Below are 54,758 nucleotides of genomic sequence, written 5' to 3'. Positions count from 1 at the left end.
CTCGTTCGCGATCCGCAGCGGCGAGCCGGTTGCCATCAGCCAGCCCAGATCCGGCCGCAGGACGTCCCCGCCGATCAACTGGACCAGGCCCATGCCCAGGATGCGGAAGATCCGCTCTCCGCGCGGACCGAGGTTGTCGACGCTCTTCAGGTCGCTGATGAGCCGGAGCCGCCAGTCCACGCGCCCGTCGATGCCGGCTCCACTGGCGTCCCATCGCTCCTGCCAGGTACTGCCGGGCTGCATCTCCAGCCAGTCAAGCACCTTGAGCAGGGTCAGCTTCCGGTTGCAACGCGTCTTGGAGTCCTGGCCGAGGAACGGGGGCGCCAGCATGCGGGCGACCACGGCGGCCCGGGTCTGCCGTGTCGCCGGCCAGCTCTTCGGGTTGGCGCGGGGCGGGAACTTCTGCCATAGCGCGACGGCTTCCGCGCTGAGCTGCCAGGGCCGGGCAGCCACCGCAGCGGTGATGGCGCTGGTGGTCATGGCCGCCCCCGGCCGAACAGCACGTCCAGGCTCTCCGCGCGGTAGTGCAATGCAGGTGCGGGAGGTTCTGCCTGGGTCTGCTCGGCTTGGCGGCGGTGATGGGCCAGGACGCCCTCGATGACGTCGTCGGCGGTGGGCGTGACGTACCGCTGCGTGGTGGACAAGCGCGCATGTCCGAGGACCCATTGGACGTCCGTGATCGGCATGAGCGGGTCGCGGGCCAACCGGTAGGCCGCCGTGTGCCGCAAGTCGTGCAGCGACCAGTTCGACCCGAGAGTGCCGTTCGCTCGGACGAACATCGCCCGTGCGGCATGGTAGTTGAGCGGCCGGAAGGGACGCCGCAGGGTCCACCACAGCGGATCGTCCGGGCCGTTGGGCACCTGTCCGTACGTCTGTTGCTGGTAGAGCCGTAGCCAGACGAACGCGTCCGGCGAGGCCGGCAGCTGCTGGAGCGCGCACGAGCCCTTGCGCACCACCGTGACCAGTTGGCGTCCCGGATCCGTGCCGGAGCACAGCACGCCGAGCAGTTCCGAGGCCCTGGCCCCGGTGGAGATCCAGAGGGCGACCAGAGCCCGGTCGCGGTCCGAGGACAGCCGGGCGAACAGCTCGTTGAAGACCGCGTCGGGGATCTGTCGCGGGATCCGCTGGGGTTGCCGCGGCCGGAACAGCCCCGCTCGCTGCGGGCGCCACGAGTCCATCGGATTGTGGTGCGCGTTCGCTCGGCGTGCCCTGGCCAGCGGGAACGGGTTCACCAGCGGGCCGGTCCCGGCCTCCAGGTGGTGGGCGTAGAAGCTGCGGAGCACCGTCTCGCTGTGCGCGACCGTCGAGGAGGCGTAGGTCCGTCCGATCGGCCGTTTCCCAGTGATCGGATTCGTTCCTCTGGGATGTGGCAGCGTCACCGGCGCCGGGGTGCGTGATCCCGAACTGCGTTGCTGCCGTGGAGGTTTGGCTGCGATCTGGATCCACCGGGAGAAGTCGCGGGCCTCGGTCCGGGTCGCCTCGTTCCACGGCACCTCGACCGCCCAGAGAAAGCGGAACCAGCGCAGCAGATCCATGCCGTACGAGCGCTGGGTCGTCGCGGGCCGTCCCGCCCCCTGCAGATCCATCAGGTACGCGGCGACCGACCCCACCGGCAGACCGGCGGGATCCACCAGTCGGTACGGCTCCCATGGATCTCCGGTCCCTACCAGCGACCCCGCCCGCGGAACCGCCAGTGACCTCAGATCCCTCGGGGCATCCTCACGCTCGATCATGAGATGGGACGGTAGCCAGTCCGCTTCCTGCCTGTCCGAAGAACAAGGACAGAACCACCCGTAGTTCAGCCAACACACCCCAGGCCGATTGCCGCGACCAGGTGCACCGTCCCCTGGAGATCCGGCCCCTCAGGCAGATCCTCATCGGCCAGGAGCGCCGCGCGCACCAACGCAGGGTGCACTGCCCCGCGGTACGCCCGGGATCCGATTATCTGGCCGGCAACCGCGCATGGCGCGTCCTGCGCCTCCTCACCCGCCGAGGCCGCGGTCCGCGCAACCTCCACCAGCCGGTGCGACACCGTCCCGCGCAGCACCCACACCACAGCCTCACGTACGGCGTCCACCGGTGGCTCCGGTACCTGCACCGCCCCGGCTTGTGAGACATGCCGGCCTCGGCGAACCAGTCCAGCACGGCCAGCCGCCGGTCACGCCCCTGGCGAAGGTGCCGCGCCAGCGCCGCCGCGCTCTCGACCACCACCGCATCGACCACGTCCACCACCGACCCCCGGCCCCGCCCCAGGCCCCTCCGCCGATGACGCGGCAACAGCCCAGCCCGCCGCCAGCTCTCCAACTGGGATGCCGTCACCATCACCTCACGTGCGGCCAGTTCGCGAACCACCTGCTGATCAGCCGGACCCGGCGGGGCGTTTACTGACTTCGGCGTCTTGGGGTCTGGATCTGTGTCGGGACCGATGGCGCGGTCCGTCCGGGCTGGTACGCCGGAGACATGCGCTATCCGGACGGGGGCGGGCTGACCGCCGAGCAGCGCAGGCGCCGGGAAGAGGTACGGATGCGGGCCGTTGACCTCTTCGATGAGGGCGTGGAAGTCCCGTGCATCGCCCGGGAGTTACGGGTGAGTGAGAAGTCGGTCTACCAGTGGCGCCACACCTGGAGGACGGGCGGACGCGAGGCGCTGCGTTCCAAGGGCCCCTCCGGCTACGACTGCCACCTCGGCCCCCAGCTGCAGGTCGAGCTCGCGACGTGGCTGGAGGAGGGGTCGGCCGCGCACGGCTGCACGGATGACCAGGTGTGGACCGCCGCGAGGGTGCGCACGCTGATCGGGCGGAAGTTCCACCTCTCCTACAGCGTCTCCGGGGTCACTCGGCTGCTGCACCGCATGGGCTACAGCGTGCAGATGCCCGCCCGGCCCGCCGCCGAACGCGACGAGGACGCGATCACCGCATGTCGGGAGATGACCTGGCAGGAGGTAAAACCCTCCGGGCGGCGACCGGCGCGTTCATCTGCTTCGAGGACGAAGCGGGCGTGACCGGCCGGCCGCCCAAGGGCCGCACCTGGGGCCGGCGCGGCATCACCCCCAGGATCAAGGTGCCCGGCCGCAGCCGGGGACGGCTCTCAGCGGCTGAGCTGCTGTGCTACCGGCCCGGGCTGCCCGCCCGCCTGTGCTACCGGCTGCGGCGGCACACCGGCCGCAAGGGCGAGCGTCGCTCGCTGGGCGAGGCGGACTACATACGCCTGTTGGATGGCGCCCACCAACTGCTCAAGGGGCCTGTGGGCGCACATCAAGCGGAGCCTGGCCAGCCTGGCCGCACGCGCCCTCAGCGAGCTGGAGACTGTGCTCCGCAGGCGACTCAAGGCGCTGCAGTACCGGCACACCATCCTCGGCGGATTCCTCGCCGGAACCGGCCTCGCTCTCGACAGACCGAACTGTCCCAGATATGCCCAAGTCATGTAACGGGCAGTCCACAGACTGCCCGACTCGCCGGAAGGTTACGGGCCGGCCGTGATCACTCGCCCCGAAGTAGCTCCACCGACCTCACTATCCGCTGCTGTGTCATGACCGATGCAAGGTCTGGTCACTGCGCAGCGGTATGAAATTCCAGTACAGCCTATGCTCCTCGTCCACTACGGGCGTGTAGTCGTTGAGGGGCTGGTTGGTCTCGAGAGACGTGGCGATCGTCTCCATGAGCACCGGCAGGGACGTCCACATCTCGTGTGATATGCGCATAAGGCCTTGCTCGGCCTCGGCTTCGTGGACGCGCCCCCGGTCGATCTCGGGACGATGGTCCAGTACAAGGCAACCCCTACGGACGCCCCGCGCGATGGGGATCAACTGCGGATGTCCGTACAGGACGTTGCTGACCCCAGTCTTCATGAAGTCGTAGTCCGCCTCCTCTCCTTCCTCATCCGCCGTGCGCCTGTCGTAGAACCCGGCGAAAAGCTGCCACTCAGCCGCTATCTCGCGTGCACTCATCGGTCTGTAGAACCCTGGAAGCAGCGAGACCCGCTGGTCGAGGAGACCGTCGTGCCGCGACAACGACATCACCAAGGGCTTCAGCAGTGGCCGGCCGATGACGCGTTCGGCCGCGGCGATGTCCGCCGGATCCGCGGGCGGCGCCAGCGCGGCGTAGGTCGCCGGGGCGCGCTCGGCCAGCCAGTTCTCGATTCGCGTCCACGACTCACTGATCGGTGCGGTCATAGCACGGCATCCTGCCACCTGGTGCTGACAATCTCCGGGGAGCACCCAGGCGGTGGCCGTGACCCCGATACATCCGACTGGGGCCGTTTCCGGGCCGTGCGAGGGGACTCAACGATGACGGGCGACGACAACCGCCGACCGCTAACCCGCAGGCCAGAAGGGCGGCGACTGGAGTACGTGCAGGTCAGAAAGGTGCCGCGTCACTTTTTCGGCTACTGAAGCCCCGCGGAGGGGGCTGTGGCTGGCGTGCCCGTTCCATGCCCGGTCCGGCGGGATCTTCCGGAGACGTACGGGGAACAGCGGCGACAGTCGCGCTCCGGACCAGGTCAGGAACTTGGCAGGTCAGCCGCGGTCTGCATACGGCGTCTTCCGAACTGGTGCTCCAGGCCCCTGCGCCAGCACTTGACTGGGCCCAAGTCTCCACCGACCTATGCGGCCTTGGGAGTGAGGTGCGTTCCTGCCCCGAGACCGCTTAGCCTCTGCTGGTTCGCCCGGCCTCGGGCGGCTCAAGGGAGGGGTGTTCATGCAGCAGCGGGGAGTGGGCAGCGGGCCGAGAGTCGCGGCCTGGGTACTGGTGCCACTCGGGCTGGTCCTGGCGCTGGGGAACATCGGGTATTTCCTCACGAATTACCAGGGGGCCACCGTCATGAGCGAGGCGATGGAGCCCACGTACCGCCCAGGCGAGCGGCTGGCCATCGAGCGCATCGACGCGGGCGAGATACGCAGGGGTGATGTTGTACTCGTCCATGTGCCCGATCGCTATCAGGGCAGACCGGTCCTGCAGCGGGTCATCGGGATGGGCGGTGATCACGTGGTGTGCGACGGAAATCGGATCACGGTGAACGGGAAGCCGGTCGACGAACCGTATGTGATGCGCGGCGAAGTGAACCCGGCAACCGGACCGTACGACGTGCAGGTGCCGGACGGGCGGTTGTTCCTGCTGGGCGACCACCGGAGGAACTCGAACGACTCGCGGTTCTTCCTCGACGAGCAGTCGGGCAGCGTCGCGGCCTCCGGGGTGCTCGGGCGAGTGCAGAAGGATTTCACTGTGCCGGCGGTGTTGGTGACGCTCGGGGTCTTCGGGATCGTGCTGACCCTGGTCGGGATCGGCCTGGGGATCGGGGGGTACACGGCCGGACGGAGTGCCCGGCGGTCGCTCGCGGCTGTGCCGCCGTGGCCCGCGGTCTAAGCGATCTCGAGTTCTTATGTTGTGGCTGGCGCGAGCGCGGCGGCTCTGCGCGTCAGGGGCGCGGTCGGCGGCAGCGTCCACTACCGGGACTACCAGGCCAACCCGCACTCGCTGACTCTTGGTGCGACCGAGGTGGCAAATCGCTCCACCAGCGCAACCTGATCGCCGGATTGGCCGCGCAGAGTGCGGCCCTGCGCTGACATCCACCGGTGACATCAACGGGCATGGACAGCCGCAGTGTTCAGCGGTCGCCGACGGCCTGAATGCCCACAGTTGGAGTCCGCCAGACGCGACGGAGATCGAACTCCTAAAGCGGGTGTCGCAGGTTCGAATCCTGCCGGGGGCACCAGGCAAAAGGCCCCGGACCGATCATGGTCCGGGGCCTATTGACGGCACCATTTGACGGCAGTCGCGTCTCAGGAACTCGGCAGACGGCGCTTGAGCAGGTGGTCAATGTGGCTGATCGCCTCCCGCTGCGTGTCATGCACGACGTGCGTGTACATGTCCATCGTGATGCTGATCTGGCTGTTTCCGAGGATTTCCATGATGGCCCTCGGCGCGATGCCTGCGGCGGTCAGCAGCGTGGCGCAGCCGTGCCGGCGTCGTGCAGCCGGACCACCCGCAGACCGGCGTCAGTGGCGACCCGGGCGAAGGACCGGTAGACGTTGCGTGGCCCTACCGGCCGGCCGTTTCTCGTCGCGAAGATGCATCTGTCCTCGGACTGGGCGACGCCCGTGGCCGCGCATATCTCCCGCTGCCGCAGGTGGTGCCATCTCAGCGGTGCAATGCACAGGGCCGGCATCGGAACGACCCGGCGGCGGCTCTTGGGGTCGTCGTCGTAGAGCGTTCCCCTGCGACGCTGTGTCTGCTGACGGACGTGCAGCACCCGGTTGTCCAGGTCCACCTCCGCCACCGCGCAGGCCCACCAGTTCACCGCGCCGCTGCCCCATACAGACGGCCAGCACGAACGCGGCATAGAGAGGGTCGCGGCGACGCGGCCTCCAGGAAGGACAGTGTCTCCTTCAGGGACCACGGGCTGATTTCCCGACGAGTTCGGCTGCATAGGAGCGAGTATGGAGGTCCCGCACTCGTCGTGCGTATGGGAGGGACGATGCTGACCATTCTGATCTCTGTGCTTGCAGTCCTTGTGTCGCTGGGCTCCTTAGCCCTGTCGTATGCATCCAGCCGCCGTTCCCACATGCCCGTCTTGCAGTTCATGTGGGAGAGCAGGCAGGGCGATTCCGGCGAGCCCAAGTGGTGGCTCGTCAACGTCGGAACAGGTCCGGCAACAAACATCGTTGTTGCCCAGACCGTGAGAACGGGGCTCACAAGAGGACTCAACGGAGAAGTGTGGTTCAACCCAGTGCTGGTGCCCTCAATTCCGGCCGGGGGAAAGCTTTCCCTGTCATGGCTCGGTGGGACCATGGGTTTGGAGTGCGGTCTTGGAGCCAGCTACACGGATGTTGAGCGGTACTTCTACACCACCAAGTGCGGCGATGACGTCTCAATGTTCTTCAGCGGGTTGCATCTTCCTCGTTGGCCCCTGCTGAAACTGGGCGGGAACAAGGCCGTCAAGACATGGTGGGGCGTGGAAGACCTCGCCGGCCCTCAATGGTCCTCGGTCACTGCCGATCACGTCCGGCGACGCTGGTGGTTGCCTTCACGCTTTGGGCTGTCACGTCGCCTCGGCGGTTGGGCTGACCCAGTGCTCTCCTACCAGCCACGATAGGCAATTAACTTCGAGGCGCAGCAGCTGAGTTACAACTCTCTCTACTGGTTCAAGGCGCCTCGCTCCGCTCGCCGCGCGCTCCCCGGCTCACCGCCGGGGCCTGATGCTCCAGCCTTCGGCCCGCTCTGGCCCCGGCTACGCCGGTCGCTCGGCTGGAGCGAGTGAACCTTGCCGAGAGGAAACGGCGGGCACAAGACATGCCCCCGGCGGGGGCGCTCAGACTCCGGGATGGGTCGGGGCGCCGAGCACACGTGTCGGCGACCTCAGGCTCAAGGAGCCACACGTGTGCCAGGTAGGGGCGGGAATCTGCGGTCGAAGGCTCTCAGGGGCGAGCCAGTGAGGACCGCATGGCAGCCATGAGTTTCTGGCGGGCCTCCCGGAAGGTGCGCCGTACCCGTGTGCACTCAGGATCGTCACGCAGATGACCGGCGACCACCGCGTCCCGGTAGAGGAGCAGTTGGTAGGCGGCATCCCTGGCGGACTGGGCCACCTCCGGTGTGGCCAGTAGCTCCAGTTGGTACTGCTTCGAGTGCAGACCGTGGGCCAGGATGCTGGCGCGAGCGAGCTGGGCCCGTTCATCCCCTGGTAGGTGCTCCGATCGACTGGCATCGCTTATGGCGTCGCGCGCCTCAGTCAGGGCCTCCAGGAACTGGGCAGACACCGTGCGCAGGGTCTCTCTGTCACGCTCGCCTGTGTCCCGTCGCCAACGCACTCGGTCTGTGGCGAGCGTGCTGCCCACCCCGACAACCGCACCCACCACAGTGGCGGCTAACGCTGTCCATTCCATGGCCTGGAGACTACGAGTCCGCCGAGTCTGGCGGCCAGGGGCCCGTGACTTTTCTGTCATCGCACCACGGAGCTCCCTCCCGGGGCCGTCTCGGGGCCGCGGAAGGGAGCTCAACGATGACTAATGCTGACAACTGCCGACAGCTCAGCAGCAGGTCACAGCGTTGATCGATTACGTGACCGCAGGTTGGGGATCTGTCGTGTCCCTTCTTCGGCTACTGATCGCGCTCGATGGAGCACAGCGCCTCGCGTCCGCCCGTCCTCCAGCTACGGCGCCACTGGTAGACCGACTTCTAACTCACCCGTAACTCTCGTGCGATGCACGGGACTTCCCCGTCCTCCTCGAAGAGGTCAACGGCCCGCATCCGCACCTCTTCCCGGCGCTTGCGCTGCTCGGTCAGCCCGCCCTCATCCGGATTCCGCATGTCTCCGGCGTACCAGCCCGGACGGACCGCGTCACCGGTCCCGACACAGATCCAGACCCCCAAGACGCCGAAGTCAGTAACGGTTTTGCCCACGTCGTAGCGGGTGGCAGGCTGCCGGTTCTTCGAGCCGGGAGGCCGCCCAGGGTTCGGGTGATCACGTTCGGGACGTAACACGTCGGGTACTGATCAGGAAGCGGTGGCCGTCGTGGGGTCTTCTTGGAGAGACTCCTGGGCACGCCTGAGAACTCGTTGTTCGTCGCTGGCCTCACAGGTGTGACGGCGATTGCGGCCAGTTCGCTGGCGAGCCGGCTGACCAGCAGGGGCAACGCCCGCGCTGCTCGGGTGCAGGTCGATGCGACTACCGAGGCGCAGCGCCGCGAAGGCACCCGTCAGACTCGGCGGGCCGCCTACCTGGACCTCATTGAGCAGGCCCAGGTCGTCGCTGACGGACTTCGAGGAGTCGACGGTCTCTCGATCACCGGGTGTGAAGCCGCCTTGGCCGCTCACCGCGACCGGCATCAGCAGTTGCGTCGGGCGGTGACACTGGTTGAACTGGAAGGCCCATCTGCGGTCCAAGTCGCAGCATCGAACCTGTTGATCATGCCGGGCACGCTCGCCACAGCTCTAGCGGCCACGGCCGAGAACGCCTGCCGGGAGAACCGCCGTGAGTTCCGAGACGTTACGTGCCTAGGCGATCACAAGGACGGGGTTTACGGGGCGAGGGGTAGCTCCGGTGAGTGAGGCGGGATCGTTTCCTCCACGGCCATTCGGGTGACGGTCGCCCCGCGGGCGTATCCGGGCGGACACACTGGCCGCCCGCAAGACGTCCCTGAGGGAGCGATTTCATGAAGAACCTCCGAAAGGCGCTGGCTGCGGCCGTTGCCGCCGCGGCCCTGTGCACCGTGTCCGCGACGCCCGCCCAGGCGGCGCGAGGATCTTTCGTCTACTACGTGGACGGGTGGTGGCAGGGATTCGAGCTGACCGATCCCGAGGACGGTCGCTGCTACAACACGCAGGCTGAAGCAAACCGGCCGACCAACCACACCGACCGCCTTGCCGTTCTGTACCGGGGTACGAACTGTCAGGACGGTGCGGTCGTGGCCTTTTTCGAACCGGGTCAGAGCGGCGTCGATCACTTCGGGTCGGTGAAGTTCCTGGTCAGGTGAGACGGTGTGAGGTGCGCATGGGTCGCAGGCTCTCGATCTTCGCTTCTGGTGACAGAAGGACTGCTGAATGAGCGTGTGTGACAAGTCGGATGCCTCGCCTGTGACAACCAGACTGCTGCGACCGATCCCATTCGCCAGCTCATCCGAGCCCGCTGGTGACAACTCCTGAGCTTCGGCTCAATATTCACGGGCCGCCGTACAGCGCTCTGGCAGCGGCCCGCTCCTGATTCCTCACCACGAATGCGAGGCCGAAGATGACCACGCCCTGGCCGCCCCGGCGCCCCGCGAGCCGTCCCCTCGCCCCGCGCGTCGCCGCGCCCCGCGAGCCGGTCGACCCCGCTCGCATCGGCCGCCGCGTCGTGCGGCGCCGGGCGAAGGGGATGGACACCGGCGCCGTCGCGGCGGCCCTCGAGGAAGCGCGGTACGACGCGCGGCAGGACTCGCGGCACGAGGACCAGGCCGACGATGTCCGCGGCCGGGCGGAGCTCGCGGAGTGGGTGCGCCTCGCCCAGTTGCTCGCCGTCGCGGTGCCGGGCACCGTCTACGCCCCGGACGCCGACGCCGACGCCGACGCCGTCGTCCAGGCCGAGCTCGCCGCCGCCGCGCGGGATGCCGAGCTGCGCGAAGCCGCCCGGATCGCGGCCCGTGCCGATGAGCTCCAGGCGCTGCGCGAGCTGGGCACGCTGGAGCAGGCCGAACCCCGCGAGGGCGACGAAGCCGTACGCGACGAACTCACCCGCCGCGTCGGCGGCTACGTGCAGAGCGACGTCGACGCCTGGCTCGCGCACGCTCTGGCCGCGCACCTCGGGCACTACCGCGACCCGGCCGCCCGCGAGGCTGCGGCCGGCCTTCCGTCGCCGCTGGTCCTCGCGCACGCTGCGCTGCCGCCGAACTCGCCCGCCTGGTCCCCGATGCTGACGTCGACCAGCGGGCGTTCGCGGCCCGGCTTGCCACCACCGAGCCCGAAGCCGCTGGTGCCCTCGCTGTGTTCCTCGCCCGCGCCCGTTCGTAGCGCAGCATTCGCACGGCCCGCCCCGACGCCAGCTGACCTCACCCTGCGCAATCCCTCAGACCTCCCAGCGCCCTGGGAGGCGACCTGTGAGGGCCTGGGGGACTGGGGCCAGAAATGCCCGGATCATCTGTGATGCTTAGGAGCCTGAGAGGCCGTTTGCCCAGGCAGACGCTTTCCTGTGAGGTGAGCTGGGAGGTTGGGGGAGAGGTGGTCCGCGCGCTCCCGAACGGTGTCACGCTGACCGGGCGTGAGCGTGACACCGGCGGTCACGCTCCCCGGAAAAGTGTCACGCCGCCTCGAATGCGTTCCTGTATGTCCGCTTCTCGGAACCCGTAGGCCCTCCAGCCGCGGGATTCGCGGGCGGAGCGTGACACGCAAGATCTGGTCTCGCGCGCACTCGTGAGCAGTACGGAACGTAGTCGCGGGGCAGGTTCGCCCGGAGTGGTCCCAGGCTCGTGCGCCCGGCGATACCGTGGTGAGACACGCCAGTTCTGCCCTCTGGAGTCCTTGATGAGCGAACAGCCGGCCCCCGCCGACACCGCCCGGCAACTGGAGCCCGCGGCCGCCGACGCGGTGCGCGCGTACGCGGCCAAGACCCGCGCCGACGCGGACCGGTTCGCCGCCGTCCTGGAGGACATCGCCACCAACGGCCTGCCCGACCCCGAGCAGTGCACCCCGTGGGAGGAGCTGCGCGAGGCCCACCTCACCCGCCTCGCCTCCCAGCGCCCGGCCGTCGCCTGATGGCCCCACCGCACGGCCCGCGCCGCGCCAGGATCGCGTTCTCCGACTCCGCCGCGAAGCAGCTGGAGAACCTGACCAGCGAGGCCGAGATCCACGCCCTGGACCGCGCCCTGGTCGTCATCTCCGTCGACCCCGACATCGGCGAGCCGATCCCCGGCGATACCGCCGGCCCCCACATGCGCCAGTACGCCGACGAAGTCGAGCGCGTACGGCTCCTGTACTGGGTCACCGCGCTGCGCACTGTCGTGGTCGTCGCGTACATCGAGGTCTAGGGTCTCTCGTTTGGATCATGCTGGGCTCGCGGAGGTCCGGTGCCGCGCCTCGCGGCGTTGTTGTCGGTCGGCATGGCTCCTTCGTGACTCCCTCCTCCGCCTTGCGATGTACGACACCGGGCCCCGCTCCCTGGCCCAGCCTGATCCAAACGAGAGACCCTAGCGAAACGTGCCGTCGGGCCCGTTTAATGCACTGCGATCATGCGAGGAAAGGACCTGTTCTGTGAGTACAGCGCCACCGCCCGACGACGGTACGAGGCCGCCGTTACCCCCCCGCACCCCCAACGCCTGTCCCCGGCCCCGACCCCCCAACCGGATCCGGTCCCGGTGACGCGGAGACGACTGGGCGAGATAGCCGCCCTCATCTCGGCGGGCGCCGCTGTCATCGGTCTCCTGCTCGGCTTCTTCGGACTGCCGACCGTGGTCGACTCGCCCTCCGCCAGGACCGTGACCGTCACTGAGACGGTGACCGCCACCGCCACCGCCACCGCCACCGCCACGGCGCCCCCGGACGCGCCGGATGGCACCGAGACGCGGTCGCCCTCCGGCACCGCGCCGCCAACGGCCAACGAGGTTCTCCTGGCCGACCTCACCCCGCTCGGGATAGCCCCTGACCAGATCTTCTCTCCAGGACGTGACCATGGGCGGCAAGCCCTATCCCGGCGCCATGGTCATCACCTACCTCTGTCAGTCGGGCCTCGAGTACAGCATCAATGAGAAGTACAAGACGCTGACCTTCACCACGGGCCTGGACGACGACAGTGTCGCGGTGTCCGGCCGGCTGTCGGTCATCGGTGACGGCAAGCTCCGTAAGAACGTCAGGGTGGAGATCAACCGCCCCCAGACCGTGACGATCGACGTCTCCGGCGTCGTCAGGCTCGCCCTCGTCCCCGGATTCGACAACGGACGAACCTGCGACGTGGACGGCGTGGTCGCCGCCGTGGCCGACGGGGTCCTGAAACCCTGAGACGGAGCACGGAAGCGGAAGCGGCGCCGCACCTGGTGGGTGCAACGCCGCTTCTGTGAGGCAGGGGTCAGGTTCGCCGGCGAGCTGCAAGGTCGATCGGCGGCTCCAGCCTCCTTTGCCGCTCGGCTGCCTTCGCTTGCTTCTCCTCCTCGTACGCCTCGATCTGTTGCTCGTAGCGCTCTTGGAAGTCGGGGTGGTCGAAGCGGTCGTCGTCATCCATCGCGCCGATCGCCTGGAGCTGTTCGGCGGGCGTACGGAATCCGGCGATCAGCGGGCTGAGGCGGTAGGCGCCGTTGCCTTCCTTCCAGGCCATCCGTGCGAAGCCGAGGTGCTGGAGCGCGCGGGTCACCTTGGACCGAGTGATGCCGATCTCGGCGGCGAGGGTGCCGTGGGAATCGGCGGCAATGCGCTGTGGGCGCCTCCACCCGGGACGGCGGGTAGATGACCTTGAGGTGGATGCCTCATGTCTCCGTAGGCGGCTTCGGGGGGCTCTACGAAGCAATTCCAGGCCGTGCCCGGATCCCTTTTTCAGCGGATCGCGACACCAGACGTGAGAATCCCCATGTGGCGATCTAAGGGGCTTTCGCGCGTCGCGCGTATGGGGGATCGCCTGGAAGGCTTCTCGGCCGCTATGGAGGCATGTAGGGGACTTGCGGCTCTGCCTTTAATGCTCGTTCCGGGTGTGCTAAACCTAGTTCTTGGTTCTATGGTGAACCTTGCGGAACAGGGCCCGGCCGGTCGGCGGGGCCCTGCACCGACCTCCGTCCGACGTCATGCCGCTCCCGCCCCACTGGGTGGGAGCGCGGTTTGTCGTGCCAGAAAAGAGAGCGCCCCTGTGACCGATCCCGGCATTCCCTCCGACCTTTCGGCCGACGCCGCCGCACCCGCGCCCACCACGGGCAACGCGGGGGACACGTCCTACACCGGCAGCCAGATCCAGGTCCTGGAGGGCCTGGAGGCGGTCCGCAAGCGGCCTGGCATGTACATCGGCTCGACCGGCGAGCGGGGTCTGCACCATCTGGTCTACGAGATCGTCGACAACTCGGTCGACGAGGCCCTCGCGGGGCACGCGGACCGCATCGACGTGACGATCCTGGCCGACGGCGGGATCAAGGTCGTCGACAACGGGCGTGGCATCCCGGTGGACATCGTGCCGTCCGAGGGCAAGCCGGCCCTGGAGGTCGTACTGACGGTGCTGCACGCGGGCGGCAAGTTCGGCGGCGGCGGCTACGCCGTCTCCGGCGGTCTGCACGGCGTGGGCATGTCGGTGGTCAACGCCTTGTCGACGTGGGTGGAGGCGGAGGTGCGCTACGGCGGGCACCGTTGGAGCCAGGAGTACGAGAAGGGCGTGCCGACCGCCGCGCTCAAGCAGCACGAGGAGACCTCCGAGACCGGCACCTCGCTGACGTTCTGGGCCGACGGCGACATCTTCGAGACCACCGAGTACTCCTTCGAGACGCTGTCGCGCCGCTTCCAGGAGATGGCCTTCCTCAACAAGGGCCTGACCCTGACGCTGACCGACGAGCGTGAATCCGCGAAGGCCACGGTGGGCGCCGACGACCCGGACGCGGACGTGTCCGAGCCGGTGGCGCGGACGGTGAAGTACTTCTACGAGGGCGGCATCGTCGACTTCGTGAAGTACCTGAACGCGCGCAAGGGCGAACCCGTCCACCCGTCGATCATCTCGCTGGAGGCGGAGGACACCGCGCGCCTGCTGTCGGTAGAAGTCGCGATGCAGTGGAACACCCAGTTCTCCGACAGTGTGTACTCCTTCGCGAACACGATCCACACGCACGAGGGCGGTACCCACGAAGAGGGCTTCCGCGCGGCGATGACGGGTCTGGTCAACCGGTACGCGCGGGAGAAGAAGTTCCTGCGCGAGAAGGACGACAACCTCGCGGGTGAGGACATCCGTGAGGGTTTGACGGCGATCATCTCGGTGAAGCTGGGTGAGCCGCAGTTCGAGGGTCAGACGAAGACCAAGCTGGGCAACACGGAGGCGAAGACCTTCGTGCAGAAGGTCGTGCACGAGCACCTCAGCGACTGGTTCGACCGGAACCCGAACGAGGCCGCGGACATCATCCGCAAGTCGATCCAAGCGGCCACGGTGCGCGTCGCGGCCCGCAAGGCCCGTGACCTGACGCGTCGCAAGGGTCTGCTGGAGTCGGCTTCGCTGCCGGGCAAGCTGTCGGACTGTCAGTCGAACGACCCGACGAAGTGCGAGATCTTTATCGTCGAGGGCGACTCGGCCGGCGGCTCCGCGAAGTCCGGCCGCAACCCGATGTACCAGGCCATCCTGCCGATCCGTGGCAAGATCCTGAACGTCGAGAAGGCGCGCATCGACAAGATCCTCCAGAACACCGAGGTCCAGGCGCTGATCAGTGCCTTCGGTACCGGTGTGCACGAGGACTTCGACATTGAGAAGCTCCGCTATTACAAGATCATCCTGATGGCGGACGCCGACGTCGACGGCCAGCACATCAACACCCTGCTGCTGACCTTCCTGTTCCGCTTCATGCGGCCGCTGGTCGAGGCCGGTCACGTCTACCTGTCGCGCCCCCCGCTGTACAAGATCAAGTGGGGCCGGGACGACTTCGAGTACGCCTACTCCGACCGCGAGCGCGACGCACTCGTCACGCGCGGAACCGGCAGCGGCAAGCGCCTGCGCGACGACACCATCCAGCGCTTCAAGGGCTTGGGCGAGATGAACGCCGAGGAACTGCGCATCACCACCATGGACGTGGACCATCGCGTGCTCGGCCAGGTCACCCTGGACGACGCCGCGCAGGCCGACGACCTGTTCTCGGTGCTGATGGGTGAGGACGTCGAAGCCCGGCGCTCCTTCATCCAGCGCAACGCCAAGGACGTCCGCTTCCTCGACATCTGAGCCGGCGGCAGTTGCACCCTCCCGGTACGGGGCCCGAGTCCGCGGGCCCCGGCCGCGTCACCCACCCATCCTCTGCACTTGGAGCGAATGCGTGAGCACTCCGCCTTCCGCCCGTCCCCGCACCCCGGCCGGAGGCGGCTCCGACTACACCGCGCGGCACCTGCTCGTCCTCGAAGGACTGGAGGCCGTCCGCAAGCGCCCCGGCATGTATGTCGGGTCCACCGACAGCCGTGGCCTCATGCACTGCCTCTGGGAGATCATCGACAATTCAGTCGACGAGGCCCTGGGCGGGTACTGCGACCACATCGAGGTGATCCTCCACGAGGACTCCTCCGTGGAGGTTCGGGACAACGGCCGCGGCATCCCCGTGGACGTCGAGCCCAAGACCGGCCTCTCCGGGGTCGAGGTCGTCATGACCAAGCTGCACGCCGGCGGCAAGTTCGGCGGTGGGTCGTACGCGGCCTCCGGCGGCCTGCACGGCGTCGGCGCCTCCGTCGTCAACGCCCTTTCCACCCGCCTCGACATCGAAGTGGACAGGGCAGGCCACACCTACGCGATCGGCTTCCGCCGCGGCGTGCCCGGCTACTACTCCGGACTCGGTGAGGACACCGACTTCACCCCGGGCGAGGGCTGCGCAAGCGGAAGGCGAGGAGCCGCAAACGCGAACGGCACTGGGAACCGGACGCGGTACTGGGCGGACCGGCAGATCTTCCTCAAGGACGCCAAGCTCACGCTGGACACGCTCTACCAGCGTGCCCGCCAGACGGCCTTCCTCGTCCCCGGCCTGACCATCGTCGTCCGCGACGGGCGCGCCCTGGAAGGGGCCTGCAAGACCGAGGAGACCTTCCAGTTCGACGGGGGCATCAGCGAGTTCTGCGAGTACCTCGCCCAGGGCAAGCCGGCCTGCGACGTCCTGCGCCTGACCGGCACGGGTACCTTCAAGGAGACCGTCCCGGTCCTCGTCCACCCACCACCCGACCCCAGTTCTCCTCCACCGCATCGCGTCGTCCCGCGGCCTCACCAATGAAGACTTCGCAGTCCTCGATCAGTGACTCCGGGCTCGTACCTGACGCGGCTCGACCCGCGCCTCGCAGCATGGCCGTGCGCGCTGGTCTGGGCGGACCGGGATGCCCAGTTCCGCTACCTCAACGAGCAGGCCCGCGAGCACGGGGATGCCGGCCAGCCGGTGATCAGTGTGGACACCAAGAAGAAGGAACTCGTCGGCGACTTCAAGAATCACGGCCGCCAGTGGCGGCCCGCGGGTGACCCTGTGCCGGTGCATGTCCACGACTTCGCCGACCCTCACCTCGGCAAGGCCGTCCCGTACGGAATCTACGATCTGGCGGCGAACACCGGCTGGGTCAACGTCGGCACCGATCACGACACTGCTGCGTTCGCGGTGGAATCGATCCGCCGCTGGTGGCACGGCCAGGGCTGGCCCGCCTACCCGCAGGCGACACGACGGCTGATCACCGCCGACGCAGGCGGGTCCAACGGCTACCGCACCCGGGCCTGGAAGCTCGAACTCGCCCAGCTCGCCGCCGAAGCCAGGCTGACCATCACCGTGTGTCACCTGCCGCCCGGTCCTGCTCGCTATGTCCGCGAGCAGGCACGCGGCCGTGCCACGCGATCCGCGTGCTCCTTGATGCCGGGCCCCGCCCGCTGCCCCAGCTCGGGGTGAACCAACGTCTGTGGTCTTCGGGCCGCGGGAGTGCCGCCACACGGCGGAGCGTCGCGTTCAAGCCGCCCGACTGGGCCCCGGCGTGGCCGCGCCGCCTGTCGTACGCGCGCCGGAGCCGAGGTCCCCCGTCGCACCCGGAGCGTGCACCTCACGACCGGTCAGTATCTGGAGGACCAGAGCGCCCACGCACAGCAGTGCGCTCAGCCCCCAGATCGTCAGATAAGCGGAGAGTGCCGGGATCTCCGTACCCTCGACGACGAGGGAGCCGAGGACGACCGCCGAGCCCGCGCCCGCGACACTGCCGCCCAGGGTCTTCAGGTTGTTGTAGACGGCGGTCGCACTCGCCGTGCGGTCCGTGGCGCTGCGTTCCACGATCACAGTGGGTAGACCGCCCAAGGCCAGGCCCATGCCGAAGCCGGAGACGGCGGACGCCAGGGCGAACAGTGGCAGAGCGGCGTGCGCGGCGATCAGCCCCGCGTTCCCTGCCGCCATCAGTGCGAAGGAAAGCAGCAGTACACGACGGTAGCCGGTGCGGGCCGCCACCCGGGCCACGAGGCTCGCCCCGGCGAAGGCCAGCACATGCGGCACTGCGCCCCACGCGCTGATCTCCCAGGTCGTGAGTCCGAAGCCGTAGCCCTCGTCGGCCGTGGATGCGGCCAGATACGAGATGCCGACCGCCTGCCCGCCCAGCATCACCGCGCCGAAAAGGAAGCCTGAGACGTAGTACGGCGCGGACTGGCGGTGGGCCACCGCCCGGACGTCGACCAGGGCGTGCGGCCGGTCCCGTTCGAGCCGGACCCACCAGGCGAGCAGGGCCAGGGAGAGCACGAGTCCGCCCAGGGTGAGCGGAGAGGTCCAGCCCCAGGTCGCGCCGCGCGCCGTCGTGCCGAGGAACAGCAGCAGCGAGAGGCCGAGCAGCAGCGCCCCGGTCCAGTCCATCCGGCCTGGCGCACGCTTCCGTGACTCCGGGATCGCGCAGTACGACAGGGCCAGGCAGGCACACGCGAGCGCGGCGAGGACCGAGAGTGTGGCCCGGACGCCGCCGGTGAGTGCGAGCAGGGGGCCCACCAGGCCGTGGCCGAGGAGCGAGCCGAGGGTGAGCGCACCGACGAGAAGTCCCACTGCCCGCCGGCCGCCATCGAGGTCGAGCCGGTCCCGTGCGAGGCCGATCTCCAGTGGCAGCAGCGCCGCCAGCGGGCCCATCAGGGCACGGCCCATCAGCAGCACCGTCAGATTCGGTGCGAGGGCCACCAGGACGGTGCCCGCCGTGACGCAGGCCAGCGCGATCCGGGTGAGCCGACGGTGCCCGTACAGATCTCCGAGCCGCCCGAACGCGGGCACCGCGACGGCGGCCGCGAGGAACTGCACCGCCATGTACCACTGCGCCTGGGACGCGCTGATGGACTGCCAGTCCTGGACGGCCGGTACCAGCGCTGGGGCCGAGCCCTGGAGGAAGCCGCTGACCAGCTCGAAGACGACGAGCAGGCCGACTACTGCGGTCACCCGGGGCGCCGCCGCCTCCTCCGTCCTGAGCGGGGCCGTCATGCCGACGCGCCTGCGGCGAGCCGCTGCTCCGCGAGCTGGCTGAGCAGCGCCGCCTGGCGATGGAGCACCCGGTCGTCGAAGAGCGCCCGCGGGGAGTGGTTCTGGGGTGCATTCTCCACGTCCGCGCCTTCGGGCGCCGCGCCGACCAGCAGCATCGCGCCGGGCACCTTGTTCAGTACAAGGGAGAAGTCCTCCGAACCGCTGGCCGGCTGCGGCGCCTCCCACACCTCGCCCGCGCCGAACAGCTCGCGTGCCGTGTCCAGCGCGAACGCCGTCGCGGCCGGCTCGTTGACGGTAACCGGATAGAGCATCTCGTACTCCACCTCCACGTCCAGGCCGTGTGCGGCCGCGATCCCGCGCACCAGACGCGGCAGCCCATCGGCCAGCCGTTCGTGGTTGGCCTCGGAGTAGCTGCGTACGGTCGCCTCGAACTCGGCCGTGTCCGGGATGACGTTCTGCTGCGTACCGGCGTGCAGCCGCCCGACGGTCACCACCACCGGGTCGAAGATGTCGAAGGTGCGCGTCACCCAGTTCTGCAGCGCGGTCACCATCTCGCAGACGGCCGGCACCGGGTCCTTGGCGTGGTGCGGAGCCGAACCGTGCCCGCCCTCGCCGCGAACCGTCACCCGCAGGACGTCGGACGCCGTCATGACCGTGCCGGGCCGGGACGCGACCCAGCCGCCGGGCAGGCGATTGGCCGAGACGTGCAGGGCGAAGGCCGCGTCGAGCGGCTTGCCCGCCGCGCCCAGGACACCCTCGTCGATCATCGCGCCGGCACCGTTGTGCCCCTCCTCGCCCGGCTGGAACATGAACACCACATCGCCCTGGAGGCTCTCCCGGCGGTCCGCGAGCAGCGTCGCCGCGCCGACGAGCCCGGCGGTGTGCAGATCGTGCCCGCAGCCGTGCATCCGGCCCGGCAGCTCGGAGGCGTACTCCACCCCCGTCAGCTCGTCCACCGGCAGCGCGTCCATGTCCCCCCGCAGCAGCACCGCCCCGCCTGGACGGCCGCCGCGCAGCACGGCCGTGACCGAGGTCAGCTCCTGGCCCAGCGTGATGTCGAGGGGGAGACCGTCGAGCGCGGTGAGGACCTTCTCCTGCGTGCGCGGCAGCCGGAGGCCGAGCTCCGGCTCGCGGTGCAGCGAGCGGCGGAGCCGCACGAGATCGGGCTGGAGTTCCCTGGCGCGTTCCAGTACGGACATGCTGCGTCAACCTCCTGATACGGTTCCGGCCATCGGTGCGGCAAGACTGAAGTCCTGGACCGTCCAACCGACCCGAATCGCAGGAAACACGCAAGGGACCTCGAATGGCGCAGTATTCCGGCCACGGACCGGTACGGAATTCCGCGCACCGGGTGGTACGGGCGCTCGATGACGTCGACCAGGCCCTGGTGCACGCGCTGCAGATCGCCCCACGCGCCGGCTGGAACGAGATCGGCGCCGTACTCGGACTCGACGCCGTCACCGTGGCCCGCCGTTGGCACCGGCTCACCGAAGCCGGCGCCGCCTGGATCAGCTGCTCCCCGTCGCCCGCCCTCGCCGCGACCGGACAGGGACTGCTTGCCGTCGTCGAGGTGGACTGCGCCAGCGGCAGCCTGCTGGCTGTCGCCCGGGCCCTCGCCGAGTTGCCCCACGTCACCGCCGTCGAGCACGTCAGCGGAGACCGCGACCTCCTGCTCACGGTGATGGCCACAGACCTCGCCGCGCTCACCCACTGGGTGACCCGTGGCATCGGCGCGATGCAGGGCATCGTCGCCACCCGGACCCACCTCGCGAGCACCGTCTACACCGAAGGCAGCCGCTGGCGGCTGCGCGCCCTCGACCGCACCCAGATCGCCCGCCTCGCCGAAACCGGCGCTCCCCGTGCCGACACCCCCCTCTTCCCCCTCACCGACCTGGACCACGCCCTCGTCGGGGCCCTGTCCATGAACGGCCGCGCCACCTACCGCGCCCTGGCCGACGCCTGCGGAACGAGCCCGGACACGGTTCGTCGCCGACTCGGGCGGCTCTTCGCCGCCGGCATGCTCCAGCCCCGTTGCGAGGTCGCCCGCCCTCTGTCGGAGTGGCCGGTCACGGTGATCCTCTGGGGGAGAGTGACCGCGGGGGAGCTGGAGAGCGTCTCCCGCTCCGTCACCGGCGCCCGCGAGGTACGGCTGTGCGCCGGCCTCACCGGCCGGAACAACGTCCTCGTCGTGGCCTGGGTGAAGTCCCTCGCCGACGCCCAGCGCTTCGAGGTACGACTCGCCCAGCGCGCCCCCGGCCTGGACATCACCGACCGGGCCGTGGCCCTCTGGCCACTAAAGCTCAGCGGCCATCTGCTCGACGAACGCGGCTACCGCATCGGCGGCGTCCCGCTGGACGTCCGCACGGCCGACGCCAGCTGGCGAGATCCGGAAGACACTCCCTAACCTCAATACCGACAACTTAAGGGCAATTTGGTCGTTGTTGGTGTGCCAAGAGCCGTCAGTTGAAGTCATCTGGTGAGCGGTTGTCGGACCGGGTCGCGGTCGGGGTGTTGACACAGGCGTTTCCTCGGTCGCTTGTGGACGAGGTGTTGGAGGAGACGGGCCGGGTACAGCAGAGGAACCGTCTGTTGCCGGCCCGGCTGGTGGTCTACTTCGTGTTGGCGTTGTGTCTGTTCTCGGGGCAGAGCTATGAAGAGGTCGCCCGACTGCTGACAGCGGGTTTGCGGGGTGGCACCTCTGCGGCAGCTGTTCGCGCGGGTGTGCCGTCCGGTCGCCACATCGGACACTCAGGGTGCCTTCTACCGTGACTGGCGGCTGACCGCGATCGACGGCACCACGTTCGACCTGCCTGACACGAAGGCGAACGTGGAGGCGTTCGGGCCGTCCGCCGCGCTCCGGTCGGGGTGAACAGAACATCGGCTGCCCGCAGTTGCGCATGGTCGGCCTGGTGGAATGCGGCACCCATGCCAACTTCGACGCTGCGACCGGAGCCCTGCGCGCCGGAGAGCAGACTCTGGCCTGGGCAGTCCTGGTGTCTCTGCGGCCGGGGATGCTGCTGCTGGCCGACCGTGGCTTCTACGGCATGGACCTGTGGTGCAAAGCCGCGGCAACTGGGGCGGACCTGCTGTGGCGAGTCCGCAAAGACCTCGCACTGCCGGTAGTTGAGCAGCTGTCGGACGGCTCCTACCTCACGGAGATCTTCGACCGGAGCGACATCCACCACACCCGTCGCGGGGCGCCGGTGCGCGCGGTGGAGTACACCATCGCCGGCCACGAGGGCGTCTACCGGCTCCTCACCACGATCCTCGACCCGGGCAAGGCCCCAGCCGCGGAACTGGCCGCCCTCTACGCCCGGCGATGGGAGTTCGAGTCCACCCTCGACGAAATCAAGACCTGCCTTGGCGGGCCACGCCTGGCGCTGCGTTCGCAGCATCCTGATGGAGCCGAGCAGGAACTTTACGGTTTCCTGCTCGTCCACCACGCCGTCCGACATCTGATGCACCAAGCCGCACGACAGGCCGACCAGGACCCCGACAGGATCTCCTTCACCCGTTCACTGCGTGTCGTGCGCCGCCAGGTCACCGGCCAGGCGGCATTTTCCCCCGGGCAGACTCGCTTGCGCGGTCAGAGCCACCCACGCTGAAAACCTCGAACGCCCCCTGCCGCCGAGACGCCGCCGATCCAACCCCCGCGTCATCAAACGCAAAGTCGCCGGCTGGCCCCTCAAACGTGCCGCCCACCGGACTGCAGACCGCCCACCCACCACGGCCACCACCCTCGTTGGCGCCACCAAGCACAAACGGGTCAAACGCACACCAAAGCGCTAAGTTGCCGGTATTGAGGTTAGGGCGCGTATTAAGTCGTGATCATGTGGACGGGTGAGGTCTTCGATCCAGATCACTGAGGCCCGGTGCCGAGGGCGGGACGAGCGAGGCGATGAACATGCAGGCACGGCTGGTCGGCTCCATGGCGCTGGTCGATCTGACGGTGCACGCGTAAGACCGGGCGCGGACGACGGGGCAGGCATACGAGGCGGTTCCGGAGGTCGTGGCTCCGCTCGCGGACGTGTTGGCCGAGCTGTCGCCGACGGCCGGGAAGATTGGTGTGTTCGGGGAGCCGGTGGCGGTCGGGGCGAAGGCGTCGGCGTTCGCGCGGCTGCTCGCGGCTACGGGGCGTGCCCCGTACCGGTCTTGAGCGGCCGAGTGCTGAACCGGCCGAGAGGGTCGGCTGGCTGTCAGTGACCCTTCTTATGCTGACGCCATGGAGATCACCAAGCGGACACTTGCGGAGGCCTGGCAGCGGACGGTGGCCGGACACGCCCTGCTCCACGAGGTCGGGCTGCCCCCCGTGGCGCTCTCGGACGACGAGCTGGAGGGGTGGGCCGAGCGCGCTGAGGAGGCGGAGGACGGCGGCCTGTGTCTGCTGCTGGATGAGGACGGCACAGTGCGCGGCCATGACGGTCCCTACCGGGAGGTCTTTGCCACCCGCGACCTCGAACAGGCGCTTTACCTGATCACCGAGGCCGCGATGCGTCGGCGCTGCGGCAGCCTCGAGGAGGTGGCCGCCGCGCTGGAGCGGATCGATCCGGTGTGGGGCAGACGGTTCCGCAGTGGCGGCCTGGACGACGCGGGGACGGTCGAGGCGTGCGGGCGCGACCCACTGGAGAGGCTTGCCTGGATAGCGGGGTCCTGGCGTGAGCAGGACCCATACACGACCCTTGCCTTCTTCCGCGCGGCGCCCGGGCAAACCGTTGACGCCGAGCGGCTGGCCCTGCTGTACGGCGCTGATCCCGCACAGGTCGCTGCCGGCACGCGCCTGAAGGACCTGCAGGCCGTGGACAGCGGCCGGGCCTACTGGGACCGCCAGTGGGAGAGCTGCTGTTTCGGGCAAGCAGGCAAGTGGACGTTCCTGCTGCACCACGACACGCCGCCGGGGTCCTTCGCTGACAAGGAGGCATACGCGGCGCTCGGGATTAAGGAGAGCGTGTGGCTGACCGCCACCTCCGCGAAGGCCATCTACACGTTCGACTACATGAGGGACGGTCGCCGCGTCGACGACGACTGGGGCCTGCTGGAGCTGATCTGGTACGAGCGCGGCCGTGCCCCCTATCTGCGGGGCGGCGAGCTGGACTTCCTCAACCGTGCCGTGCGCCGTGCCGAGCTGGACCACCCCGAACTGACTAACACGTTCGAGCTGTACTTCCACGCCTTGGAGGAGTCCCTCGGCCTGCGTCTGCCGCGCCGGGACTTCGCGGAGGGGGAGGTGCGGGCCGCATACTGGGCCGGGGAATAGTGGTGAGTACGGCGAGGGGGCGCTCATGGAGCAGAAGCAGGTTCTGGAGCGCGTATCGAAACTTGACCCGGCTGATTCAGCGGAATTGATCGATCTGACGTTCTGATAGCAGAAAAGGTTCCTTGACCTGCGAGGATGCGAGTGTCTACGTCGTATCCGGCACAAGAGTCAGGGCACCTTTCTGGTGAGCGAGCGTACAGAGTGGGACCGTCGGCTGCGTGTGCGGGCCGATGGCAAGGGGCTTGGTCGGACACGCTGCGCCGGTGCGCGGACAAGGTGGGGCTGGCCGGCGCCCTCGCCGCTGTGCTGCCGGTGGGTGTCGGGCGAGGCTGGCGCGACCGGGCGACGCTGGTGGTCCAGCTGGCGGTGGCCATCGTGCTCGGCGCGACGAATCTGAGCGAGGCCGAACAACTCGGCCTGCACCACCGGGGCTTGGTCCGCCGCCGTGTAGTCCGGCACCGGAGCCAGTCCCGGGGTCTCTTCGCGGTCGCCGTCTTCTTGGCTGCGGTCTTCTTCGCGGCCGTTCTTGCGGGGCTGCATCTTGTGCACGGTCGCGCCCTCGGCGTGCTCACCGCGGCTCTCCTTGGCTGCCTCCACGGAGGCGTTCAGGGCGGCCATCAGGTCCACGACCTTCCCGGACCACCGCTCCTCGTCCTCGGCCGGCTCCGGGAGTTCCTTGCCCTCCGACTTCGCCGCGATCAGTTCCTCCAGGGCGTCGCGGTACTGGTCCCGGAATCCGGAGATGTCGTCCATGGTCATGGTGTCGGTGAGTTGGACGGCGCGTTCGATCTCGTCGTCGTCCAGGTCGGTGGCCTTGGGTGTGAGGGATTCGGGGCTGCGGATCTCGTCCGGCCACCGCATCGAGTGCAGCACGATGGCGCCCTCACGTACCCGCAGCAGGCCGAGGCGCTCGCGGTTGTGCCACGCGAATTTGGCGACGGCGACTTTGCCGGAGCGCTCCAGCGCCTTGCGGAGCAGAGTGTAGGGCTTGGCGGCGATCTGTCCGTCGACCGCAAGGAAGCAGGAGTCGCTGATGCGGTTGTGGGCACTGTTTGAACGTGCCCGTTGACCGCCTTCTAGCTCAGGCGGTCGGCGTGTGGCCAGGGCCATGGACAGGGCGCGTCCGGCTCCGGCGATACCGACCACTGACCGAGCACATCCGCCGCTTCGACGAATACTCCTCCCACGAGCTCGCCGACGAGCCCGACGCCTACGACCCGCACCTGACGTCGAATTCACCCCGATCCGCGGCGACGGCCCGCCGGCCGACGGATTCAGCCAGGTCGCGCGAGCCGGCCAAGGGGCGGATGCCGAGCGGGCCGGGCGCGTGTCGGCGAGCACCTCACGGTGCCGTAGCACTGCGTCCGAGGGCTGATCCCGGGGACCGGGTTCAGGTCACAGCAACCGGTCGACCAGCCCGTCGATGTAGTCCGGGGTGAGCGGGCCCATGCCGAACAAGACGCGGATATACATCGGGGCCAGGATGTGATCCAGCACCCCGAGCGCGTCGGGTGCGTGCTCGCCACGTTCGCGGGCGCGATCGAGCATGGACTGCAGTTGCCGGGTGCGTTCGGCGCGGAGGTCGTCACGAGCCTGCAGGCCCTGCTGACCGTTGCTGGACAGGGCGACGGCCAGGTGCAGCACCGCCGGACCGTCGGGTCCAGTGATCTCGCGGGCCACCTGGGCCGCGTAAGTGCGCAGGTCGCCGGCCAGGCTCCCGGTGTCGGGCATCGGCGACTGCGTGTTGAGGCGGGTGAGCGCCACGTCGCTGAGCAGGGTTTCCAGGCTGCCCCACCGGCGGTAGATGCTGCTGTCGGCTACGCCTGCACGGGCTGCGACGTCGCCGACGGTGAAGTTGCCGTAGCCGCGCTCGCTGATCAGGTTGGTCACGGCCTGGTGTACCTGCGCGCCGACGCGGGCGCTGCGCCCACCGGGCCGCCGGGCTCGCTGACTCTCGTTCATGCCCCCCACCTTAACGCAGTCGTGACTTGCGTTTGCGGGGCGAGCCCTCTTATAGTCGCCTAACGCAGTCGCTGACTGCTTTAGGGCGCTCAGGTGTATCGCCACCCGTGCCGACCGTGGCCGGGTGCAACTACCGATCGAGGGGGATCCCCATGGCTGCATCGCATGCGACCGTAGGCGGTCGATCAAACCGGGCCGTGCTGCTCATGGTGGCCTGCCTGGGCCAGTTCATGGTCCTGCTCGACAACACGATTGTTGGAGCGGCGCTGCCCGATATGCAGCTCCGGCTGGACACTCAGCTGACCGGTCTGCAATGGATCGTCGACGCGTACGTACTGCTGGTCGCCATGCTGCTGCTGTCCGGCGGTGTCTTCGCCGACCGGTTCGGCCGCAAGCGGGTGTACCTGACCGGCGTGGCGGTGTTCATCGCCGCGTCGCTGCTGTGCAGCCTCGCCCCCTCGGTCGGCTGGCTGGTCGCCGGCCGGGTGCTGCAGGGCATCGGGGCCGCGGCGCTGAGCCCTGCCTCGCTTGCCCTGCTCGCCGCCGCATATCCCGTGCCGCAAGAACGAATCAAGGCGATCGGGCTGTGGGCCGGATTCAGCGGAATCGGTCTGGCCGCAGGCCCCGTGGCCGGCGGGGTGCTGACAGAAGCCTTCGGCTGGCCCGCCATCTTCCTGGTCAATCTGCCCATCGGCGTGGTCCTGCTGCTGGTCGGCGTACGTCACCTCGGCGAGTCCTGCAATCCGAGCGCCCCCGCGATTGACATCCCGGGCACGGTGCTGTCCGTTCTGGCGGTGGGGGTACTGACCTACGGGCTGATCGAGGGTGGTGCCCGCGGCTGGACCTCACCGGTCATCCTGGGCAGCTTCGCCGCCGCGGCGATCCTCCTCGCCGCCTTCGTAGCCGTCGAAGCGCGTCGTTCCGCTCCGATGCTGCCGCTGCCGCTGTTCCGGCAGCGCCTGTTCACCGTGTCCAACACCGCCATGGTCGTGGTGGGGTTCGCGCTCATGGGTTCATCGTTCTTCTTCTCCCAGTTCTTCGTGTATGTCCAGGGCAGCTCGATCCTGCGCGCCGGCCTGCAGACCCTGCCGGTGTCCCTCGCCATGGTGATCGTCAGCCCGTACGCGGGTCGGCTCGCCGCCCGGTACGGCTTCCGAATCGTGGTTACCACCGGCCTGGCCCTGGCCGGCCTGGGACTGCTGGCGCTCGGCATGGTGCACGCCGACACCGGCTACGGGAACGTGTGGTGGCGGCTGGGACTCACCGGCATCGGCTTCGCCCTGGCCATGTCACCGCTGACAGGCGCCGCCATCCAAGCAGTCAGCCCGCAGGAAGGCGGCCTCGCATCAGGCATCAGCAGCACCACCCGGCAGATCGGCGCGGTGCTCGGCGTGGCGGTACTCGGAGCCATCGTCCGCACCCGGCAATCCGGCGGCGCCTCCTTCGAGACCGGCCTCAACAGCGCCTTCCTCGCTGCCGGCACCGTCACTTTGGCCAGCGCCTTGTTCACCGGCCTGTGGCTGGCGAGGTCCAGGCCCGCGGAAGGCTCCGCGGCGCCGCATCGTTCCACCGATCCAGATGCGGTCACCACCTCGAACGAGGCATCCGTGAACAGCCGTTGACAACAACAACCGCCTTGGCCGGGAGAAGCGGCTGCGCGCCGAGAGCGTCGACATCACCATGCCGCTGCCCAGGACCCCTGGGCGAACGCTACTTCCAGGTCACCGCGTACCGACCGCTCGCACACGATAAGGACGTCCGCCGTGCACGTACCCGCCGACCCCACAGTCCTGCACCCGATGCCTGACCAGCCGCGGGTGGTACTGCTCAAGCCGTTGGTCACGTCCCCGCTGATCGACGTCGGGGAGTACTCCTACTACGACGACCCCGACGACGCGACCGCGTTCGAGACCCGCAACGTGCTGTACCACTACGGGCCGGAGCGGCTGGTCATCGGCAAGTTCTGCGCGCTGGGCACGGGGGTGCGGTTCATCATGAACGGCGCCAACCACCGCATGGACGGCCCCTCGACCTTTCCCTTCCCCACTCTGGGCGGCTCCTGGGCCGACCACTTCGACCTGCTGACTGGCCTGCCCAACCGCGGGGACACCGTCGTCGGCAATGATGTCTGGTTCGGCCACAGCACGACCGTCATGCCCGGCGTACGCATCGGACACGGCGTGATCATTGCCAGCAGCTCCGTGGTCACCAAGGACGTCCCCGACTACGGCATCGTCGGCGGCAACCCGGCCCGTCTCCTGCGCACCCGCTACAGCGACAGGGACATCGCCCGGCTGCTCGCGCTGGCCTGGTGGGACTGGCCCCCGGAGCACATCAGCGAGCACGTACGGACCCTCATGTCCGGCAGTGTCGACCAGTTGCAGGACGTGGCACCCTCCCTCCCACACCCGTAATCCACCGCCCACGCGTTCGCCATCACCTCTCGGAGAGGAGCCGCCACCATGCCCGCCGCCACCGATCGAACCTCCTTCACCGACTGGCTCCACGGCCATGCCACCCCGCTCAGCCACCTCGACCCGGCAGCGCCCCTGGACGACCTGGAACCGCTGCGCGACATCCTCGACGGTGCCCGCGTGGTCGCCCTCGGCGAACACTCCCACTTCATCAACGAGTTCGCCGCGATGCGCCAGCGCATCCTGCAATTCCTCGTCGAACGCTGCGGCTTCACCGTCCTGGCCTTCGAGTACGGCTTCTGCGAAGCCATACCCCTCGATGCCTGGACCCACGGCACGGGAGCGGACGACGACCTCTCCGCACTCCTGGCAACCGCGGTCCCCATCGGACTCCAGGAACCACTGCGGTTCATCCGCCGCCACAACCGCACCGCCGCGAAACCGGTCCGCTTCGCAGGAATCGACATCCCGGCGGCCGGCGGGTCGCTGCTCCCCGCCCTGGCCCCGGTCGCCGACTACCTCCACCACACCGACCCGGAAACCCTGCCGATGGTCCAGAGCGCGACCACGATCGCCGCGTCCTTCGCCGGTGACTCGGCAGCCGTGGCCGCACCCGCATGGGCGCGTCTGACCACCACCGACCAGGACACCCTCAGCGCGCTCTTGGCGCGGCTGCTCATCCGATTCCGTTCCCTGAAACCGCTGTACCTCTCCCGCGGAGACCGGCACAGCTACGACACCGCCCTGCGATGCCTGGAGGCCGCCTGCCACGGCGATTACACCTTCCGCGCCATGGCCGCCCTCTTCGCCGGAGACGGTCTCACAGCCGACACCTCCGCCCGCGACCTCTACATGGCGGAGTCACTTCTGTGGCACCTGAACCGACTCGAACCCACGGCCCGCGTCGTACTGATGGCGCACAACGCCCACATCCAGAGGACGCCGATCGCCTTCGACGGCCTCCTCACAGGGCTCCCCATGGGACAGCACCTGCACCACGCCCTCGGTGACTCGTACTTCGCTCTCGGCCTGACCAGCGTCACCGGGCACACCGCCGACATGCGTCGTGACGAGGCCGCTCCCTTTGGATTCACCGTCCACGACACCCCGCTGGAGCCACCCGCGCCGGGAAGCATCGAAGCGGCCTTCGCCGAGACCCGCCTCGGACTCGCCGTCGCTGATCTTCGTCAGGCCCGGGCCGAGAACCTCAGCGCCCCTGACCGCATCCGTATGCAGGGGATCCACCAGCACACCCCGGTCATCGACGCATTCGACGGCATCCTCAGCACACCCGCCTCCACCACCACCGAGCTGGAGAAGCCATGACCAGCAGGTTCACCGAATTGGTCGTCGATTGCCACGATCCGCAGCGGCTCGCGGCCTTCTGGTGCGAAGTCCTGGACTTCACCGTGCTCGACCGGAGCGAGGGCAAGGTCGAGATCGGCTCCTGGGAGCCGACCGTCGAAGCTGTCCGAGCCGGCCAGATGACGCCAACGCTGGTGTTCATCCAGGTGCCCGAGGGCCCAACGGCCAGGTGCGGCCCAACGGCATCTGGCTGCCGGACGACTGCGAGACGCTGGCGAATCCTGCCACCGCGGCAGGGGAACTCACACGTGATCAAGCAGCTGACGCCGCTCCTGCCATCGACGAGATGGGCACCACCGCCATCGAGTGGTTCGTGATGCGTACGGTCGTCAACAACGACCTGGTGATGACTGCGCCGCACTCGGGCAGCGGACCGATGACCTTCGCCACCCGGAACGACAGCGACCAGTACCAGCACTGGACCATTGCGTACGCCCGCCTCCACGGCGAGTACACCATCATGCTCTTCATCAACCGTGCCACCAACAAGGGCATCGGCCGGGACAGCAAGGACCCGTACCTGCGGGACAACGACCCCTCGGACTACGCCGGGGTCGGAGGGGTCCTGCAGCCTCCCTTCCCCCAAGTCGGCTACCGGATCACCGCGGTCATGACACGCGAGCCCGTGGAATGTCCCGCGGGTGAGGATCCGACTCGACTCAGTCGGGCTATGGCTCCGGTGGATCCGCGTGCGCAGGAGGTCAAGTTCTCGGCCAAGGGGCCGGACGGCAAGTCCGTGGGATTGACCGTGGATCTCCTCAACGACGCCTGTGACGGCCCCCGGACTCGCATTCCCACCGCGATCTGGAAGGTCGTGGCCCTCGCCGCGACCTCCGCCGGAGACGTCGGCATCACCTACGCGCCTCCTGGCCGCGCCTGATGTAGGGATGCCATGAACGGCATGCCGGCGAGAACCGACTCCGCTGCCCCCTGACTGTCGCCTCCTGGCAGCCGTGCCGTCCGGCCATGGACGACAGCGGATCGGTAGTTGGACAACCCAGCCCCGGGGCACAGACGACCGATTAAGCCCCCCCGCAGCGCTATGGAACTGGGGGGTAGCCAAGCGGAAGAAAGGACGACTTCCGCAGGAGCAGGAGTGCCGACCGCAGCGAGAAGCCCCCGGGGAGCCGGAGCCGCCGCTCCGCTGAAGTCCACCGTGCCCCCGGAGAGCGCCGCGGTGCTGAAGTCGATCCGGCTGCCGGAGAACCACTGCAGCCCGGGCGTTCGTGGAGCAGAACAACATGGCCGAGTCCATGGCCAGCCTCAGCCTTACCCTGATTGCCGCTGACGGCCCCAAGACCGGCCGATCGGCGCACTGTCCGTCACCGCTCCCGGCACCATCATGGAGAGAGCGATGGATCAGGCTGGCTACGAGCCTCTGCGTGCCCTGACCCTGGGTCTGGCCGTCGCCAAGGTCCACGGCCTGGCGGTTGCCGAGACGGCACGCGGACAGGGACTCGCCGCCGCCCTGCTCAAGCGGGCCTGGCAGGTCTACCGGCCTCGGGACTGGTGAGCTCTCATGTTGATGTGTCGCGTATTCGCTGGGATTTCACGGCATTGGTCACGGTGAGTAGCTGGTTCAGGGTGGTTTTCCGTGGGCCAGGTTGGGACGATGTGGGAATGGCGAGTGATTTGGCGGAGCCGTCAGCTTCGGAGTTGGCAGAGGGCATGCGCGCTGCGCTCATGCATGCCCGGTGGGATCCGGACGGTGATCCGGCGGTCGCCGTTGATGTGCTGGGCGCCTTGGTCGAAGGCGTGTGTGGTCCGGTCGGTTCGGTGGCGGTCGGACGGATCGTTTTCGACTCGGAGGCTCTGGGAACGGTGTACCTGTTCTGTGCTTCGGTGAACAAGGCCCTTGATCGGAATCACCCGGCGCGGCCGCCCGCTCACCGGGGTTTGTCGCTTGCGGAGCATCTCGCCTTCGTGCAGCCCTTGCTGCCCGGATTTCATCGGCGGCAGCAGGAGGTACTACAGCTTCTGGACCAGGAGTTTCCGCCAGACAACTGATCTCGCGAGCGTGCGGAGCGGCGAACCCGAGCTCAGGCGCACTCACCGTGTGTGGTCGCCGGGAGCGTATCGGCTCCAGGTCCCTCCGGCTTCGGTGACCAGGCGGGTGGCTGTCTTGTCGTGGTAACCGAGCGCCTTCGTGATGACGGGGGCCGGGGCCTGCAGGACGAGTTGGCGGATCGCGGAGGTCCTGCCGCGCTGTGGCGGGACGCCGATCTTTCGCAGGTGGACTTGGAGACTGACCGAGTTCATCGGCTGTCCGGGCTGGCGGCCGGGGAAGAGCCACTGTGAGCTTCTGCTGCTGGCATAGGGCAGGTGCCTGCAGGCCTGGACGTATGCCCGCATGAGGCCAGCGACGGGGCTGCGGAAGCGGGGACGGTGTGTCTCCCAGCCGGACGGTGACCCGGGGTGCCTTGGCCGCCGTCGAGGGGCTGGCAGCGGGCGAGGAGTGCGCGGTGCACGGCGGGGGTGGTGTGGACGCGCAGGGTGTAGCCCTGGCCGCGCCGTACGGTCACCCCGTGGTCGAGCGCGGCCCGCTCGGCGGGCTCCAGGTCGGCCGCGCGGAGGAAGTCGGCGACCTTGCCGAGCATGTCGAGGGTGACCGATCGCAGACGATCGTTTCTCGACACCCGAGCGAGGTCTGGCGAGCGCCAACCTTGCGCGGCTGGCCCACCTTGGTGTCGGGCGGCTGGCGCCGCAGCGCACGCCTTGCCGAACGATTTATGCAGAGGGCTATAGTGCTAGGCAACTAGATAAATGGAGGAACCGGTGATTGAGTTCCACCTGAACGGCCGGTCCGGCCTGTCCCCGTACCAGCAGCTGGTCCAGCAAGTACGGCATGCACTGCGCCTGGGCCTCCTGAAGGAGGGGGACAGGCTGCCGACGGTCAAGGAGGTGGCGAAGCAGATGGCGGTCAACCCGAACACGGTGCTCAAGGCGTACCGGGAGCTGGAGCACGACGGCCTGGTGGCCGCCCGTCCCGGCGTCGGGACGTTCGTGACCCGGACGCTGACCGACGGCACGCTCGCCGCGCACGGACCGCTGCGTAAGGACCTGCAGCGCTGGCTGACCAAGGCCCGCCTGGCCGGGCTCGACGAGGAGAGCATCGAGGCGCTGTTCCTGAACACGTTTCGTAACGCCGCAGGAGAGGACGTAGCGTGAGCGCTGTCTTGCGAGCCCAGGGTCTGGGCAAGAGGTACAAGAAGCGCTGGGCGCTGCAGAACTGCGACCTGGACGTCCCGGCCGGCCGGGTGGTTGGCCTGGTCGGCCCCAATGGCGCAGGCAAGTCGACCCTGTTGAACCTGGCCTCCGGCATGCTGACCCCGACGGCCGGCACCATCGAGGTGTGCGGTGGCCGTCCTGCCGAGGGTGTGGAACAGCTGGCCAAGGTCGGCTTCGTCGCCCAGGACACCCCGACCTACGCCGCGCTGAGCGTCGCCGACCACCTCGACTTCGGCAAGCGCCTCAACACGAATTGGGACGACGGCCTGGCGCGGGACCGGATCCGTCGCCTCGGTCTGGACCCGAAGCAGCGGGCCGGCAAGCTGTCCGGCGGCCAGCGCGCGCAGCTCGCTCTCACCCTGGGCATCGCCAAGCGCCCGGAACTGCTCATCCTGGACGAGCCGGTCGCGGCGCTGGACCCGCTCGCCCGACGGGAGTTCATGCAGGACCTGATGGAGGCCGTCGCCGAGCACGAGCTGAGCGTCGTGCTTTCCTCCCACCTGGTTTCCGACGTGGAGCGGACCTGCGATTACGTCATCGTGCTGGTCGACTCCCGGGTGCAGGTGGCCGGCGACATCGACGACATGGCGGCCTGCCACCACCGGCTCACCGGACCACGCCGGGACTCGGACACGCTCCCGGCAGGTGTGCACGTCATCACCGCCAGCCACACCGATCGGCAGACCACTCTCCTGGTACGCACCGACACCGCGGTCCACGATCCGTCCTGGACCGTCAGCCCGCTCGGGCTGGAAGACATCGTCCTGGCCTACATGACCCGGCCCGCCGATGCGGTACGTGACACCCGACCCGCGCTGGAGGTACTCCGATGATCTGGCTGACCTGGCGCCAGTTCCGCACCCAGGCCGCCGTGATGTTCGCCGTGGTGGCCGCCCTCGCCGCCACCCTCGCGGTCACCGGCCCGCAGCTGGCCGACCTCTACCGGACGGCCGGCAGCAGCCTGGTGGACCAGGTCTCCAGTTCGGACCAGGCCCTCTACTACGCCGGACTGTTGGTCGTGCTCGCCGTGCCGGCGGTCATCGGGATGTTCTGGGGCGCGCCGCTGATCTCTCGTGAACTGGAGACCGGTACCCACTACCTCGCGTGGAACCAGGGCGTCACCCGAACCCGCTGGCTGGCGACCAAGCTGGGCCTTGGTGCCGCGGCCGCCATGACCGCTGCCGGACTGACCAGCCTCGCGGTGAGCTGGTGGAGCAGCCCCATCGACCGGGCTGTCAACGGCGGCGGCGCGACGGACACGTACTTCCCGCGGCTCGACCCCGTGGCCTTCGCCGCACGGGGTGTCGTCCCCATGGCCCACGCCGCCTTCGCCTTCGTCCTGGGCGTCGCCCTCGGCCTCCTCATCCGCCGCACCCTGCCCGCGATGGCTACCACATTCGCCGTCTACGCCGCAGTCCAGATCGTCGTGCCGATTTGGATCCGGGCCCACTTGGCCGCCACGGACCGAACCACCGTGCCGATCGAGCCCGGCGGCGCTCCCATCAGCATCCAGGACGGCGCCGAGCAGATCGTCGCGCACCTCGAAGAAGTGCCCGGGGCCTGGATCACCTCCCAACAAACGCTGAACGCCGCCGGTCAGCCGGCCCCCGTGCCGTCGTCCTTCGCCGACTGCCTGCACACCGAGTCGGGCCCGCCCACCCTGCAGCAAGTCGACCGCTGCGTCGCCGACCTCGGCGCCCTGGGCTACAAGCAGCAGGTGACCTACCAGCCCGCCGGAAACTTCTGGGCCCTTCAATGGGCCGAGACCGGGCTCTACCTCGGCCTCGCCCTGGCCCTGACCGGGTTCTGCGCCTGGTGGATCCACCGCCGAGTGACCTGACAGACGCCAGTCCCACTACGGGAGTAACTGCGAGGGGCAGCCGGGTGTCGGCTGCCCCTCGCGGCGTCGACAGGGTCCTCTCACCGTTCGAGATCAATCTCGCCGATATTGGCTGTCCCGTTGGCCCCAAGGCCGTCTTCCGCCCGGTCCTGGGGCACCGTCTGCTGGTCGTCCGGTGGTGTCAGGGGGCCGGGCAGGGTGACCGCGGCGAGGTTGAGGCGGGCGGCCATGTCGAGGTTCACCTCTCCGTACGGGGCGGAGGTGATGGACTGCCGGGCGGGAGTCCCTCAGCCAGGCCACGGAGTGGTTCATCCAGCTCTGATCCGAGCCCGATGAGCCGTACCGCGTGCACGGGTCGCCGTGGCCCATGCGGTGGTGGCAGCTCCGGCTCGCATCGTGCCCCAGCCACAGCGGGCAGCAGCGGGCAGCAGCGGGCCGGACCCGGACCGAAGTCCGTACCGCTCCGCCCACGCCGCCATGACCTTCTGCCGGGCCCTCGTTTCGACCACGTGCCGCTCGTAGCCCTCGGGGTCTCTGCGGCGCTCCATGAACCCCGGGGTCTCCAGCCCGTAGGGCCGGCGGATGCCGTCGCTGTGCCGTCCGGGGACGGCGGCCGCGCGGTCGAAGAGGTCGGACATCGGTGCGTGTTCCGTTCGTTCGGGCCGCGCCTCGGGACACCGGAGAGTCGCAGCTCAGGTGAGGTTGGTCCTGTTGGACCCAACAGGTCTGACTGCGTCAGGACGATGCGGTCGCCGCCACGGGTTCGGGGATCGCGGCCCACGCCTTCACCCCTTTCCCGGCCCGGGGCCGCCTGCGGCCGCTGCGCGACCCGGCTGCCGTGGACGACGACGCCGGCGGCGGGTAGCCGGGTTGACCCGCCGCCATCCTCGTGGTGCTCGGTCCCGGGCGCGGGGGGTTCGCAGCTGGGAGGCGTCCTCGGCGAACGTCACATCTCGGACGCGGTGCAGGGCTTCGATCTTCCAGTGGCTGCGGATCAGCCGAGCGAGCTCGGCGGGTGTGGCCTGTTCCGCAGTGAGGCCGGTGACCGCGTAGACGGTTCTGATGCTGACCTTGCCGGTCTTGCGGTCCATTCGGCGGCGTTTGAGCTGGATGGCCTGGCGGGCGCCGGGAAAGAGCAGGCTGTTTGCCGTGCACACCTTGACGCGGCGGATCTCACCGCGGCCGTGGCCGGTGTCGTGGGTGCGGCCCTGCAGCTGGATCTGGCCCCAGGGAAGGGATTTGAGCTGCTTGTGGAGCTTCTTCTGGTTCCCTTTCGTGATCGCGATGTACTGCGCGCCTCGGCCGAGCAGGTAGCTGGCGTGCTCGCGCTGGGTGTGCATGGCGTCGCTGGTCACGACCACGCCCGCCAGATCGGCGAGGGTCTCCAGCAGAGGCTGGAAGCAGGTGATCTCGTTGGTCTTCTCGCCAACGTCGAGTTGGGCCAGGACCAGGCCGGAGAGGTGGTCGCAGGCGGCGAGCAGATGAATCTTGCGGCCCGCGGCCCTGGCCGCTCCGCGCAGGGTCTTGCCGTCGACCGCCACTGCGTGCAGCCGGCCGTCGCCCCCAGCGCGCCGGTCGGCTAGCCAGCGGCCCACCGCCCGGTCCAACACGTCGCCGTCGATGCGGCCCAGCAGCCGACGCACCGTCGCCTCCGCCGGCAGGACCGCTTCGGGGACCGCGGATCGGGCCGTACGCCGAGACGCTCCAGGACGGACGGCGGGGCGTCGGTGATCCACTCACCCACCGCCAGCAGGGAGGTCGCTCCGGCCAGAACCGTGCACGCAGTCAGCGCAAGCATGACGACCAGAGCGTGCCGTACGCCGCGCGGATCGCGAGGGTCGGGCACCTCGGCCAGACGCTCCAGCAGGCCAGGGATCTCCCCGGGTACGGCCTCGGGACGCTCGCGGAGTTGGTCAAAGGCCAGCGGGATCGGCGATGACGCGTCGGCAGGCACGGTTCATTCGCCCGCGGTGTCCTCGACCTCCCAGCGAAGCAGGTCGCCTGGCTGGCACTTGAGCACCTCGCAGAGCGCGGCGAGCGTCGCAAAGCGCACCGCCTTGGCGCGGCCGTTCTTGAGCACCGCCAGGTTGGCGGGCGTGATCCCTACACGGTCTGCGAGTTCGCCCACGGACATCTTCCGCCTGGCCAGCATCACGTCGATGTCGACGGCGATCGGCATCAGATCACCTCGTCCAACTCGGCCTGCATCTGCGCCGCTTCGACGTCGCGGGCGACGGCCTGGGCGAGCAGCATCCGCAGCACGAGCACGATGAGCGCGACTCCCAGGATGGCCAGGCCAATCCCGCCCATGATGAGGGTGACGCCCGGGTCGTCCCGCTGGCCGGGCGCATTCAGGGCCGTGACCGCGAACCACACGAGAGCAGCCGCGACCATCGCGCCGATGATGACGTCCACGTACCGGAAGGCAGTGTGGGAGAACACGGTTCCGCGTCTCACCATCGTCACCAGTCGCCATACACAGACCAGGGCGACCTGGGCCGTCCCGATGCCCAGGATTGTGATCACGCGCAGCGGGGTCAGCGGGAGCGACCCGTCCTCCGGGTCACTCCCGCTGACCAACGCCCACATCATCAATGCCTGTACGAACACGGTGCCGGTGAGCACCACCACGAGCACGGCGCGCAGCGCGCGCACTGTCAGCTTTCCCATGACCCATCCTTCCATCGAGTTACGATGGGAATCTATCGAATCTCGATAGGTGAAGCAAGGGCTGGGTCGGAGGGTGGGCGGCGGTTTCGCACCATGGCGGGATGCCGCCGCCCCCTCCCGCGGCATGACGCGATGCGAAGGTTTTCGATCTTGCCGAAGTCGACCTCGCTTACCCACAAATCGGACGCCATACGACTACGCCGAAGCCTTGAGGTCGCGGGCGACGGCGCATTGACCACGCGGCACATCCGAAACGAAGAAATGCTCCGACCGCACGTGCGGTCGGAGCCGTTCTTGTTCGCCCGAACGCGGGAGAAGCGGTTCCTCTTCGGCTCGAACCACCAGCCGGGCCCGTCCGGCAGGATCGGGACCGCCTGGGCCGCGCTACCTTGATCGGGAACTCCACAGAACCGATCCTGCGAGCACAGCGCCCCCGAAACGCGCCGTGGCTCAGTTCACGTGTCCTGACAGCGAATGTTCATGGGTTTGGGAGGCACCTGGTTCCCTGGATGGGTGATGTTCACGAGTTTTGGTTCTGGCGCAACTTCTGTGAAGCGGCCACTTTGCGTCACGTAGCGAATGCCGCCTGCACCGCCTCTTGCGCCCCTCGGTTCGGCCCTCGGGGGATCGGGCGCACCTGGCCCACCTGTTGACGCAACCGGATGTGCATTCCGCGTCTTGACCAGCAAGACCCGTGATCCCCTGTGTGGTCAGGACGTGACCTTCTCCCGCAGGAAAGCCGACCAACGAACACCGCCGTGGACGGGATGCGACCATGCGTCACCTGGCCGTACGAGGGCTGTTCCGGGTGGCACGGGCTTGCCGCACGCCCGCCCCTTCCGAGCCCGGGATCCTCCTCGCGACCGGCCTTCCGTCACCTCATGAGTCGAGTCTCGTGGGTTGCCCAAGACGACGACGGAGCGCTGAGGGGTCGTTTTCTCCCAGTGTTTTATCCCGGGATTTGCTGTTTGGTCTGTGGTGTCGGGTCGCGTCAGGAGATGGTGGCTTCGCCGGTGAGGCGGCGGGCCATGAGGTCGGTCATGGTGAGGTGGATCATGGCTTCGGAGCGGGCGGGCAGGGCTTCGTAGTCGCGGGCTAGGCGGCGGTGGAGCATGAGCCGGCCGTAGGTCCGCTCGACCGCCCATCGCTTCGGAATGGGGGTGAAGCCCCTGGTCCCGGGGGCGCGGGCGGTGATTTCCATGTCGATGCCGAGTGTGGCTGCGTGCTCGACGGGGTGCTGGCGGTAGCCGCCGTCGACCCAGACCTTGCGGATGCCGGGGTGTTCGGCGGAGACCTGGTCGAGGAGCTGGGTGCCGGCCACGGAGTCCTGCACGCTCGCCGCGGTGACGAGTACCGCGAGCAGGAGGCCGACGGTGTCGACGACGATGCTTTGCTTCAGCCCGAAGATGTCTTCTTTCCGGCATCGGTGCCCTGGGTGGAGGCGAGGACGCTGGTGGAGGTCTTGACGCTCTGCGTGTCGATCACGCAGGCCGACGGTTCGGCGTCCCGTCCTTCCTTCTGCCGTAAGAGTTGCCTGAGCAGGCCGTTGAGCTGGGCGAACACGCCTTCCTTCGTCCACTCCGCGAAGTATCCGTAGACCGTTTCCCAGGGCGGGAAGTCGTGCGGAAGATAGCGCCACTGCACGCCGGTGCGGTCCACATACAAGATCGCGTCCATGATGTCGCGCAGGTCGTGCTCGGGTGGCCGGCCGAAGTCCAGGGCCCTGCCCCGGCGCTCGAAGCGCCAGGAGGCAAGGACCGGCTCGATCAACTCCCAGCGCGCATCGGACAGATCACTCGGGTACGGACGTCGCGTAGGCATGCTCCTGGCGTACCGCTCCGGACCGAGTGCGCCCAGGCGCACGGCAACGGCGGCGGAAGCACACCCCCCGAGGACTGGACATCCTGGGATGAGACAGGCACAGGCCGCCTCCCGCCCCTGCTGTCACCCCACCCGGCCAACAGACCTCAGCCGCACCTGCAGCCCTACCAGTACCACAATCCCGCACCCCAAGAATCGACGGATACACGGGCATGCAAGGTGAAAACGACCTCTCAGTAGGTGTTTTTCATCTCTGGCCGTGAGCGGTGTTGGGCTGGATGATCTGGGGTGTGGCGTCTGACGGGGTGGGCCGGCGGTACTGCCGGGAGTGTGGTGATCCGCTTTCGTCGTCGATGGCAGCGGAGGCGGTGTTCTGCTCCGGTCGATGCAGGTCGAGGCGGTGGCGGAGACTTCAGCGGACCCGGCAGCGGGTCGCTTTGATGCAGTGGGGGGACCAGACCGAGTGCCCGGTTTTGTGGTCGATCGTGGACGGTGGGGGTCGAACGGTCGCGGGCGGCTGTCTACTGTTCGTCGCGGCGCCGGGTTCGCGCCTGTCGCGAACGGCAGGCGTCGCGGATGGGTGTTACGGAAACGTCGTAGGCGAACGGCACGGCAACATCACAGGGCACAGCCGTTTTGCATGGTCTTGAGGGGTGGGCGACCGGTGCTTCGAGCGCCCCCGGTTCACGCTCTGCCCCGTCATGTCGGGTCCGCGTCACGGTGGAATCCGGCCTGGGCCGGAACCCCTCATTCAGTCGCCACAGGGTGGCTGATCCGGCCCGAGCTGAGGTGGTGATCATCACGGTGATGACCCGGCGCCTGACCCGAAAACGGCCCGTTGCGGGCTGGTCGAAGAAACCCAGGACTGCAGGCTGACCAAAGACAGCTTCACTGTCGATGCTGCAGCCCGGGACCCCGGCCGGTTCGCCACCGCCACCTCGGGCAGGAGGTCATTCTTCGAAGTCCTGACAGCCGTATTCGGCAGTGTGCTCAAAATGGCCGGGAAGCGGGTGCAGCGCAACCACATCTCCCTCGCGCACCGCTTCCCCGCGCAGGGACGGCACCTCGATCCGGTCCCAATCGACGGTGACGTTGACCGCGTCCCCAAGCTCTCCAGCGAACATACGGTAAGACAGAGTCATGGTCTCGTCCTCTGCCTCCTCATCCGCCTCGAAGTCGTAGCCCACCGGCTCCTCGGGCCCGGTGAACGTGATGTCCGGGTAGCCCGCTATCGAGATCGTGAGGAACGGATGCAAGTCGATCGAGTCGGTCTGCTTCCCCTGCTGGTAGACGTCCAGGGTCAGGCGGGCGCCATACCAGCAGAGCAGGTACAGGTTGATCTCCTCGGCGAGCTCCGCGGCCAGATCATGCTGCACCTCCTCAAGGCTGCCTCGCACGTAGTGGGTGTCCTTCCTGGCTCCTCCCGGATCGACACCAAAGGCCAAGTCGTAGAAGCTACGCATCATTCGATCATCAGTCATGTGCGGCACCCTAACCGCCAGCACTGACAGCCCAGTTGTCCGCCGATCCACACCTCAGATAGTCGAGCACGCCCAGTTGAAAAACACCTACTCAGCTTGTTCTTTAACCCTTTCGGCGTTCAGGGACTGAACTGGATTCAGAGTTTCAGTGGCCCGAAGGTGCCGTCTCGGAACGTGAAGACGGTCGGCTCGGTGTCGAACTCCTCCCGGAAGTACCCGCTGTAGCCAGGTTCTTCGACGTGGGGTGCGAGCAGGTCCAGGACGGTGTAGAGGTCACCCATCATGTCGTCGAGCCAGAGGTTGCGGCTGAACAGTCCCCATGCGTGGAGCTCACCACCTGGCGTGAAGCCTCGGGACTGGCGTCGTAGGGACACGAAATCGCCTCCTGGCAGGCGACTGTCCGGATCCGGGGAGAGCAGTGGATACGAGTGCTCCTCCGCGTCGAGCTCTGCTGGACGCTCGGGGGCCAGGCCGAGGTGCCATCGCAGGGCTGCCAGGACCGTGTCGGGCGTGTCGTCCCGGAGGAAGCACGTGAAGACGACTTCGTAGTGGAGGCTCACGGGAGTGCATTCTGCCCGGCGCCACTGACAGACCCAGATCATGGCCTCACGGCCGGGCTTGATCACGTTCGATCAGGGTGCCCGGGCGTCTGACGGTCTTGCCCACGTCGTAGCGGGCGGCGGGCTGCTTGTTCTTCGAGCCGAGCGGGCGACCGGGGCCTGGCCGCGATGGTTTCGGCGCACGGGCCGGGCGGTGCAGGGTCGGGCGGAGGTTCCTGAACCCCCGGCGGACCCGGGCGGTTGTGAGCCGGCCGGGCTCGGCCGGCTTCTCCCAGGGGCGGCGGAGGTCAGCGGCCAGCGGCCGGGCGAGGCGGAGCTGGGTGTGGGCCGCGCTGACTAGCCAGGTCCACCGGTCCGCCGCCTCCGGGGTGCGGAGCTTCGGGCGGGTCCAGCCCAGCGTCTGCTTGATCATCCGGAAGGTGTGCTCCAGGTCGAATCTGCGCAGGAACGCCTGCCAGCGCAGGTCGACGGCCTCGTCCGCCAGGCCGGTTGCCGACGACCACAGCCAGACGGGGAGGGGATCGTGGCCGCCGGGCAGGCGGTCGACCTCCAGGCGGATCAACGTCCCTTCGATAACGGGGAGTTCGCCGGTGTGGTCGATCCACGCGGAGCGGGTGGTCAGCCGAGGATGGATGCGTTCCCAAGCCATCACGCGAGCGGTGCCGTAACGGTCGGTGACCTGCACGGTCTCGGCATCAGGCCCGCCCCAGGTGTCGGGCTTGGCAAAGCGGAACTCCTTGCCGTGCTTCGGCGGCGAGATCCAGGGGACCGGGACGGGCTTGCGCATCACTCGGTCCGTGCGCATCCGCCCCAACACCTCCACCGGCAGTCCTTCCAAGCAGATAGGCCATGCGCGGAGCGTCGTAGCCGGCGTCGAATACGACCAGGATGTCGCGGTCTCAAGGTCCTGGAGGGCGTCGCCCACCTGGTCAGCAAGCTGTCGAGCGACCAGCGGAACGAGTTGATCGACCTGCTCGGGGCGATGGCCGACGCGGAGTCCGACTCCGCGCGGCGTGAGTTCCTGGAAGGGTTCCTTGAGGGCTTCGGGCTCCTTGATGATGTGGTCTGACCTGTGCCTCAGGTTTGCGGAGGAGGGCGAAGCCGACCTGACCGAACATCTGGCGTTTGAGCATCTCCCGCATCTTCGGTGGCGGGCAAGGCGATCAAGCCGCACCAAGGCCGATGAGGGACGGGACAGCTGTAGTGGCGCCGCTGCGGGAGGCTTGCAGGCTTTGGAGCGGCAAAGGGCGTTGGGGCTCGACCAGCCGGTGTGGCGGGTGGCCGGCGCGGGGGACAGGACGCGATCGGGGCCCCGAACTCGTCCGCTCCACACCGGAGCTGTTTGTCCCAAAGGACACTGGAACCCCCGCGTGCCCCCTCCTACCGTGGAGCGCTCCAATTCCATATAGGGGGACACACTCATGCGCATCCTGCGCTCCAGCGCCACCATAAAAGCTGCCGCAGCCGCCGCCCTCGGCGCCCTGCTCGTCACCGGAGCGGCCGCCGGACCCTCCGCCGCCGCTCCGAAGACCGCGGCCGTCCAGAAGGATCAGCTGCGCACCGTCTTCACCGTCGGTGCCAAGTCCACCGTCCGCTACACCCGCACCAGCGGCTACATCAGCGCGGGCTACGAGATGACCTTCTGGCAGGGGCCCTTCCTCGTCGGAACTCTCTCCGGGACCTACGTCGAGTCCGAGCGCCTCAACGTCAAGTCGAACACGTGGAAGCGCCAGTGGACCATCAAGGCCACCAGCGCAACCGGCGCCGCCCAAGGCGGCGTCACCACCCTCGTCAAGGTCAACTGCGGGCGCGGCTCCAAGGCCTGCACCTCCACCGGCCCCCAGACCAAGCACATCCGCGCCGGCAAATCCGTCACCTTCGGCTTCAGCATCACCAGCCACGGAAACAAGATCCTCACCCACAAGCCGGTCCTCAACGTCACCACCACCGCCCCCGGCTACCTCCCTGTCGTCGGGGACGTCGCCGCGATGCGCACCGTCCGCTGCGACAGCGAGAAGATCACCAACGGCGGCAAGCGCGGCTGCGTCTACCCCTCCGTCGTCCCGAACTTCTCCATCTCCCGTACCAACCGCGTCTGGGGCGAGATGGCACGGCACGTCTACGCCGCCGAACATATTCTCAAGGGCCGGCCCGGCTACGCCAAGCCCCTGCACCGCACCACCAGCGCCCAGGCCACGAAGAACCGCGGCAAGTCCTGCCCCTCCAGCCTGCACCGCCCGCGCGGCAAGCAGTGCGACGAGTACCCCTACGCCTCCGTCCAGGAAGGCGGCGGCAACAAGGGCCTCGGCAAGAAGTGCACCACCATCGACCCGAACGCCACCCAGAGCTGCCGCATGATCGACAAGGACGCCAACCACAAGGGCGGCGGCCGGCTCACCAAGTTCTACAACGACAACCGGATCATCGCCTACAAGTCCGGCAACAAGATCATCGGTGACGCGTTCTTCTCCAAGATCCCCTAAGGGGCCGTCCCCTACGCTGGGCTGTGACGTCCTGCCGCGGCGCACAGGAGGCTGCATGCTGCCCGAGACCGAGCTGACGATCCTGGTCCGCACCTGCTACGACCGGCCCAAGGAGTGGGAGCGGTTCCTTGAGGCCCTCACCCGGCCGGACGTCTCCGGCGAGGCGGCGATCGACCAGGTGGACATCCTGGACGATCCCGCCTACGCCGGTATCGGCGTGGCGCAGCTGCTGGAGCTTGTGGAGCGGGACGAGGACGGCTGGCCGCAGCACACCGTCCTCCTGGTCGTGGACGAGGAGGCCCTTCGCGGTGAACTGCTGGCGCTGGCGGTGTGCAACCAGCCGCACGAGGACGATCCGCTGCCGGCGACCGAGTCGGAGGAACCGTTCCGGATCACTCCCGGGCTGCTGGCCTCGTTCGCGACGGACATGAACCTCGCCAACGCCGACTTCTTCGAGATCCGGCGCGACGTCGCGGAAGACGGCGTGCTGCGCAAGCGGTAGGGGAAGTCTGGCACAGGCCTGTGGGTCCGTACGCGGCGGCGTGCGGGCTCACAGGCGGCATCCCCCACCCTCATCGAGAAGCCGCCGGCCGGTGACCCCGACTCAGCCCGGAGGCTCGCCCAGGCATTCCACACCGCCGCAGTCCCGGCCGCCGTCGGACACATCGAACGCTTCAACCCCGCACTGATCGCTACGCCAGCGGCTGGAGAAGTACGCCAGGTTCTTTCGGCGGAAGGTGAAGGTCACCGACGGCAAGGAACGGCCGATGTGGCGCACCCGCTGGACGGTCCCAGTGGGCCGGCCGCCTGACCCGCGCGGGGCCAGTCCTCTGACCAGCTACGTTGCCTGCCACTCAAACTTCGGTGACACAAAATCGCGGTGGCCCCGGCCTCCCCTGCTTGTTCAGGCGGGATCACCGCGTCAAGCCGAGGGTGGCGATCAGGTCTTCGTGCAGCTCGAACCAGACCCGGTGGCAGGAGTCACGGTCGGTGCCGGTGATCCAGGCAGGATCCGCATGTGCCCTGGTTAGGGCTTCGGTGAAACGCTGCTGGTAGCCGGAGAACCGGTCGAGATGGGCCGTCAGGCGGCCCTCGAGCCCGGCCAGCGCAGCGGCAGGGCCTTCGAGCGCCGTAATCGTCTGGGCGAGGGACACGGTCTGATCGTCGATGCCCATCTCGGCCAGCTGCCAGGCGGTGCAGGCGGCGGTCATGACGTCGTTGAGTGGCAGGAAGTCCTGGTGGACCTTCTCGACAGCTGCACGGGCGCCGGCTTCGTCGAGCTCAGCCGCCAGCAGCCGCTCCCCATGTGCTTTGCCGGACTCGGTCAGCGACCAGCCCCCGTCACCGGCGAAGGAAGAGAAGGTCATCCAGCCCTGGGCCTGGGGGTCCAGCAGGTACTCACGCGCCTCGTCCTCAGTCACGCCCAGGCGAGCGGCTATCCGTGCGGTGTCGGCATAGCCCATGGTCCGAACGGCGTGCAGCACCATGAGGTCGATTGGGGAAGTCTGGCTCATCTGCGCTCCGTGGTGTGATCTCGGTGCCGGGCTTGTCCAGCGATGGCGACGTTGCCGAGGCTGCCGTCCACGACGACGCAAAGTCTGTCGGCCAGCACAGTCGTCGCGTCGTCGGCGGCCGTGACTGCCGGAATCCGGAACTCGCGGGCCACGATCGCAGCGTGGCTGAGAACCCCGCCGACCTCGGTGACGACCGCGGCGGCGCGGGCCAGCAGCGGGGTCCAGGCCGGTGAGGTCGTGCGACAGACCAGCACGTCACCGGACCGGAAACGGGCGAAGTCGTCCAGCCCGCCGATTATCCGTACCAGCCCGGTTGCGGTGCCGGGGCTGGCTGGCGTCCCTGTGACAAGCGCCTTGCCGGCATTGCGGGCCGCATGTCCGTCCGGCTGGGCAGCCGTGGTGATGGGGCGCGCTTGCAGCACCCATACCGTGCCGTCGGCGATGGCCCACTCGACGTCTTGTGGGCATCCGAACGAGGCCTCGATCCGGCGGCCGGTCTCGCCCAGCGCGCGCACCTGCGCCGCGGTCAGGACCGGCTCTACGACGGTGTCCGGGGTGGTGAGCACGTCGCCGTCGATGGCCCACCTCTGCGGGGTGAGGCTCCCGTTGACGACCTTGTCGCCAAGTCCGCGAGCCGCCTCGATCACCACCTGGTCGGCGCCGGTGACCGGTTGGCGAGTGAACAACACCCCGGCCACTTCGGCGCGGACCAGCCTCTGCACGATCACCGACACCACGGGTCCGGGTGACCGACTTGTCCGGGCGGTGTACGCGGCGGCCTGCGGGCTGGTTCCGGACGTGGCGGTGCGCCGCACCGCCACGGCCACCTGCGCCGTAGTGGTCGCGCCGAGAGTGGTGTGCAGCTGGCCGGCGAATGACGCCTGGACGGCGTCCTCGCCCACGGCGGAGGAGCGCACCGCGAATGGTCCGGAACCCAGACCCCGCAGCGCGGACTCGAGTTCGTGGACCCAACTGTCGTCACTCACGTCCTCGATCACGAACCCAGCCGGCACGGCAAAGCCCTCACGCAGCAGCCGGGCGAGGTTGGCGGCCTTGGCCCCGTACCGTTCATCGGCGTGACTCAGCGGGATCATCACGGCTGAGCACGAGTCTCGGGATCGCTGGTCCGGGTGAGCACTCGATTCAGGCGCTGTTGAGCGGCCTGAGCCGAGGCCAGGCCGAGAGCGCCGGCGATCTGCGGCCACGTCATCCCCACCCCGCGTGCAGCGAACAACAAGGCGGACTCGGCCTGGTCGATCTCTGCCCGAGCGGAGGCCAACAGTCGCAGCCCCGCGTTCATGACCGCGGGATCAGCCTTCTTCGCATCACACGCGGTCCAAGCGGTGAACCGCACCAAATCGGCGTCCGAGGCGGGCTGTCCGGATTGCTGCCATGGTCGTCGTTCGAGACCGGCGGCGCCGGCATCGTTGACCACAGTGCGGGCACGGTTGAGGTCGGCAGCATGGTCCTGATCACTTCGGGGCACGACACCACCTCAGCGCATCAACACTCTGTTGTCAACATGATGTTGATTCCGAAAAGGCGGAACACCCGAGCACGGCAATGGGGGAATCGGGCACTCCAGAAGTTTTCGATCACGCCGTCGGGCCGCGGGTCGTCGGCGAGGTGGTCGACGGCGGCGAACACCTGCCGCACCCCGGCGGGGCGTCCTTGGAGAACCGCTCGGCCTGGGCGAGGGACTCGGGTTCCCAGATGACCTCGCAGCTCACGCCTCGGCTTCGCCGAACACGCGGCGGTACGCCTCGTCGTGCGGGACGCCGGCTTCCGCGCCGGAAGATTTCAAGTCCAGTGAGACGGTCGTGACGCTATGAGGTTTGTGGTGTGGGTTCCCTGCGTTTGGCCGGGTTGTTGATCCAGGCTGTCTGGGGAATCTCGGGTGGTCTGGGGCGGCGGCCGAAGCGTTCGGGGTGGCGGGCGTATGCCTCGGCGAGGGTGACCGCGCGCTGGTCGCGGACTTCCTCGGCGGTCCCGAAGTGGACGGAGGCGGGGGTGTGCCAGCCGATACCCGAGTGCCGGTGCTCATGGTTGTAATACGCGATGAACGCGTCGAACCACTCGCGGGCGTGGGCCAGCGAATCGAACCGTTCGGGATAGTCCGACATGTACTTCGTGGTCTTGAACTGGGCCTCGCTGTAAGGGTTGTCGTTGGAGACCTTCGGCCTCGAGTGCGACCGCGTCACCCCCCCAGATCGATCAGTAATTGGGAGACCTTCTTCGACGTCATCGAGGTGCCGCGGTCAGCGTGCACGGTCTGGGGCACGATGCCGTTGCGGGCGATGGACTCGCGGATCAACTCCTCTGCCCGCAGCGCCGACTCGGCTCGCTCGACGGTGTGGCCGACGATGTGCCGGCGGAAGATGTCGATGATCACGTAGGCGTGATACCAGAGGCCCTTGACCGGTTCGGCACCCTTGGTGATGTCCCAGGTGAAAACCTGCGAGGGCCCGGTGGCGACCAGCTCGGGCACCGCCTTGGCGGGATGGGTGGCCTGCCGTCGGCGCTCACCGGACTGATCCTGCTCACGCAGGATCCGGTACATCGTCGAGACGGAGCAGTGATAGCGCCCGGCATCCAGCTCGCGGGCCCAGATCTGCGCGGGCGCCAGCTCGGCGTACTCGTCGCCGTTCATCAACTGGAGTACCGCAGACCGCTCTTCGGCCGTCAGGGCCGATGGCTGCACCTGCGGGGCACGTGCTCTGCGTGGTGGTGCCGGCCGGAGCCGACGGTAATGCGTGGCGCGGGAGCGGCCGGTCAGCCGGCAGGTGGCCATGATGCCCAGCTGAACCTCGACGCCGGTGAACGCCTCGTCCACGACAGGGCCGGCGGCAGACTTCAGTCCGCGCTCTCGGAGATCATTTCCAAGAGCGCGGAAGCTTTTCCCATCACATCGAGTGCGGCCTTGTTCCGTGCCAGGTCCCTCTGCAACCGCTCCACCTGCTGCCGCAGCTTTTCGTTCTCCACCTCCGCGGCGGACTTCTTCGCACGGGCCGGGCTGGTCCGGCGGTCGACCAGGTTTTCCAGGGCCCCGGCATCCCGGGCGGCCCGCCACTCCTTGACATGCGAGTGGTAGAGCCGTTCCCGGCGCAGGACCGCACCCTTCTCGTTCCTGGGCGCGGAGTCGTACTCGGCGACGATCCGCAGTTTGTACTCCGAGGTGAAAGTGCGGCGCTTCGGCCTCGGCGCCGGGTCGGACCCAACGGGCTCTGTGCTGGGCATAAGGGACGGTTCTCCTGTCGTGCCCTCTCAGGCCAACCCCGCAGAACGGGACGTCTCACCCAAGGCTGACAGAGAGGGTAGCCGTCAGCAGCGAGGGATTTGTGGCTCACCTTCACCGCACACGTTGAACTCAGCGCTACATCTGGCCTCGACACGGCTTCGAAGGTCTCGGAGTCGACTTCCCGGCACCCATCGGCTGGATCATGTACCTCGACCGCGTAGAGACCACTCTTGCTGCTCAGCTCGGGGGTCCGGGCGAGGCAGATCTGTCATGTGGCGCTCTTCCGCTCAGGTGGTGGTCGGCCAGGCCGGGAGCTTCGGCGACCACGCGCCGCAACTCCGTGTTGGCGCCTCGTCAGCCATGACTCACAGCGACGAGAAAGTCATGAAGATCTCATCCCGGTTGTCACCTGCGGCAAGCCGAAGGCCATCCGTCCAACGGCCCTTCTCCTTATGCGGATCTCAGCAACCCGGCCCTGGCGAGGAGAGGCTAACGGCTGTGTGTCCGCATGCTCTTGGAGCGGCGGAACGGGGCCTCCAGCAGAACGCCCACCAGCTCGGTCTCGCTGGTCTTGGTGAGCAGCCGCTTGGGCACGATCAACAGGCCGGCCTTCCAGCCGAGGCGGCCGGTTACCACGTAGACCCGCTCCGTCTCGTAGGAGCGGTACATGGTGCGCCACGGCACCCGCATGAGTTCCTCGGAGCCGCGGGAGACGACGAAGCCGGCGTCGTCGATGACGGCCTGCTTCTCCCCCGTGGCCTGGTCGGCACGGAACATACGGCCGGCGAGCAGCGGGGACAGGAACAGGCCGAGCACACCGTAGACAAGAGCGAGCGTCAACAGACCAGCGTTGATCGGGCCGCCGTGAGCGGAGGACCTCAGGCTCAGAGCTGCCATCAGGGCCGCGGCCACGACAATGAGCCACCGCAGGCGTCGGAACCATCCGGTTGCTGCGAGGGCCTCGTCGAACTCCTCCCGCGTCAGGATTCCGCTGAAGGTGATGGTTGTCTGCCGTATGTCGTCCACGGGCGCGGAGCCTACAGGTCCGCGCCTGGCCCGCCAGTGCCTGGTCGGGAACATAGGTCCTAATGACCTGAGTCTGAGGTTCGGCATCAGACCTCATTGCAATTGGTGAGCCTGCCGTGCCAGACGAGTATTTCTGCCCTGTTCTCCGAAGGCTCCTCTAACTGGGCTGCGGATGCCGTTGGCGGCGGGGTTCGGTCAGTCGCTCTCCCGGTAGTTCATGAACCAGTGGGTGTCGAAATAGCGGGCCATCGTGAACGGGTGGTGCGGGTCGATGAGGATGTGACAGACGAACTGCGCGGCCTGGTAGCCGAAGGGGATGTCCTTGCCATCGAAGGACCGGACGACAACGGGCCAACGGTTGGGGTCGTCGCCGTCGGCCCGCCAGCAGTACAGGTTCTCGTGCTCCGTGCCCGCCCAGATGAGTAGCCCGTCCTCCCTGAGATCCGTCCACGGCTCCTGGTTCAGGTTTAGATATGCGTCGAAGGAGCCTTCGCCGAACGTTTCGACCATGCGCTTGTAGTCGGTCGGGAGCGCGGTGCCCAGGCGCGACTCCACCTCCGCCCAGTGCACGTCCGGCCGCTGGGCGGGCTGCGTCCAGCCGGTGATCTGTATGAGCCGCTCCATCCAGTCGACGTCCTCGTCCTCGTCCGGAGTGACCGTCAAGGGTTCGGGCACCCGCCTCTGAGCGACCACCAGCACCGGCCGCTCGACGCATTCGCCGTCTCGCGCCGTACCCGTGCCGACCCACTGATTCCCGTACGCCCACGCCCGTATCTTCACGGCCCGGTCCTCGAAAGGGACGAGGAGAGCCGCGCCCCTGGAATCATCGACCGTCGGATCGGCGAAGCCGTCGAGGACGAGGGTGCGTGGGGCTCCGTACCTGCTGGCGAGGAGGTTGGTCAGAGCCTGCGGGTCCAGGTCGCCGGGCAGGTACATGTAGCCGTCTGCCGGGCCGAGCTGAGCCAGCAGATCGTTGACGGTCGTCTGCGTGAGCTTCATGGCGGACAGTGAAGCGCACTGCTCTGACAACGGACCTGCTCGGACGTATCCGACGTCCGTGGTCAGACGCTCACGGATTCGCCATCGCAGGTGATCAACCAAGAAGTAGGCATACGTCTTCTGGGATCCGCTGCTGATTGCTGTGCGACGCGTGGCCGCTGCCACGATGCCGGCAGCGCTGGCCGGCATATCCGCGCCTTCCGCGTTCGCGGTGGCCGCGGCCACCGATGACGCGCCTTTCCTGAAGGCGATCCATCAGGGAAACCTGGCCGAGATCGCAGCCGGACAGGATGCGGGCAAGAACGCCACAACGGCGTGCGCGAAGACGGTCGGCGCCACGCTGGTGCGCGACCACAGGAAGCTGGACGCCGACGTCAAGGCGCTGGCGGGCAAACTGCACGTCACTCTGACAGCCGGGCCCTCTCCGGCGCAGGAGCAGGCACTGGCCGCCGTGCGGGCCAAGGCGGGTACGAGCGCGTACGACGTCGCGTGGCTGAACACCGAGGCCACCGGGCACGTGGAGACGCTGGCCCTGATCGACCAGAAATGGGAACGGGGAGCAACGCCGTGGTCAAGGCGGCCGCCCCCGGGCGGCCCGCCCCGTGGTGGCGAGACACCTGGAACTGCTCCGGGACTGTAAGGCGGACATCGACAGGTCGTGATCCCCACGGGCACCGGCGGCGGCCTCGGCGGCGATGACCGCCGCACCGGCCGGACCCGCGCACCGGCGCTGGGCGCTGGAGAAACCGCGGTCTCCGGTGGCGGTCGCAGAGGAGACAGCCCCGAGCGCCGCTGACGGATTACCAGGACAGGCCCCCGGTTTCGCGGGGTCTTCACCAGGGATGCGGGACGTGCGCGTCGGCCGTGGGCCGGATGGCGGCCACCGGCCGGCGCGCATCGGGGGTCCAATTTGTACCGCCCACTCCAGCCCAAGGCCGGCGTCCGATTGCCTACGAACAGCAAAGCTGCTGGGGGATGGGAACGGCGGCCTGGCGCAGATGACGGAGTGTGCTGCCGTCGACGCACAGCCCCCTTGTCGGCGCTTCCACGCACCTTCGCGGTCCCCAGCTGGATGTTCCGGGAAGGGATATCTTTGGGCCGGGGGCCGGACGAGAATCCCGGCCCGATTACGGCGGGCCGGGATTCTGTGTTGTGCGCCTGGCCGGAGGGCCCCGGCCCGATTACGGCGGGCCGGAGTTCTCCAGCATGCGCATCAGGCGGTCGCTGGTTCTAGTAATCGCCGAAGTCGCCGAAGTCGCCGCCCTCGCCCTTCTCGCCGTGGTGGCGCTTGACGACGCGGAAGCTGGCGACGACTCCGTTCTTGACCTTCACGCCGCCATTCATCTCCTCGTGGTGCTTCTTCTCGTGGTGCCTCTTCTCGTGGTGCTCGCCGTTCTCGCAGTTCTCGTCCTCGCCCTCGCCCCTGCCCTCGCCCTTGCCCGGGCAGATGCCGTCGGCAGAGCTGTGCGGGCCGACGGTGGCGATGGGGGCGCCGTTGTCGCACACGGCTCCGCGGAAGACCTCGACCTCGTTGCGGCTGTCGTTGCGGATGTTGAAGCTCTTGGCGCCCAGGCCGCTGACGACGGTGATGCAGCCGTCGGGGCGGCCGGAGTATTCGCGCTCGTTGATGTGGATCCTGCCCTCCTCGTGATGGCGCTTGCCCTCGCGCTCGTTGCCCTCGCGCTCGTTGCCCCGGCGCTCGTTGCCTTCGTTGCCCTTGCCCGTGTTGCCGCCCTCCCCGCCCATGAGGGCCTGGGCGGGGACGGCGGCCGGGGCAACCTGGGCCTGGGGGGCGGGGACGGCGGTGGCGTAGGTGATGCCGGTCGCGGTCAGTACCGCGGCGGCCGCGACGGCCGTGGCGATCGCGTGGGAACGGGTCATGATCATGTCGCTTGTTCTCCTTCTCGGACTCAGAGACAGTCCCGCTGTGGCAGCCGGTGCGTGATTGAACGTACTAACACCCCCTATTGCTGTCATATCGAGCAACTCTGGACCCCCGGCTTCGTGGGGCTGATCGGGTATGCAGAGCCCCTTTACGCCGCTCCGAAAAGGAGCTGACTAACCGTCAAAATTACGTTGAGCTTGGGAGATTGAGAGACCATTAGCCTTTACAGGTGATCTTCTGACGTCTACTCACCCGCTGTGGCGGTGGGTCGCCGGGAAGTGTCGGCAAGTCGCTGCTTGACATGTGGCCTGTCGTAGGTTCCAAGGAGGCCACGTGAACGGTGGCTGGCCGACGAACGTGACCGCGCATAGCAGGGTTCGTCCAGGCCGGTGCGGCCCCGGAGAGTCGACGGCGACCGGTGCCCCGGTGGCCCGTCAGGGTTCGGCACACAGCGGTCGGCGCCTCAAACTGCTCCCTATGATCGACCATTCCGCCATCAAGAAGGAGCTCCGGACCTCGGCCGTCGAACTGGGTGGGGACAGCGCTGCAGGGCAGCGTCGTTCAGGTGAAATGTCCTGGTTGATCACGTGATGCCGAGGGTGATCAATGGACGGTTGGCGTCGCGAGTGTGGTGGCGGAGTCCAGCGGCGATGTTCGTCTGACCGGCGATTCGGAGAGCGCCGATGGCCAGGTTGCGCAGGGAGGCCATGGCACGTGGAGCGGTGCCTGTGCGTACGCGGGAGGCATCCTCGGCGTACGTGGTGTCCCTGATGTGGTGGATCTTGTTCTCGATGCCCCAGTGGTCGCGGACGCGACGGGCGATCTCGGTTGCGTCGGCCTGCTCCGCGGTCAGGTCGGTCACTCCGTAGACGCGTTCCAGGGTGACCTTGCCCGTGGTGACGATTCGCCGGCGGCGCACGATCTGGACGGCTTGCACCGCGTGCGGGAACGCGATCCCGGTGACGGCGGCGGCCTTGATCCTGCAGATCTCGTCGCGACCGTGCGCGGTGGCCCGGGTCTTGTCCAGGAGTGGCACTGCCCGCCACGGCAGGGCCATCAGCCACCGGTGCAGGGTGGGCTGGTTGCCCTTGATCAGCGCGATGTAGTGGGCGTGCTTGTCCTCGATGAGGAAGCGTGCGTGGGCGGTCTGCGAGTGGAGGGCGTCGAAGGTGACCACCGTTTCGTGCAGGTCCAGCGGGGCGAGCATGGGCTGGAAGACAGTGATCTCATTGGTCTTGCCGTCCACCTCGCGCTGGGCGGTGACCAGGCCGGTCCCCGTCATTGCGGCGAGCAGGTGGACCTGAGTGCCGTCGGCACGTCGGGCACCACGCACAGTCTTGCCGTCCACTGCGAGGGAGGGCAGGGGCCGGTCGCTGTCGTCCGTCTCCTGGCCGGCGGCGCGCCCGCGCCCAGCGAGCCACCCCTCGACGGCCGTATCCAGCGCGTCGCCGTCGATGCGTTGGAGGATACGGCGCACGGTGGCCTCGGCCGGGGCGACGGGGCTTCGGTCCGGCTCGCGGCACGGGCGGCGAGGGTCGGGCACCTGAGCCAGGCAGGTCAGCAGACTGGGCAGATCATCGAGGACGGCCTGTGCGGCATCGGTGAGTTGAGCCAGAGAACCCGGGATAAGCGAGGATGAGTGGGCAGGCACGGTCTTCCGTCGTGGTGATCAGGGACTCGACACCTCGTGATCACCGGGAGCCGTGCCTGCCTCAGCGTCAGCCACGGCGACCGCCCTGCAGTCCCGGCCCCGTCCTCCTGAAGCCCCATCACCCCGGACACACCGTCTGAACGACGTAATTCTGACTATTGCTCCATTCGGAAGGGCCGGTAGATCCCTTCGGGATCACCGTGGGCCGATGCCGCGAACTCCTCGAAGCCCAGGTTGCCGATACTCAGGTTCGCGTAGACCTCGTGGACCCCTGCGGGGATGGTGCGGAACTCGCGGCCGAACTCGGTCAGTTGCTCGTAGTCCTCATCGTCCACGCAGTCCTCCTGCGTCAGCAGGGTGACCGCCAGCAGCGGGTGGTGTTTGGCCTGCATGCTCACCCGGTCGGCAAGGAAGACGACGGACAGGTCCTCATCAGCACCGACCGCGGTCAGTACCTCGTCGGCGGTCGCCCCCGCCCAGGCCGGATCGTTGATGAAGTGGACGTGCTCTCCACTCCCGACCAACCCATGGACGACGGCGGCGTCCGCACGTACGCCATCGACCCCGACCAGGCCGCACGCCTCTGGGACCTCTCCGTCGCCGCGACCGGCGTCACCCCGATCCCCCGGTGAACCCGCGCCCTGCATACGGGGCGCTGCCCGACGCTGCGGCGGGCAGCGCGCTACGAGCCGCCCCTAGATGCAATACCGGTGACTTTGCAGGTGCTGGCTCGTTGAGTTGGTGTGCCAAGACCAGGACAGTTGAAGGCAGTTGAGGGTGATCGATTTTCGGATCGC

At 68.2% G+C, this 54,758-nt stretch carries 55 protein-coding genes and 10 pseudogenes (1 of these 65 running past the window's edge); 32 read left to right on the top strand and 33 right to left on the bottom strand.

Translation table 11 applies throughout. From position 1 onward, the window contains the following. Together ACFVYE_RS38785 and ACFVYE_RS38780 are read right to left on the bottom strand one after the other, a co-directional pair. Positions 1 to 480 carry the 5' portion of a tyrosine-type recombinase/integrase gene (locus ACFVYE_RS38785; RefSeq protein ID WP_389608536.1) on the bottom strand. The gene continues 1,557 nt to the left of window position 1, outside the view, so 480 of the gene's 2,037 nt are visible here — the first part of the coding sequence; its start codon is at positions 478 to 480; its stop codon lies off the left edge, out of view. Further along, positions 477 to 1,733: a tyrosine-type recombinase/integrase gene (locus ACFVYE_RS38780; RefSeq protein WP_389608535.1), complete on the bottom strand. Its 1,257-nt coding sequence runs from the start codon at positions 1,731 to 1,733 to the stop codon at positions 477 to 479. Before ACFVYE_RS38780 ends, ACFVYE_RS38785 begins: the two co-directional genes overlap by 4 nt. A gap of 727 nt (positions 1,734 to 2,460) precedes the next feature. Here ACFVYE_RS38780 and ACFVYE_RS38775 point away from each other — a divergent pair. Both ACFVYE_RS38775 and ACFVYE_RS38770 read left to right on the top strand, forming a co-directional pair. Then, on the top strand, positions 2,461 to 3,000 hold the full coding sequence (locus ACFVYE_RS38775) for a transposase (RefSeq protein ID WP_389608534.1): 540 nt from the start codon (positions 2,461 to 2,463) through the stop codon (positions 2,998 to 3,000). Positions 3,001 to 3,213: 213 nt separating this feature from the next. Continuing rightward, positions 3,214 to 3,426 carry a transposase gene (locus ACFVYE_RS38770; RefSeq protein ID WP_389608533.1) on the top strand — a complete coding sequence of 71 codons (213 nt, stop codon included), beginning with the start codon at positions 3,214 to 3,216 and terminating at the stop codon, positions 3,424 to 3,426. Between the two features lie 99 nt (positions 3,427 to 3,525). Here the strand turns inward: ACFVYE_RS38770 and ACFVYE_RS38765 are convergent, their stop codons facing one another. Further along, positions 3,526 to 4,170, bottom strand: a complete 645-nt coding sequence (locus ACFVYE_RS38765; RefSeq protein ID WP_389608532.1) for a hypothetical protein — start codon at positions 4,168 to 4,170, stop codon at positions 3,526 to 3,528. 523 nt (positions 4,171 to 4,693) lie between these two features. Here ACFVYE_RS38765 and lepB point away from each other — a divergent pair. Both lepB and ACFVYE_RS38755 read left to right on the top strand, forming a co-directional pair. Further along, the gene (gene lepB / locus ACFVYE_RS38760; RefSeq protein WP_389608531.1) at positions 4,694 to 5,359 is read left to right on the top strand and encodes a signal peptidase I; all 666 of its coding nucleotides are present in this window, start codon (positions 4,694 to 4,696) and stop codon (positions 5,357 to 5,359) included. Between the two features lie 69 nt (positions 5,360 to 5,428). Then, positions 5,429 to 5,553 (top strand): annotated as a pseudogene (locus ACFVYE_RS38755) (FtsK/SpoIIIE domain-containing protein); the annotation flags it as partial. A gap of 222 nt (positions 5,554 to 5,775) precedes the next feature. On the opposite strand, the pseudogene ACFVYE_RS38750 reads toward ACFVYE_RS38755, so the two are convergent. Beyond that, a pseudogene (locus tag ACFVYE_RS38750) lies at positions 5,776 to 6,409 on the bottom strand (tyrosine-type recombinase/integrase); the annotation flags it as partial. Positions 6,410 to 6,470: 61 nt separating this feature from the next. Here ACFVYE_RS38750 and ACFVYE_RS38745 point away from each other — a divergent pair. Continuing rightward, positions 6,471 to 7,088, top strand: coding sequence for a hypothetical protein (locus tag ACFVYE_RS38745; RefSeq protein ID WP_382863010.1), 618 nt, complete (start codon positions 6,471 to 6,473; stop codon positions 7,086 to 7,088). A 322-nt stretch (positions 7,089 to 7,410) separates the two neighbouring features. Here ACFVYE_RS38745 and ACFVYE_RS38740 read toward each other — a convergent pair whose 3' ends face one another. Continuing rightward, positions 7,411 to 7,749, bottom strand: coding sequence for a hypothetical protein (locus tag ACFVYE_RS38740; RefSeq protein WP_383976489.1), 339 nt, complete (start codon positions 7,747 to 7,749; stop codon positions 7,411 to 7,413). Between the two features lie 418 nt (positions 7,750 to 8,167). After that, complete coding sequence (locus tag ACFVYE_RS38735) at positions 8,168 to 8,299, bottom strand: hypothetical protein (protein WP_383976506.1); 132 nt, start codon at positions 8,297 to 8,299, stop codon at positions 8,168 to 8,170. Positions 8,300 to 8,572: 273 nt separating this feature from the next. Between ACFVYE_RS38735 and ACFVYE_RS38730 the strand changes: the two genes are divergently transcribed. From ACFVYE_RS38730 to ACFVYE_RS38705, 6 genes are all read left to right on the top strand, one after another. Then, complete coding sequence (locus tag ACFVYE_RS38730) at positions 8,573 to 9,040, top strand: hypothetical protein (protein ID WP_383976487.1); 468 nt, start codon at positions 8,573 to 8,575, stop codon at positions 9,038 to 9,040. Positions 9,041 to 9,144: 104 nt separating this feature from the next. After that, complete coding sequence (locus ACFVYE_RS38725) at positions 9,145 to 9,465, top strand: hypothetical protein (protein ID WP_383853657.1); 321 nt, start codon at positions 9,145 to 9,147, stop codon at positions 9,463 to 9,465. Positions 9,466 to 9,719: 254 nt separating this feature from the next. Then, complete coding sequence (locus ACFVYE_RS38720; RefSeq protein WP_389608530.1) at positions 9,720 to 10,610, top strand: hypothetical protein; 891 nt, start codon at positions 9,720 to 9,722, stop codon at positions 10,608 to 10,610. A gap of 377 nt (positions 10,611 to 10,987) precedes the next feature. Continuing rightward, positions 10,988 to 11,218, top strand: a complete 231-nt coding sequence (locus ACFVYE_RS38715; protein ID WP_389608529.1) for a hypothetical protein — start codon at positions 10,988 to 10,990, stop codon at positions 11,216 to 11,218. Continuing rightward, positions 11,218 to 11,490 (top strand): hypothetical protein, encoded by a 273-nt coding sequence (locus tag ACFVYE_RS38710; protein WP_389608528.1) that lies wholly within the window; start codon positions 11,218 to 11,220, stop codon positions 11,488 to 11,490. The genes ACFVYE_RS38715 and ACFVYE_RS38710 overlap by 1 nt, the downstream gene beginning before the upstream one ends. A gap of 640 nt (positions 11,491 to 12,130) precedes the next feature. Further along, positions 12,131 to 12,457, top strand: coding sequence for an NPCBM/NEW2 domain-containing protein (locus ACFVYE_RS38705; RefSeq protein ID WP_383979713.1), 327 nt, complete (start codon positions 12,131 to 12,133; stop codon positions 12,455 to 12,457). Positions 12,458 to 12,524: 67 nt separating this feature from the next. On the opposite strand, the gene ACFVYE_RS38700 is transcribed toward ACFVYE_RS38705, so the two are convergent. After that, positions 12,525 to 12,806 (bottom strand): hypothetical protein, encoded by a 282-nt coding sequence (locus ACFVYE_RS38700; RefSeq protein WP_383979715.1) that lies wholly within the window; start codon positions 12,804 to 12,806, stop codon positions 12,525 to 12,527. Between the two features lie 486 nt (positions 12,807 to 13,292). Between ACFVYE_RS38700 and gyrB the strand changes: the two genes are divergently transcribed. From gyrB to ACFVYE_RS38685, 3 genes and pseudogenes are all read left to right on the top strand, one after another. After that, the gene (gene gyrB, locus ACFVYE_RS38695) at positions 13,293 to 15,344 is read left to right on the top strand and encodes a DNA topoisomerase (ATP-hydrolyzing) subunit B (RefSeq protein WP_389608527.1); all 2,052 of its coding nucleotides are present in this window, start codon (positions 13,293 to 13,295) and stop codon (positions 15,342 to 15,344) included. A 91-nt stretch (positions 15,345 to 15,435) separates the two neighbouring features. Further along, a pseudogene (locus ACFVYE_RS38690) lies at positions 15,436 to 16,305 on the top strand (ATP-binding protein); the annotation flags it as partial. Positions 16,306 to 16,464: 159 nt separating this feature from the next. Next, positions 16,465 to 16,959: pseudogene (locus ACFVYE_RS38685) on the top strand (ISAzo13 family transposase); the annotation flags it as partial. 123 nt (positions 16,960 to 17,082) lie between these two features. Here ACFVYE_RS38685 and ACFVYE_RS38680 read toward each other — a convergent pair. Together ACFVYE_RS38680 and ACFVYE_RS38675 are read right to left on the bottom strand one after the other, a co-directional pair. Next, a complete protein-coding gene (locus ACFVYE_RS38680; RefSeq protein WP_389608526.1) occupies positions 17,083 to 18,570 on the bottom strand; it encodes an MFS transporter in 1,488 nt (495 codons plus the stop codon). Continuing rightward, positions 18,567 to 19,769, bottom strand: a complete 1,203-nt coding sequence (locus tag ACFVYE_RS38675; protein WP_389608525.1) for a M20 family metallopeptidase — start codon at positions 19,767 to 19,769, stop codon at positions 18,567 to 18,569. The genes ACFVYE_RS38680 and ACFVYE_RS38675 overlap by 4 nt, the downstream gene beginning before the upstream one ends. A 104-nt stretch (positions 19,770 to 19,873) precedes the next feature. Here ACFVYE_RS38675 and ACFVYE_RS38670 point away from each other — a divergent pair, with 104 nt between their 5' ends. The 3 genes and pseudogenes from ACFVYE_RS38670 (at position 19,874) to ACFVYE_RS38660 (ending at position 23,824) form a co-directional block, all read left to right on the top strand. Continuing rightward, positions 19,874 to 20,974: an Lrp/AsnC family transcriptional regulator gene (locus ACFVYE_RS38670; RefSeq protein WP_389608524.1), complete on the top strand. Its 1,101-nt coding sequence runs from the start codon at positions 19,874 to 19,876 to the stop codon at positions 20,972 to 20,974. A gap of 59 nt (positions 20,975 to 21,033) precedes the next feature. After that, a pseudogene (locus ACFVYE_RS38665) lies at positions 21,034 to 22,175 on the top strand (IS4 family transposase). A gap of 617 nt (positions 22,176 to 22,792) precedes the next feature. Further along, positions 22,793 to 23,824 (top strand): hypothetical protein, encoded by a 1,032-nt coding sequence (locus ACFVYE_RS38660; RefSeq protein ID WP_389608523.1) that lies wholly within the window; start codon positions 22,793 to 22,795, stop codon positions 23,822 to 23,824. A gap of 476 nt (positions 23,825 to 24,300) precedes the next feature. On the opposite strand, the pseudogene ACFVYE_RS38655 reads toward ACFVYE_RS38660, so the two are convergent. Next, positions 24,301 to 24,862 (bottom strand): annotated as a pseudogene (locus tag ACFVYE_RS38655) (Ku protein); the annotation flags it as partial. A gap of 357 nt (positions 24,863 to 25,219) precedes the next feature. Beyond that, entirely contained in the window at positions 25,220 to 25,786 is a 567-nt protein-coding gene (locus tag ACFVYE_RS38650) for a TetR/AcrR family transcriptional regulator (protein ID WP_362207092.1), read from the bottom strand. 152 nt (positions 25,787 to 25,938) lie between these two features. On the opposite strand from ACFVYE_RS38650, the gene ACFVYE_RS38645 reads away from it, so the two are divergent. From ACFVYE_RS38645 to ACFVYE_RS38615, 7 genes and pseudogenes are all read left to right on the top strand, one after another. Then, on the top strand, positions 25,939 to 27,408 hold the full coding sequence (locus ACFVYE_RS38645) for an MFS transporter (RefSeq protein ID WP_383973316.1): 1,470 nt from the start codon (positions 25,939 to 25,941) through the stop codon (positions 27,406 to 27,408). A 141-nt stretch (positions 27,409 to 27,549) separates the two neighbouring features. Next, on the top strand, positions 27,550 to 28,200 hold the full coding sequence (locus ACFVYE_RS38640) for a CatB-related O-acetyltransferase (RefSeq protein ID WP_389608522.1): 651 nt from the start codon (positions 27,550 to 27,552) through the stop codon (positions 28,198 to 28,200). 48 nt (positions 28,201 to 28,248) lie between these two features. After that, positions 28,249 to 29,526, top strand: coding sequence for an erythromycin esterase family protein (locus ACFVYE_RS38635; RefSeq protein ID WP_389608521.1), 1,278 nt, complete (start codon positions 28,249 to 28,251; stop codon positions 29,524 to 29,526). After that, positions 29,523 to 29,735 (top strand): annotated as a pseudogene (locus tag ACFVYE_RS38630) (VOC family protein); the annotation flags it as partial. The gene ACFVYE_RS38635 and the pseudogene ACFVYE_RS38630, both read left to right, overlap by 4 nt. Further along, positions 29,735 to 30,445, top strand: a complete 711-nt coding sequence (locus ACFVYE_RS38625) for a hypothetical protein (RefSeq protein ID WP_389608543.1) — start codon at positions 29,735 to 29,737, stop codon at positions 30,443 to 30,445. The pseudogene ACFVYE_RS38630 and the gene ACFVYE_RS38625, both read left to right, overlap by 1 nt. A 474-nt stretch (positions 30,446 to 30,919) precedes the next feature. Continuing rightward, positions 30,920 to 31,078 (top strand): GNAT family N-acetyltransferase, encoded by a 159-nt coding sequence (locus ACFVYE_RS38620; protein ID WP_383973322.1) that lies wholly within the window; start codon positions 30,920 to 30,922, stop codon positions 31,076 to 31,078. A 14-nt stretch (positions 31,079 to 31,092) separates the two neighbouring features. Further along, positions 31,093 to 31,572, top strand: a complete 480-nt coding sequence (locus ACFVYE_RS38615) for a hypothetical protein (protein WP_389608520.1) — start codon at positions 31,093 to 31,095, stop codon at positions 31,570 to 31,572. 42 nt (positions 31,573 to 31,614) lie between these two features. Here the strand turns inward: ACFVYE_RS38615 and ACFVYE_RS38610 are convergent, their stop codons facing one another. Further along, the gene (locus tag ACFVYE_RS38610) at positions 31,615 to 31,824 is read right to left on the bottom strand and encodes a hypothetical protein (protein ID WP_383973325.1); all 210 of its coding nucleotides are present in this window, start codon (positions 31,822 to 31,824) and stop codon (positions 31,615 to 31,617) included. Between the two features lie 161 nt (positions 31,825 to 31,985). Between ACFVYE_RS38610 and ACFVYE_RS38605 the strand changes: the two genes are divergently transcribed. From ACFVYE_RS38605 to ACFVYE_RS38590, 4 genes are read left to right on the top strand one after another with little or no spacing between them, the layout of a single operon-like run. After that, positions 31,986 to 32,324: a hypothetical protein gene (locus ACFVYE_RS38605; protein ID WP_383973327.1), complete on the top strand. Its 339-nt coding sequence runs from the start codon at positions 31,986 to 31,988 to the stop codon at positions 32,322 to 32,324. Positions 32,325 to 32,328: 4 nt separating this feature from the next. Next, positions 32,329 to 32,733, top strand: a complete 405-nt coding sequence (locus ACFVYE_RS38600) for a GntR family transcriptional regulator (RefSeq protein WP_383973329.1) — start codon at positions 32,329 to 32,331, stop codon at positions 32,731 to 32,733. Beyond that, positions 32,730 to 33,626, top strand: a complete 897-nt coding sequence (locus ACFVYE_RS38595) for an ABC transporter ATP-binding protein (RefSeq protein WP_383973331.1) — start codon at positions 32,730 to 32,732, stop codon at positions 33,624 to 33,626. The genes ACFVYE_RS38600 and ACFVYE_RS38595 overlap by 4 nt, the downstream gene beginning before the upstream one ends. Then, complete coding sequence (locus ACFVYE_RS38590) at positions 33,623 to 34,633, top strand: transporter (protein WP_389608519.1); 1,011 nt, start codon at positions 33,623 to 33,625, stop codon at positions 34,631 to 34,633. The genes ACFVYE_RS38595 and ACFVYE_RS38590 overlap by 4 nt, the downstream gene beginning before the upstream one ends. 80 nt (positions 34,634 to 34,713) lie before the next feature. On the opposite strand, the gene ACFVYE_RS38585 is transcribed toward ACFVYE_RS38590, so the two are convergent. From ACFVYE_RS38585 to ACFVYE_RS38540, 10 genes and pseudogenes are all read right to left on the bottom strand, one after another. Then, positions 34,714 to 34,875: a hypothetical protein gene (locus ACFVYE_RS38585; RefSeq protein WP_389608518.1), complete on the bottom strand. Its 162-nt coding sequence runs from the start codon at positions 34,873 to 34,875 to the stop codon at positions 34,714 to 34,716. 66 nt (positions 34,876 to 34,941) lie between these two features. Then, entirely contained in the window at positions 34,942 to 35,271 is a 330-nt protein-coding gene (locus ACFVYE_RS38580) for a hypothetical protein (protein ID WP_389608517.1), read from the bottom strand. A 147-nt stretch (positions 35,272 to 35,418) separates the two neighbouring features. After that, positions 35,419 to 36,276 (bottom strand): ISAs1 family transposase, encoded by an 858-nt coding sequence (locus ACFVYE_RS38575; RefSeq protein ID WP_389608516.1) that lies wholly within the window; start codon positions 36,274 to 36,276, stop codon positions 35,419 to 35,421. Then, positions 36,213 to 36,587, bottom strand: a complete 375-nt coding sequence (locus ACFVYE_RS38570) for a transposase family protein (protein ID WP_389608515.1) — start codon at positions 36,585 to 36,587, stop codon at positions 36,213 to 36,215. The genes ACFVYE_RS38575 and ACFVYE_RS38570 overlap by 64 nt, the downstream gene beginning before the upstream one ends. A gap of 3 nt (positions 36,588 to 36,590) precedes the next feature. Continuing rightward, positions 36,591 to 36,812 carry a helix-turn-helix domain-containing protein gene (locus ACFVYE_RS38565; protein WP_383979310.1) on the bottom strand — a complete coding sequence of 74 codons (222 nt, stop codon included), beginning with the start codon at positions 36,810 to 36,812 and terminating at the stop codon, positions 36,591 to 36,593. Then, entirely contained in the window at positions 36,812 to 37,303 is a 492-nt protein-coding gene (locus ACFVYE_RS38560; protein WP_389608514.1) for a DUF2975 domain-containing protein, read from the bottom strand. Before ACFVYE_RS38560 ends, ACFVYE_RS38565 begins: the two co-directional genes overlap by 1 nt. A gap of 991 nt (positions 37,304 to 38,294) precedes the next feature. Continuing rightward, positions 38,295 to 39,124: pseudogene (locus ACFVYE_RS38555) on the bottom strand (IS5 family transposase). 950 nt (positions 39,125 to 40,074) lie between these two features. Then, positions 40,075 to 40,605 carry a hypothetical protein gene (locus ACFVYE_RS38550; protein WP_389608513.1) on the bottom strand — a complete coding sequence of 177 codons (531 nt, stop codon included), beginning with the start codon at positions 40,603 to 40,605 and terminating at the stop codon, positions 40,075 to 40,077. 137 nt (positions 40,606 to 40,742) lie between these two features. Beyond that, entirely contained in the window at positions 40,743 to 41,165 is a 423-nt protein-coding gene (locus tag ACFVYE_RS38545; protein WP_328891764.1) for a hypothetical protein, read from the bottom strand. 46 nt (positions 41,166 to 41,211) lie between these two features. Next, a pseudogene (locus tag ACFVYE_RS38540) lies at positions 41,212 to 42,064 on the bottom strand (transposase); the annotation flags it as partial. 522 nt (positions 42,065 to 42,586) lie between these two features. On the opposite strand from ACFVYE_RS38540, the gene ACFVYE_RS38535 reads away from it, so the two are divergent. After that, on the top strand, positions 42,587 to 43,648 hold the full coding sequence (locus ACFVYE_RS38535; protein WP_383977610.1) for a hypothetical protein: 1,062 nt from the start codon (positions 42,587 to 42,589) through the stop codon (positions 43,646 to 43,648). A gap of 55 nt (positions 43,649 to 43,703) precedes the next feature. Next, positions 43,704 to 44,150, top strand: a complete 447-nt coding sequence (locus ACFVYE_RS38530) for a DUF6924 domain-containing protein (protein ID WP_389608512.1) — start codon at positions 43,704 to 43,706, stop codon at positions 44,148 to 44,150. A 412-nt stretch (positions 44,151 to 44,562) separates the two neighbouring features. Here the strand turns inward: ACFVYE_RS38530 and ACFVYE_RS38525 are convergent, their stop codons facing one another. The 8 genes from ACFVYE_RS38525 to ACFVYE_RS38490 all read right to left on the bottom strand — a co-directional run bounded on the left by ACFVYE_RS38525 (position 44,563) and on the right by ACFVYE_RS38490 (position 50,425). Beyond that, positions 44,563 to 45,135: a transcriptional regulator gene (locus ACFVYE_RS38525; protein ID WP_389608511.1), complete on the bottom strand. Its 573-nt coding sequence runs from the start codon at positions 45,133 to 45,135 to the stop codon at positions 44,563 to 44,565. A 23-nt stretch (positions 45,136 to 45,158) separates the two neighbouring features. Next, positions 45,159 to 46,256: a PEP/pyruvate-binding domain-containing protein gene (locus tag ACFVYE_RS38520; RefSeq protein ID WP_389608510.1), complete on the bottom strand. Its 1,098-nt coding sequence runs from the start codon at positions 46,254 to 46,256 to the stop codon at positions 45,159 to 45,161. Further along, on the bottom strand, positions 46,256 to 46,648 hold the full coding sequence (locus tag ACFVYE_RS38515) for a hypothetical protein (RefSeq protein WP_389608509.1): 393 nt from the start codon (positions 46,646 to 46,648) through the stop codon (positions 46,256 to 46,258). The genes ACFVYE_RS38520 and ACFVYE_RS38515 overlap by 1 nt, the downstream gene beginning before the upstream one ends. A gap of 340 nt (positions 46,649 to 46,988) precedes the next feature. Beyond that, a complete protein-coding gene (locus ACFVYE_RS38510; RefSeq protein ID WP_389608508.1) occupies positions 46,989 to 47,363 on the bottom strand; it encodes an integrase core domain-containing protein in 375 nt (124 codons plus the stop codon). Further along, positions 47,360 to 47,995: a DDE-type integrase/transposase/recombinase gene (locus ACFVYE_RS38505; RefSeq protein WP_389608507.1), complete on the bottom strand. Its 636-nt coding sequence runs from the start codon at positions 47,993 to 47,995 to the stop codon at positions 47,360 to 47,362. The genes ACFVYE_RS38510 and ACFVYE_RS38505 overlap by 4 nt, the downstream gene beginning before the upstream one ends. A gap of 20 nt (positions 47,996 to 48,015) precedes the next feature. Further along, complete coding sequence (locus ACFVYE_RS38500) at positions 48,016 to 48,399, bottom strand: hypothetical protein (RefSeq protein WP_389608506.1); 384 nt, start codon at positions 48,397 to 48,399, stop codon at positions 48,016 to 48,018. Positions 48,400 to 48,889: 490 nt separating this feature from the next. Then, positions 48,890 to 49,426: a YcxB family protein gene (locus ACFVYE_RS38495; protein WP_389608505.1), complete on the bottom strand. Its 537-nt coding sequence runs from the start codon at positions 49,424 to 49,426 to the stop codon at positions 48,890 to 48,892. A gap of 195 nt (positions 49,427 to 49,621) precedes the next feature. After that, on the bottom strand, positions 49,622 to 50,425 hold the full coding sequence (locus ACFVYE_RS38490; protein WP_389608504.1) for a hypothetical protein: 804 nt from the start codon (positions 50,423 to 50,425) through the stop codon (positions 49,622 to 49,624). Between the two features lie 151 nt (positions 50,426 to 50,576). On the opposite strand from ACFVYE_RS38490, the gene ACFVYE_RS38485 reads away from it, so the two are divergent. Further along, complete coding sequence (locus ACFVYE_RS38485) at positions 50,577 to 51,065, top strand: DUF4142 domain-containing protein (RefSeq protein ID WP_389608503.1); 489 nt, start codon at positions 50,577 to 50,579, stop codon at positions 51,063 to 51,065. 590 nt (positions 51,066 to 51,655) lie between these two features. On the opposite strand, the gene ACFVYE_RS38480 is transcribed toward ACFVYE_RS38485, so the two are convergent. From ACFVYE_RS38480 to ACFVYE_RS38470, 3 genes are all read right to left on the bottom strand, one after another. Continuing rightward, positions 51,656 to 52,312 carry a hypothetical protein gene (locus ACFVYE_RS38480; protein WP_389608502.1) on the bottom strand — a complete coding sequence of 219 codons (657 nt, stop codon included), beginning with the start codon at positions 52,310 to 52,312 and terminating at the stop codon, positions 51,656 to 51,658. Positions 52,313 to 52,893: 581 nt separating this feature from the next. After that, positions 52,894 to 53,961 (bottom strand): ISAs1 family transposase, encoded by a 1,068-nt coding sequence (locus tag ACFVYE_RS38475; protein WP_389608501.1) that lies wholly within the window; start codon positions 53,959 to 53,961, stop codon positions 52,894 to 52,896. Positions 53,962 to 54,116: 155 nt separating this feature from the next. Further along, a complete protein-coding gene (locus ACFVYE_RS38470) occupies positions 54,117 to 54,485 on the bottom strand; it encodes a DUF6924 domain-containing protein (RefSeq protein ID WP_389608500.1) in 369 nt (122 codons plus the stop codon). Here ACFVYE_RS38470 and ACFVYE_RS38465 point away from each other — a divergent pair. Continuing rightward, positions 54,477 to 54,593: pseudogene (locus tag ACFVYE_RS38465) on the top strand (oxidoreductase); the annotation flags it as partial. The gene ACFVYE_RS38470 and the pseudogene ACFVYE_RS38465 sit on opposite strands and share 9 nt — an antisense overlap. Positions 54,594 to 54,758 lie beyond the last annotated feature (165 nt).

The sequence above is a fragment of the Streptomyces sp. NPDC058239 genome (assembly GCF_042882185.1).
Lineage (GTDB): Bacteria > Actinomycetota > Actinomycetes > Streptomycetales > Streptomycetaceae > Streptomyces.
This window is presented reverse-complemented; position numbering and strand designations above follow the sequence as displayed.

Excerpts from the sequence above, each read along its gene's own strand:
- ACFVYE_RS38780 (WP_389608535.1), bottom strand. The coding sequence starts at position 1,733 with ATGATCGAGCGTGAGGATGCCCCGAGGGATCTGAGGTCACTGGCGGTT.
- ACFVYE_RS38775 (WP_389608534.1), top strand. The coding sequence starts at position 2,461 with ATGCGCTATCCGGACGGGGGCGGGCTGACCGCCGAGCAGCGCAGGCGC.
- ACFVYE_RS38770 (WP_389608533.1), top strand. The coding sequence starts at position 3,214 with ATGGCGCCCACCAACTGCTCAAGGGGCCTGTGGGCGCACATCAAGCGG.
- ACFVYE_RS38765 (WP_389608532.1), bottom strand. The coding sequence starts at position 4,170 with ATGACCGCACCGATCAGTGAGTCGTGGACGCGAATCGAGAACTGGCTG.
- lepB (WP_389608531.1), top strand. The coding sequence starts at position 4,694 with ATGCAGCAGCGGGGAGTGGGCAGCGGGCCGAGAGTCGCGGCCTGGGTA.
- ACFVYE_RS38745 (WP_382863010.1), top strand. The coding sequence starts at position 6,471 with ATGCTGACCATTCTGATCTCTGTGCTTGCAGTCCTTGTGTCGCTGGGC.
- ACFVYE_RS38735 (WP_383976506.1), bottom strand. The coding sequence starts at position 8,299 with ATGCGGAATCCGGATGAGGGCGGGCTGACCGAGCAGCGCAAGCGCCGG.
- ACFVYE_RS38725 (WP_383853657.1), top strand. The coding sequence starts at position 9,145 with ATGAAGAACCTCCGAAAGGCGCTGGCTGCGGCCGTTGCCGCCGCGGCC.
- ACFVYE_RS38720 (WP_389608530.1), top strand. The coding sequence starts at position 9,720 with ATGACCACGCCCTGGCCGCCCCGGCGCCCCGCGAGCCGTCCCCTCGCC.
- ACFVYE_RS38715 (WP_389608529.1), top strand. The coding sequence starts at position 10,988 with ATGAGCGAACAGCCGGCCCCCGCCGACACCGCCCGGCAACTGGAGCCC.
- ACFVYE_RS38710 (WP_389608528.1), top strand. The coding sequence starts at position 11,218 with ATGGCCCCACCGCACGGCCCGCGCCGCGCCAGGATCGCGTTCTCCGAC.
- ACFVYE_RS38705 (WP_383979713.1), top strand. The coding sequence starts at position 12,131 with ATGGGCGGCAAGCCCTATCCCGGCGCCATGGTCATCACCTACCTCTGT.
- ACFVYE_RS38680 (WP_389608526.1), bottom strand. The coding sequence starts at position 18,570 with ATGACGGCCCCGCTCAGGACGGAGGAGGCGGCGGCGCCCCGGGTGACC.
- ACFVYE_RS38675 (WP_389608525.1), bottom strand. The coding sequence starts at position 19,769 with ATGTCCGTACTGGAACGCGCCAGGGAACTCCAGCCCGATCTCGTGCGG.
- ACFVYE_RS38670 (WP_389608524.1), top strand. The coding sequence starts at position 19,874 with ATGGCGCAGTATTCCGGCCACGGACCGGTACGGAATTCCGCGCACCGG.
- ACFVYE_RS38660 (WP_389608523.1), top strand. The coding sequence starts at position 22,793 with ATGGAGATCACCAAGCGGACACTTGCGGAGGCCTGGCAGCGGACGGTG.
- ACFVYE_RS38650 (WP_362207092.1), bottom strand. The coding sequence starts at position 25,786 with ATGAACGAGAGTCAGCGAGCCCGGCGGCCCGGTGGGCGCAGCGCCCGC.
- ACFVYE_RS38645 (WP_383973316.1), top strand. The coding sequence starts at position 25,939 with ATGGCTGCATCGCATGCGACCGTAGGCGGTCGATCAAACCGGGCCGTG.
- ACFVYE_RS38635 (WP_389608521.1), top strand. The coding sequence starts at position 28,249 with ATGCCCGCCGCCACCGATCGAACCTCCTTCACCGACTGGCTCCACGGC.
- ACFVYE_RS38620 (WP_383973322.1), top strand. The coding sequence starts at position 30,920 with ATGGATCAGGCTGGCTACGAGCCTCTGCGTGCCCTGACCCTGGGTCTG.
- ACFVYE_RS38610 (WP_383973325.1), bottom strand. The coding sequence starts at position 31,824 with ATGAACTCGGTCAGTCTCCAAGTCCACCTGCGAAAGATCGGCGTCCCG.
- ACFVYE_RS38600 (WP_383973329.1), top strand. The coding sequence starts at position 32,329 with ATGGAGGAACCGGTGATTGAGTTCCACCTGAACGGCCGGTCCGGCCTG.
- ACFVYE_RS38590 (WP_389608519.1), top strand. The coding sequence starts at position 33,623 with ATGATCTGGCTGACCTGGCGCCAGTTCCGCACCCAGGCCGCCGTGATG.
- ACFVYE_RS38580 (WP_389608517.1), bottom strand. The coding sequence starts at position 35,271 with ATGTCCGACCTCTTCGACCGCGCGGCCGCCGTCCCCGGACGGCACAGC.
- ACFVYE_RS38565 (WP_383979310.1), bottom strand. The coding sequence starts at position 36,812 with ATGCCGATCGCCGTCGACATCGACGTGATGCTGGCCAGGCGGAAGATG.
- ACFVYE_RS38560 (WP_389608514.1), bottom strand. The coding sequence starts at position 37,303 with ATGGGAAAGCTGACAGTGCGCGCGCTGCGCGCCGTGCTCGTGGTGGTG.
- ACFVYE_RS38550 (WP_389608513.1), bottom strand. The coding sequence starts at position 40,605 with ATGACTGATGATCGAATGATGCGTAGCTTCTACGACTTGGCCTTTGGT.
- ACFVYE_RS38535 (WP_383977610.1), top strand. The coding sequence starts at position 42,587 with ATGCGCATCCTGCGCTCCAGCGCCACCATAAAAGCTGCCGCAGCCGCC.
- ACFVYE_RS38530 (WP_389608512.1), top strand. The coding sequence starts at position 43,704 with ATGCTGCCCGAGACCGAGCTGACGATCCTGGTCCGCACCTGCTACGAC.
- ACFVYE_RS38525 (WP_389608511.1), bottom strand. The coding sequence starts at position 45,135 with ATGGTGCTGCACGCCGTTCGGACCATGGGCTATGCCGACACCGCACGG.
- ACFVYE_RS38520 (WP_389608510.1), bottom strand. The coding sequence starts at position 46,256 with ATGATCCCGCTGAGTCACGCCGATGAACGGTACGGGGCCAAGGCCGCC.
- ACFVYE_RS38500 (WP_389608506.1), bottom strand. The coding sequence starts at position 48,399 with ATGCCCAGCACAGAGCCCGTTGGGTCCGACCCGGCGCCGAGGCCGAAG.
- ACFVYE_RS38490 (WP_389608504.1), bottom strand. The coding sequence starts at position 50,425 with ATGAAGCTCACGCAGACGACCGTCAACGATCTGCTGGCTCAGCTCGGC.
- ACFVYE_RS38480 (WP_389608502.1), bottom strand. The coding sequence starts at position 52,312 with ATGATCATGACCCGTTCCCACGCGATCGCCACGGCCGTCGCGGCCGCC.